The organism is Amycolatopsis nivea (genome assembly GCF_004522235.1).
GTDB lineage: Bacteria > Actinomycetota > Actinomycetes > Mycobacteriales > Pseudonocardiaceae > Amycolatopsis > Amycolatopsis nivea.
Genome location: NZ_SDLT01000048.1, coordinates 1 through 56,227 on the forward strand (window position 1 = coordinate 1; position 56,227 = coordinate 56,227).

Annotated in this window: 55 protein-coding genes (1 of these 55 cut by a window edge); 35 read left to right on the forward strand and 20 right to left on the reverse strand. The window is 70.7% G+C overall.

The genetic code is table 11. The features are described from left to right. Positions 1-47 precede the first annotated feature (47 nt). From EIZ44_RS38195 to EIZ44_RS38210, 4 genes are read left to right on the forward strand one after another with little or no spacing between them, the layout of a single operon-like run. Positions 48-992 carry an ABC transporter permease gene (locus tag EIZ44_RS38195; RefSeq protein WP_134733932.1) on the forward strand — a complete coding sequence of 315 codons (945 nt, stop codon included), beginning with the start codon at positions 48-50 and terminating at the stop codon, positions 990-992. Beyond that, on the forward strand, positions 985-1,809 hold the full coding sequence (locus EIZ44_RS38200) for an ABC transporter permease (protein ID WP_134733933.1): 825 nt from the start codon (positions 985-987) through the stop codon (positions 1,807-1,809). The genes EIZ44_RS38195 and EIZ44_RS38200 overlap by 8 nt, the downstream gene beginning before the upstream one ends. 3 nt (positions 1,810-1,812) lie before the next feature. Next, complete coding sequence (locus tag EIZ44_RS38205; RefSeq protein WP_134733934.1) at positions 1,813-3,393, forward strand: dipeptide ABC transporter ATP-binding protein; 1,581 nt, start codon at positions 1,813-1,815, stop codon at positions 3,391-3,393. Positions 3,394-3,399: 6 nt separating this feature from the next. Next, the gene (locus tag EIZ44_RS38210; protein WP_337821855.1) at positions 3,400-3,603 is read left to right on the forward strand and encodes a hypothetical protein; all 204 of its coding nucleotides are present in this window, start codon (positions 3,400-3,402) and stop codon (positions 3,601-3,603) included. Positions 3,604-3,701: 98 nt separating this feature from the next. Here EIZ44_RS38210 and EIZ44_RS38215 read toward each other — a convergent pair whose 3' ends face one another. Continuing rightward, positions 3,702-4,679: a quinone oxidoreductase family protein gene (locus EIZ44_RS38215; RefSeq protein WP_134733935.1), complete on the reverse strand. Its 978-nt coding sequence runs from the start codon at positions 4,677-4,679 to the stop codon at positions 3,702-3,704. A gap of 95 nt (positions 4,680-4,774) precedes the next feature. Here EIZ44_RS38215 and EIZ44_RS38220 point away from each other — a divergent pair, with 95 nt between their 5' ends. Next, the gene (locus EIZ44_RS38220) at positions 4,775-5,797 is read left to right on the forward strand and encodes an LLM class flavin-dependent oxidoreductase (protein WP_134733936.1); all 1,023 of its coding nucleotides are present in this window, start codon (positions 4,775-4,777) and stop codon (positions 5,795-5,797) included. A gap of 25 nt (positions 5,798-5,822) precedes the next feature. Beyond that, positions 5,823-6,602 carry a nitroreductase/quinone reductase family protein gene (locus EIZ44_RS38225; protein ID WP_240691529.1) on the forward strand — a complete coding sequence of 260 codons (780 nt, stop codon included), beginning with the start codon at positions 5,823-5,825 and terminating at the stop codon, positions 6,600-6,602. Here the strand turns inward: EIZ44_RS38225 and EIZ44_RS38230 are convergent. Further along, positions 6,599-7,465 carry a phosphotransferase gene (locus EIZ44_RS38230; RefSeq protein WP_134733937.1) on the reverse strand — a complete coding sequence of 289 codons (867 nt, stop codon included), beginning with the start codon at positions 7,463-7,465 and terminating at the stop codon, positions 6,599-6,601. The two genes, EIZ44_RS38225 and EIZ44_RS38230, sit on opposite strands and share 4 nt — an antisense overlap. A gap of 136 nt (positions 7,466-7,601) precedes the next feature. On the opposite strand from EIZ44_RS38230, the gene EIZ44_RS38235 reads away from it, so the two are divergent. Further along, on the forward strand, positions 7,602-8,717 hold the full coding sequence (locus EIZ44_RS38235; protein ID WP_134733938.1) for an LLM class flavin-dependent oxidoreductase: 1,116 nt from the start codon (positions 7,602-7,604) through the stop codon (positions 8,715-8,717). A gap of 16 nt (positions 8,718-8,733) precedes the next feature. Continuing rightward, the gene (locus EIZ44_RS38240; protein ID WP_205670317.1) at positions 8,734-10,056 is read left to right on the forward strand and encodes an NtaA/DmoA family FMN-dependent monooxygenase; all 1,323 of its coding nucleotides are present in this window, start codon (positions 8,734-8,736) and stop codon (positions 10,054-10,056) included. Here EIZ44_RS38240 and EIZ44_RS38245 read toward each other — a convergent pair. From EIZ44_RS38245 to EIZ44_RS38265, 5 genes are read right to left on the reverse strand one after another with little or no spacing between them, the layout of a single operon-like run. Next, the gene (locus EIZ44_RS38245) at positions 10,053-11,027 is read right to left on the reverse strand and encodes an amidohydrolase family protein (RefSeq protein ID WP_134733939.1); all 975 of its coding nucleotides are present in this window, start codon (positions 11,025-11,027) and stop codon (positions 10,053-10,055) included. The two genes, EIZ44_RS38240 and EIZ44_RS38245, sit on opposite strands and share 4 nt — an antisense overlap. A 2-nt stretch (positions 11,028-11,029) precedes the next feature. Then, positions 11,030-11,554 carry a 3-hydroxyanthranilate 3,4-dioxygenase gene (locus EIZ44_RS38250; protein ID WP_134733940.1) on the reverse strand — a complete coding sequence of 175 codons (525 nt, stop codon included), beginning with the start codon at positions 11,552-11,554 and terminating at the stop codon, positions 11,030-11,032. Next, positions 11,551-11,982, reverse strand: coding sequence for a RidA family protein (locus EIZ44_RS38255; RefSeq protein WP_134733941.1), 432 nt, complete (start codon positions 11,980-11,982; stop codon positions 11,551-11,553). The genes EIZ44_RS38250 and EIZ44_RS38255 overlap by 4 nt, the downstream gene beginning before the upstream one ends. After that, entirely contained in the window at positions 11,979-12,710 is a 732-nt protein-coding gene (locus EIZ44_RS38260) for a 2-keto-4-pentenoate hydratase (protein ID WP_134733942.1), read from the reverse strand. Before EIZ44_RS38260 ends, EIZ44_RS38255 begins: the two co-directional genes overlap by 4 nt. Next, the gene (locus tag EIZ44_RS38265) at positions 12,707-14,164 is read right to left on the reverse strand and encodes a 2-hydroxymuconic semialdehyde dehydrogenase (RefSeq protein WP_134733943.1); all 1,458 of its coding nucleotides are present in this window, start codon (positions 14,162-14,164) and stop codon (positions 12,707-12,709) included. Before EIZ44_RS38265 ends, EIZ44_RS38260 begins: the two co-directional genes overlap by 4 nt. A 156-nt stretch (positions 14,165-14,320) precedes the next feature. Between EIZ44_RS38265 and EIZ44_RS38270 the strand changes: the two genes are divergently transcribed. The 3 genes from EIZ44_RS38270 to EIZ44_RS38280 all read left to right on the forward strand — a co-directional run bounded on the left by EIZ44_RS38270 (position 14,321) and on the right by EIZ44_RS38280 (position 16,701). Further along, the gene (locus EIZ44_RS38270; RefSeq protein WP_134733944.1) at positions 14,321-15,157 is read left to right on the forward strand and encodes an alpha/beta hydrolase; all 837 of its coding nucleotides are present in this window, start codon (positions 14,321-14,323) and stop codon (positions 15,155-15,157) included. Positions 15,158-15,192: 35 nt separating this feature from the next. Further along, positions 15,193-16,119, forward strand: a complete 927-nt coding sequence (locus EIZ44_RS38275; RefSeq protein WP_043838096.1) for a LysR substrate-binding domain-containing protein — start codon at positions 15,193-15,195, stop codon at positions 16,117-16,119. A gap of 147 nt (positions 16,120-16,266) precedes the next feature. After that, entirely contained in the window at positions 16,267-16,701 is a 435-nt protein-coding gene (locus tag EIZ44_RS38280) for a cysteine hydrolase family protein (protein WP_240691530.1), read from the forward strand. A gap of 114 nt (positions 16,702-16,815) precedes the next feature. Here EIZ44_RS38280 and EIZ44_RS38285 read toward each other — a convergent pair whose 3' ends face one another. Next, a complete protein-coding gene (locus EIZ44_RS38285) occupies positions 16,816-17,988 on the reverse strand; it encodes an FAD-dependent monooxygenase (RefSeq protein ID WP_134733945.1) in 1,173 nt (390 codons plus the stop codon). A 72-nt stretch (positions 17,989-18,060) separates the two neighbouring features. Between EIZ44_RS38285 and EIZ44_RS38290 the strand changes: the two genes are divergently transcribed. After that, the gene (locus EIZ44_RS38290) at positions 18,061-18,624 is read left to right on the forward strand and encodes a TetR family transcriptional regulator (RefSeq protein ID WP_037814375.1); all 564 of its coding nucleotides are present in this window, start codon (positions 18,061-18,063) and stop codon (positions 18,622-18,624) included. A gap of 14 nt (positions 18,625-18,638) precedes the next feature. On the opposite strand, the gene EIZ44_RS38295 is transcribed toward EIZ44_RS38290, so the two are convergent. Next, a complete protein-coding gene (locus EIZ44_RS38295) occupies positions 18,639-19,316 on the reverse strand; it encodes a phosphonatase-like hydrolase (RefSeq protein ID WP_037814377.1) in 678 nt (225 codons plus the stop codon). Further along, positions 19,313-20,302, reverse strand: coding sequence for a phosphotransacetylase (locus EIZ44_RS38300; RefSeq protein WP_134733946.1), 990 nt, complete (start codon positions 20,300-20,302; stop codon positions 19,313-19,315). Before EIZ44_RS38300 ends, EIZ44_RS38295 begins: the two co-directional genes overlap by 4 nt. 204 nt (positions 20,303-20,506) lie before the next feature. Between EIZ44_RS38300 and ald the strand changes: the two genes are divergently transcribed. The 5 genes from ald (at position 20,507) to EIZ44_RS38325 (ending at position 26,611) form a co-directional block, all read left to right on the forward strand. Beyond that, positions 20,507-21,622 (forward strand): alanine dehydrogenase, encoded by a 1,116-nt coding sequence (gene ald, locus EIZ44_RS38305; protein ID WP_037814379.1) that lies wholly within the window; start codon positions 20,507-20,509, stop codon positions 21,620-21,622. Positions 21,623-21,718: 96 nt separating this feature from the next. After that, complete coding sequence (gene pdxR, locus EIZ44_RS38310; RefSeq protein WP_134666222.1) at positions 21,719-23,182, forward strand: MocR-like pyridoxine biosynthesis transcription factor PdxR; 1,464 nt, start codon at positions 21,719-21,721, stop codon at positions 23,180-23,182. Between the two features lie 95 nt (positions 23,183-23,277). After that, a complete protein-coding gene (locus tag EIZ44_RS38315) occupies positions 23,278-24,942 on the forward strand; it encodes an amidohydrolase (protein ID WP_134733947.1) in 1,665 nt (554 codons plus the stop codon). Continuing rightward, on the forward strand, positions 24,939-25,172 hold the full coding sequence (locus EIZ44_RS38320; RefSeq protein ID WP_043838108.1) for a DUF3311 domain-containing protein: 234 nt from the start codon (positions 24,939-24,941) through the stop codon (positions 25,170-25,172). The genes EIZ44_RS38315 and EIZ44_RS38320 overlap by 4 nt, the downstream gene beginning before the upstream one ends. Continuing rightward, positions 25,172-26,611 (forward strand): sodium:solute symporter family protein, encoded by a 1,440-nt coding sequence (locus EIZ44_RS38325; protein ID WP_134733948.1) that lies wholly within the window; start codon positions 25,172-25,174, stop codon positions 26,609-26,611. Before EIZ44_RS38320 ends, EIZ44_RS38325 begins: the two co-directional genes overlap by 1 nt. Here the strand turns inward: EIZ44_RS38325 and EIZ44_RS38330 are convergent. Genes EIZ44_RS38330 through EIZ44_RS38340 form a run of 3 tightly spaced genes read right to left on the reverse strand, consistent with a single transcriptional unit; the run spans position 26,608 to position 30,087 of the window. Continuing rightward, positions 26,608-28,287 carry a cobaltochelatase CobT-related protein gene (locus EIZ44_RS38330; protein ID WP_240691531.1) on the reverse strand — a complete coding sequence of 560 codons (1,680 nt, stop codon included), beginning with the start codon at positions 28,285-28,287 and terminating at the stop codon, positions 26,608-26,610. The two genes, EIZ44_RS38325 and EIZ44_RS38330, sit on opposite strands and share 4 nt — an antisense overlap. After that, positions 28,284-29,228 (reverse strand): AAA family ATPase, encoded by a 945-nt coding sequence (locus tag EIZ44_RS38335; protein ID WP_037814384.1) that lies wholly within the window; start codon positions 29,226-29,228, stop codon positions 28,284-28,286. The genes EIZ44_RS38330 and EIZ44_RS38335 overlap by 4 nt, the downstream gene beginning before the upstream one ends. A gap of 13 nt (positions 29,229-29,241) precedes the next feature. Then, positions 29,242-30,087 carry an IclR family transcriptional regulator gene (locus tag EIZ44_RS38340; protein WP_037814385.1) on the reverse strand — a complete coding sequence of 282 codons (846 nt, stop codon included), beginning with the start codon at positions 30,085-30,087 and terminating at the stop codon, positions 29,242-29,244. Positions 30,088-30,232: 145 nt separating this feature from the next. On the opposite strand from EIZ44_RS38340, the gene xsc reads away from it, so the two are divergent. The 5 genes from xsc (at position 30,233) to EIZ44_RS38365 (ending at position 36,934) form a co-directional block, all read left to right on the forward strand. Then, positions 30,233-32,041: a sulfoacetaldehyde acetyltransferase gene (gene xsc / locus EIZ44_RS38345; RefSeq protein ID WP_037814386.1), complete on the forward strand. Its 1,809-nt coding sequence runs from the start codon at positions 30,233-30,235 to the stop codon at positions 32,039-32,041. A gap of 169 nt (positions 32,042-32,210) precedes the next feature. Beyond that, positions 32,211-33,575, forward strand: coding sequence for an aspartate aminotransferase family protein (locus EIZ44_RS38350; protein ID WP_037814387.1), 1,365 nt, complete (start codon positions 32,211-32,213; stop codon positions 33,573-33,575). A gap of 295 nt (positions 33,576-33,870) precedes the next feature. Then, complete coding sequence (locus EIZ44_RS38355; protein ID WP_051729058.1) at positions 33,871-35,235, forward strand: amino acid permease; 1,365 nt, start codon at positions 33,871-33,873, stop codon at positions 35,233-35,235. A gap of 192 nt (positions 35,236-35,427) precedes the next feature. Continuing rightward, positions 35,428-36,174 carry a sulfite exporter TauE/SafE family protein gene (locus EIZ44_RS38360; RefSeq protein ID WP_037814389.1) on the forward strand — a complete coding sequence of 249 codons (747 nt, stop codon included), beginning with the start codon at positions 35,428-35,430 and terminating at the stop codon, positions 36,172-36,174. Positions 36,175-36,214: 40 nt separating this feature from the next. Continuing rightward, positions 36,215-36,934, forward strand: coding sequence for a sulfite exporter TauE/SafE family protein (locus EIZ44_RS38365; protein WP_037814390.1), 720 nt, complete (start codon positions 36,215-36,217; stop codon positions 36,932-36,934). A gap of 30 nt (positions 36,935-36,964) precedes the next feature. On the opposite strand, the gene EIZ44_RS38370 is transcribed toward EIZ44_RS38365, so the two are convergent. Beyond that, the gene (locus EIZ44_RS38370; RefSeq protein WP_205673436.1) at positions 36,965-37,354 is read right to left on the reverse strand and encodes a GMC family oxidoreductase; all 390 of its coding nucleotides are present in this window, start codon (positions 37,352-37,354) and stop codon (positions 36,965-36,967) included. Between the two features lie 217 nt (positions 37,355-37,571). Here EIZ44_RS38370 and EIZ44_RS38375 point away from each other — a divergent pair, with 217 nt between their 5' ends. Beyond that, positions 37,572-37,982, forward strand: a complete 411-nt coding sequence (locus EIZ44_RS38375; protein WP_037814400.1) for a peptidase inhibitor family I36 protein — start codon at positions 37,572-37,574, stop codon at positions 37,980-37,982. A gap of 55 nt (positions 37,983-38,037) precedes the next feature. Here the strand turns inward: EIZ44_RS38375 and nicT are convergent, their stop codons facing one another. Continuing rightward, positions 38,038-39,171, reverse strand: a complete 1,134-nt coding sequence (gene nicT, locus EIZ44_RS38380) for a Nickel transporter NicT (protein ID WP_134733949.1) — start codon at positions 39,169-39,171, stop codon at positions 38,038-38,040. A 335-nt stretch (positions 39,172-39,506) separates the two neighbouring features. Here nicT and mdo point away from each other — a divergent pair, with 335 nt between their 5' ends. The 5 genes from mdo to EIZ44_RS38405 all read left to right on the forward strand — a co-directional run bounded on the left by mdo (position 39,507) and on the right by EIZ44_RS38405 (position 45,162). Further along, entirely contained in the window at positions 39,507-40,799 is a 1,293-nt protein-coding gene (mdo, locus tag EIZ44_RS38385) for an NDMA-dependent methanol dehydrogenase (RefSeq protein ID WP_134666197.1), read from the forward strand. Between the two features lie 67 nt (positions 40,800-40,866). Further along, positions 40,867-42,045, forward strand: a complete 1,179-nt coding sequence (locus EIZ44_RS38390; RefSeq protein WP_134733950.1) for an AAA family ATPase — start codon at positions 40,867-40,869, stop codon at positions 42,043-42,045. 10 nt (positions 42,046-42,055) lie between these two features. After that, positions 42,056-43,567, forward strand: coding sequence for a VWA domain-containing protein (locus EIZ44_RS38395; RefSeq protein ID WP_037814405.1), 1,512 nt, complete (start codon positions 42,056-42,058; stop codon positions 43,565-43,567). After that, a complete protein-coding gene (gene mftM / locus EIZ44_RS38400) occupies positions 43,564-44,481 on the forward strand; it encodes a mycofactocin oligosaccharide methyltransferase MftM (RefSeq protein WP_134733951.1) in 918 nt (305 codons plus the stop codon). Before EIZ44_RS38395 ends, mftM begins: the two co-directional genes overlap by 4 nt. A 39-nt stretch (positions 44,482-44,520) precedes the next feature. Continuing rightward, a complete protein-coding gene (locus tag EIZ44_RS38405; RefSeq protein ID WP_205673437.1) occupies positions 44,521-45,162 on the forward strand; it encodes a GPR1/FUN34/YaaH family transporter in 642 nt (213 codons plus the stop codon). A gap of 52 nt (positions 45,163-45,214) precedes the next feature. Here EIZ44_RS38405 and EIZ44_RS38410 read toward each other — a convergent pair whose 3' ends face one another. The 3 genes from EIZ44_RS38410 to EIZ44_RS38420 are packed head-to-tail and all read right to left on the reverse strand — an operon-like array spanning position 45,215 to position 48,508. Then, positions 45,215-45,883: a MadR family response regulator transcription factor gene (locus EIZ44_RS38410; RefSeq protein ID WP_134733952.1), complete on the reverse strand. Its 669-nt coding sequence runs from the start codon at positions 45,881-45,883 to the stop codon at positions 45,215-45,217. Further along, complete coding sequence (locus EIZ44_RS38415; protein ID WP_134666191.1) at positions 45,873-47,249, reverse strand: MadS family sensor histidine kinase; 1,377 nt, start codon at positions 47,247-47,249, stop codon at positions 45,873-45,875. Before EIZ44_RS38415 ends, EIZ44_RS38410 begins: the two co-directional genes overlap by 11 nt. After that, entirely contained in the window at positions 47,246-48,508 is a 1,263-nt protein-coding gene (locus EIZ44_RS38420) for an iron-containing alcohol dehydrogenase (protein ID WP_200864500.1), read from the reverse strand. Before EIZ44_RS38420 ends, EIZ44_RS38415 begins: the two co-directional genes overlap by 4 nt. Positions 48,509-48,682: 174 nt before the next feature. Between EIZ44_RS38420 and EIZ44_RS38425 the strand changes: the two genes are divergently transcribed. Together EIZ44_RS38425 and EIZ44_RS38430 are read left to right on the forward strand one after the other, a co-directional pair. Further along, positions 48,683-49,936 (forward strand): GAF domain-containing protein, encoded by a 1,254-nt coding sequence (locus EIZ44_RS38425; protein ID WP_205673438.1) that lies wholly within the window; start codon positions 48,683-48,685, stop codon positions 49,934-49,936. A 78-nt stretch (positions 49,937-50,014) separates the two neighbouring features. Then, positions 50,015-50,386, forward strand: coding sequence for a DUF779 domain-containing protein (locus tag EIZ44_RS38430; protein ID WP_134733968.1), 372 nt, complete (start codon positions 50,015-50,017; stop codon positions 50,384-50,386). Between the two features lie 609 nt (positions 50,387-50,995). Here the strand turns inward: EIZ44_RS38430 and ribA are convergent. Further along, the gene (ribA, locus tag EIZ44_RS38435) at positions 50,996-52,219 is read right to left on the reverse strand and encodes a GTP cyclohydrolase II (RefSeq protein WP_134733953.1); all 1,224 of its coding nucleotides are present in this window, start codon (positions 52,217-52,219) and stop codon (positions 50,996-50,998) included. A 38-nt stretch (positions 52,220-52,257) separates the two neighbouring features. After that, positions 52,258-52,779 carry a MarR family winged helix-turn-helix transcriptional regulator gene (locus tag EIZ44_RS38440; RefSeq protein ID WP_134666187.1) on the reverse strand — a complete coding sequence of 174 codons (522 nt, stop codon included), beginning with the start codon at positions 52,777-52,779 and terminating at the stop codon, positions 52,258-52,260. Positions 52,780-52,857: 78 nt separating this feature from the next. Between EIZ44_RS38440 and EIZ44_RS38445 the strand changes: the two genes are divergently transcribed. The 5 genes in view from EIZ44_RS38445 to EIZ44_RS38465 are tightly spaced (at most 44 nt apart) and all read left to right on the forward strand, a layout consistent with a single transcriptional unit that may run on beyond the window. Further along, positions 52,858-53,334: a flavin reductase family protein gene (locus EIZ44_RS38445; protein WP_037814412.1), complete on the forward strand. Its 477-nt coding sequence runs from the start codon at positions 52,858-52,860 to the stop codon at positions 53,332-53,334. A gap of 44 nt (positions 53,335-53,378) precedes the next feature. Next, positions 53,379-54,680, forward strand: coding sequence for an MFS transporter (locus EIZ44_RS38450; RefSeq protein ID WP_134733954.1), 1,302 nt, complete (start codon positions 53,379-53,381; stop codon positions 54,678-54,680). Next, the gene (locus EIZ44_RS38455; protein ID WP_134733955.1) at positions 54,677-55,666 is read left to right on the forward strand and encodes an Ldh family oxidoreductase; all 990 of its coding nucleotides are present in this window, start codon (positions 54,677-54,679) and stop codon (positions 55,664-55,666) included. Before EIZ44_RS38450 ends, EIZ44_RS38455 begins: the two co-directional genes overlap by 4 nt. Continuing rightward, on the forward strand, positions 55,659-56,132 hold the full coding sequence (locus EIZ44_RS38460) for a PaaI family thioesterase (RefSeq protein ID WP_134733956.1): 474 nt from the start codon (positions 55,659-55,661) through the stop codon (positions 56,130-56,132). The genes EIZ44_RS38455 and EIZ44_RS38460 overlap by 8 nt, the downstream gene beginning before the upstream one ends. A 10-nt stretch (positions 56,133-56,142) precedes the next feature. Then, positions 56,143-56,227, forward strand: the 5' end (the start) of a protein-coding gene (locus EIZ44_RS38465) for an LLM class flavin-dependent oxidoreductase (RefSeq protein WP_134733957.1). The gene runs 938 nt beyond the window's last position; 85 of the gene's 1,023 nt are visible here — the first part of the coding sequence; the start codon lies at positions 56,143-56,145; its stop codon lies off the right edge, out of view.

A 56,227-nucleotide genomic window follows, 5' to 3' on the forward strand; every position in this document is an offset into this window, starting at 1 on the left:
CAGGAGTGTGCCGGACGGCTCACTCCCAGAACTGATTAGGCTTCCCGCTGCTTCGCCGCGTACTGCAGGCCGTAGTGGTGCTGTGGGCGGCGTTCACGCTGTCGTTCGTCATCCTGTACCTGCTGCCCGGCGACGCGGTGCTCACCAAACTCGGCTCGGCCGAGGGCGGACCCAGCGCGTCGCCGGAGCAGACCGCCGCCCTGCGCGCCGAGTACGGGCTGGACGACCCGGTCCTCGTGCAGTACGGCAAGCACCTCCTCGCCGCGCTGCACGGCGACTTCGGCACCTCGATCGCCACCGGCGACGACGCCACCCACCAGGTCCTCGCCGCGTTGCCGCCGACGCTCGCCGTCTCCGGCTTGGCACTGGTGCTCGCGATCGTCTTCGGCGGCGGGATCGCCGTGCTCGGCACCTTCACCCGCACCCGCTGGGTGAGCCAGCTGCTGCTTTCCCTGCCGCCGCTGGGCACCTCGCTGCCGACGTTCTGGGTCGGGCTGCTGCTGATCCAGCTGTTCTCGTTCCAGCTGCGGCTGTTCCCGGCACTCGGGTCGACCGGTTTCGCGTCGCTGGTTCTCCCGGCGGTCACGCTCGCACTGCCGACCGGGGCGATCATCGCGCAGGTGCTGGCGAAGAGCCTGCAAACTCAGCTCGCCGAGCCGTATATCGAAGTGGTGCGGGCGAAGGGCGCGAGCCGCCGTCGAGTCCACTTCGGACACGCGCTGCGCAACGCCGGACTGCCCGCGCTCACCCTGGTGGGCGTGGTCGCGGGAAACCTGCTGGCCGGTTCGGTGGTGACCGAAACCGTGTTCTCGCGCGACGGGCTCGGCCGCGTCACGGCGTCGGCGGTGACCGCGCAGGACGTGCCGGTGGTGCAGGCGGTGATCGTGCTCGCGGCGTTCTTCTTCGTGGTGCTCAACCTGGTCGTCGATCTCGTGTACCCGCTGCTGGATCCGCGGGTCTCCGTGCGCAAGGAGGTGCCCGCGCGTGTCTGAAGCCGTGCTGTCCCAACGGTTCCTCGTCCGCCGACCCGGTTTGCTGGTGTCCGGGCTCGTGCTCGTCGCGGTGCTGATCGCGGCCTTCGCGCCCACGCTGTTCACCGGCCAGGACCCCATCACCGGCGTCCCCTCCGAACGGCTCCAAGGCCCGTCGCTCAGCCACCTCTTCGGCACCGACGAAACCGGCCGCGACGTGTTCGCCCGCGTCGTGCACGGAGCCGGGCTTTCCCTGCGCGCGACCGTGCTCGCCGTTCTCGTCGCGTTCGCCGCCGGGTCCGCGCTGGGACTGCTCGCCGGGTTCCGCGGCGGGTGGCTCGACGCGGTCGTGATGCGGATTGTCGACGTCCTCCAGGCGGTTCCGGCGATCCTGCTGTCGCTGGCGCTGGTGACCGCGCTCGGGTTCGGCACCACGAACGTCGCGATCGCGGTCGGGGTCGCGAACCTCGCCGCGTTCGCCCGGCTGATGCGCGCCGAGGTGCTGCGGGTGCGTTCCGGCGTGTTCGTCGAGGCGGCCCGGGCGTCCGGCGTGCGCTGGGCCGGGGTGCTCGGGCGGCACGTGCTGCCCAACGCGCTGGGGCCGGTGCTGGTGCTGGCCACGGTGACCGTCGGGACCGCGGTGCTCGAAGTGTCCGCGCTCAGTTTCCTCGGGTTCGGCGCGAGCCCGCCGGCGCCGGAATGGGGCGCGCTCGTGGCCGGCGGCCGCAATTTCCTCGCCACCGCTTGGTGGATGACCACGTTCCCGGGCTTGACCGTCGCGGCCGTCGTGCTGGCGGCGAACCGCGTCTCCCGGGCTCTCGACAGCGAACGGAGCTGACAAGTGCTGGAGATCAGCGAACTGGCGGTCTCGTACCGCACCTCGGGCGGCGTGGTGCCCGCCGTGCGCGCCGTGAGCCTGCGGGTCGGAGCGGGCGAGATCGTCGCGGTGGTCGGCGAATCCGGGTCCGGGAAGAGCACCACCGCACACGCCGCGATCGGGCTGCTCCCGCGCGGCGGCCTGGTCCGCCGGGGCCGGATCGCCTTCGACGGACGCGACCTGACCACACTGTCCGAAAAGGACTGGCGGCAGGTCCGCGGCACTGGGATCGCGCTGGTGCCGCAGGATCCGACGGTGTCGCTCAACCCGGTCCGGCGGATCGGCGAACAGGTGGCCGAGGTGCTGCTCATCCACCGCCTGGCCGCGCGGAACGAGGCCGCCGCCCGCGCAGTGGAACTCCTACGGAGGGCCGGAGTCGACCGGCCGGAATTGCGCGCGCGGCAGTATCCGCACGAACTGTCCGGCGGACTCCGGCAACGGGTGCTGATCGCCATCGCTTTGGCAGGCAAACCGCGGCTGATCATCGCCGACGAGCCGACCAGTGCGCTGGACGTGACCGTGCAGAAGGAAATCCTCGACCATCTGGCCGAACTGGCCGCCGACGACGGCACCGCGATCCTGCTGATCACGCACGACCTGGGCGTCGCCGCAGACCGGGCCGGACGGATCGCCGTGCTGTCCGAGGGACTCCTGGTCGAGGAAGGACCGGCCCGCGAACTCCTCGCCGCTCCGACGCAGGACTACACGCAACGTCTCCTCGCCGCCGCCCCGAGCCTGAGCCGCGAACCGCTCCGGCCCTGCCGCGCGGAAGGCCCGGAAGTCCTGCTGTCCGTGGAGTCGGTCTCGAAGACCTTCGCCTCGCGCGCCGGTTCGGTGCAAGCCGTGGACGACGTGTCGTTCCAGCTCACGCGCGGCCGGACGCTGGCGCTGGTCGGCGAATCCGGCTCCGGCAAGACGACGACCGCACGCATGGCGGTCGGCCTGGAAACCCCGACCGCGGGCACGATCAGCTTCGATGGTCAGGACGTCACGCAGCTGTCCCCCGCCGAACTGCGCAGGCTGCGGCGCCGGTTCCAGCTCGTCTACCAGAACCCGTACGCCTCATTGAACCCGCGCTTTTCCATCGCCGACGTGATCGGCGAACCGCTGCGTGCGTTCCGCGTCGGCGGCCGGGCGAAACGGGTCGCCGAACTGGCGGACCAGGTCGCACTGCCGTCGTCAGTGCTGCGCCGGAAACCAGCCGAACTGTCCGGCGGCCAGCGCCAGCGCGCGGCGATCGCCCGTGCGCTGGCGCTGCGTCCGGATCTCGTCGTGCTGGACGAACCGGTGTCCGCTTTGGACGTTTCGGTGCAGGCGCAGATCCTGAACCTGCTGGTGGAACTGCAGGATGGATTGGGGCTGACGTACCTGTTCATTACCCACGACCTGGCTGTGGTGCGGGAAATCGCCGACCAGGTCGGGGTGATGCGCCGGGGCAAGCTGCTCGAAACTGGCCCGGCCGACGATGTCCTGCTGCGGCCGCGCGAGCAGTACACCCGCGACCTACTGGCGGCGATTCCCGGCGGGGAGCAGGTGCGCGCGTGACGTTAGTTGGCGAGCACCAGCCGCCCGACATCCCTGTCCATCACCCACGACCTGGCCGTGCTGCAGGAAATCGCCGACCAGGTCGGGGTCATGCGCCAAGGCAAGCTGCTCGAAACTGGCCCAGCCGACGACGTCCTGGTGCGGCCGCGCGAGCAGTACACCCGCGACCTGCTGGCGGCGATTCCCGGCGGGGAGCAGGTGACCGCGTGACGTCAGGAGCGGCCGCGCGCTCGAGTTTGCGGTCCGTGAGGGACCCCCTGAAGGAATCTGATTCCCTCAGGGGGTCCCTCACGACCGTCAAGACGCGGTCATTCGGGGTTGGCGAGCACCAGCCGCCCCACAGCCTCGCCCGTGTCCATCCGCCGGTGTGCCTCGCGCGCCTCCGCCATCGGCAGGACGGTGACCGGCAGCCGGATCCGGCCGTCGGTGTAGAGCGGCAGCACGGCGTCCGCGGCGGGGCGGGCGGGCGTGGGGTCGGCGGCCAGGAAGCCGCCCACGTTGAAGCCGACCACGCCGATGTTCTTGCCCCACACGGCGTTCGAGTCCACCAGCGGCGCGGTCTCGCTGCCCGCGCTGCCGACGACCAGCATCCGTCCCATCGGCGCCAGCAGGTCCAGCGAGGCGATCCGCAGGTCGCCGCCCACCGGGTCGACGATGATCTCGAACCGCTCGTCGCTCAGTTCGCCGAGTTCCCCGGACAGCACGACCCGGTCGAAACCGAGTTGCTTCGCCGCCTCGACCTGCTCGGGCCGCCGGACCGTGCCGACCACCTCGCGAGCGCCGAGCAGCCGTGCCACCTCGGGGTATACCGAGGCGAGGCCGCCGAGCGCGCCGTGCACGAGCACCCGCGCGTCCTTCGGCAACCGCACTGCCTCGGTGAGCGAGAGGTAGGCCGTCACGGTGTTCGCCAGACCGGCCACCGCCTGCGCGCGCTCCACGCCGGTGCCCGCCAGCGGCACGACGAGCGCGGCGGGCGCGAGCTTGACGTCGGCGTATCCGCCCATTCCGGGCAGCGTGAGCGTGACGACCTCGTCCCCGACCGAGAAGCCGCTCCCCGGTCCGGCCGCGCGAATCGTGCCCGCGACCTCGAGCCCCGGCACCAGCGGCGGCTTCGGCGCGTAGTCGTACTCCGCGAGCGTCCCGCGGCGGATCAGCGCGTCGATCAGCCCCACGGACGCGTGCGAGACCGTGATGGTCACTTCGCCCGGCCCCGGAACGGGCTCGGGCACCTCGATCTCTTCGAGGACTTCGGGACCGCCGTAGCGGGTGATGGACAAAGCGCGCATCGTGCGTACTCCCCAGTGTTCAGTGTCAGCGAGCCGGAACAACCTGGACCGGCCCGCGGTTATTCCGGCTTAGCCAACCCCAGGAGGGATCCGCCGTGCCGAGCGAAACGCACCCGCTGCGCAAACTGGGTTTCCTGACGATCGGCCTGTTCGACGGCGACGACCCGCGGCCCGGCCACGAATCCACGCTGCGCGTGCTCGAACTCGGCGAGCAGCTCGGGTTCGACAGCGCCTGGGTCCGCCACCGGCACCTGCAGTACGGCATCTCGTCGCCGGTCGCGGTGCTCGCCGCCGCCACCCAGCGCACCAGCCGGATCGAACTGGGCACCGCGGTCATCCCGCTCGGCTGGGAAAACCCGCTGCGCCTTGCGGAAGATCTGGCCACCGTCGACATCCTGTCCGGCGGACGCCTCAACCCGGGCGTGAGCGTCAGCCCGCCGATTCATTACGAGGACGTCCGGGGCGCGCTGTACCCGGACACCGGCGACCTCGAAAACTTCGGCTACGACCGGGTGTCGCGGCTGTTGTCGCTGGTCCGCGGCGAGCCCGCGTCGACGTTCAGCGGCGTCGAAGGCATCGAGACGTTCTCCGAGCGCGTGCAGCCGCATTCGCCCGGCCTCGCCAGCCGCCTGTGGTACGGCGGCGCGAGCACCCGGTCGGCGATCTGGACCGGACAAGCCGGGATGAACTACCTGACCAGCAGCGTCGTCCGCGCCGAGGACGGCTCGACGGACTTCGAGCAGATCCAGCTCTCGCACGTGCGCGCCTTCCGGTCGCACCATCCGGACGGCGCGCGGGCGCGGGTTTCGCAAGGCCTGGTGGTGATTCCGACCGACAGCGCCACGGCTGAGCAGCGCGCGAAGTACGAGGATTATGCGGCAAAACGCCTGCCGCGCACGAAAACCCCGCAGGGGCCGGGAGGTCTGCTGTTCTCTCGTGACTACGTCGGCACATCCGCCGAGATCGCCGAACAGCTCTACCAGCATGCCGCCTTCCGGGAGATCGACGAGGTCGCCTTCGCGCTGCCGTTTACCTTCGAGCACGAGGATTACGTGCAGATCCTCACCGACTTGGCCACCCGGCTGGGTCCGGAGCTGGGCTGGAAACCGGCGTCCTGACGGTGGTGGGTGCTAGCGTGACGGAGTGCCGGATTTCACGTCCACAGTGGACATTTCGCGTCCTGCCGGAGACCAGCGCGACGCCCTGGCGTGGGCCCGGGCGGTCTGGGAAGGCGCTCCCCCGCCGCTGCGGGCCTTCCTGCGCACCGGGTGGCTCGGCCTCGGCCTGACCACTCGTCTGTCGCCCGACCGGGTACTCGGCTGGACCGTCGCTTCGGCCACCCCGGACCGGGTCGTGCTCGAAGCGCCCTCGCCGCTGATGACCACCCGCAACATCGTCCACCTCGACGCGGACCGGGTGTACTGGACCACGGAAGTCACCTACAACCGGTTCCCGGCGCGCCAACTGTGGGCCCTGGCCGTGCCGATCCACGAACGGGTCATCCCCGCCCGGCTGCGCGCCGCCGCCGGTCGAGTTCGGCCCGGCGACCTCCAGCACCGGATCGTCACGACGTTCCAGCGCCGGATCGGCAACCCGGTCCTGTCGCGGCTCCCCGGCCAGACGCTGCTCGAAACGACCGGCCGCAGCTCGGGTCTCCCCCGCCAGACCCCGATCGGAGGCCGCCGCGTGGGTCAGGAATTCTGGCTGGTGTCGGAGTTTGGCGAACGATCGCAGTACGTGCGCAACATCCAGGCCGACCCGCGCGTCCGGCTGCGCCTGCACGGCCGCTGGCTGCGCGGAGTCGCCCACTTGCTCCCGGACGACGACGCCCGCGCGCGGCTGAAGTCGTTGCCACGCTGGAACAGCACCGCGGTCCAGGCGTTCGGAACCGACCTGCTGACGATCCGGATCGACCTCGACTAACCGTCCGACACCACGGCCTCGATCGTGCGCCGCGCGTTCGCCGCCAGCACCGGATTCGTCTCCCGGTAATACGGCAGCTGGATCAGCGCGATCGACAACGCCCAGCCCCGCCCGCGCTCCCACGTCGCGTCGTCTGCCTCCACTGCCTCGCGGAACACCTCCCGCTCAGCCGCCGCGAACGTGTTCCATCCCGGGATCAGGTCCACCGCCGGATCGCCGATCCCGACTCCCGCGAAGTCCAGCACCGCGCTCAGCCCGCCGTCGTCGACCAGCACGTTCCCCGGCGATAGGTCCGCATGCAGCCACACCGGTGCCCCGGCCCACTCCGGTGCCGCGAGCGCCTTCTCCCACGCCGCGACGTACGCCGGATCGCCGCCGAGTTGCGCGATCGCCTCCCGGGTCGGCGCGTCCCGCGTGCGCAGCGGACGGCCCCGGCTGACCTCCGGTGCCCCCGCAGTATCGAGGCCGCGCAACGCTTTCACGAACGCGCCCAAGTCCCGCGCCACCTGTGCGTCGCCGAAATCCGGGTTGACGCCGGGCAGCCAGCGCAGCACCGACCAGTCCCACTCGAAGCCCTCGCCCGGCCGTCCTTCGGCGAGCACTTCCGGCACCGCGACCGGCAGCCGCGGCGCCAGCCACCGCAGCCAGCGCTGTTCGTGGCCGATCTCGGCGGCCCCGCGTTCCAGCCGCGGCAGCCGGGCGACGAGCTCGTCGCCGAGCCGGAACATCGCGTTTTCCGTCCCCGACGAGGCGACCCGCGAGACCGCCAGCCCGGCCCACTGCGGGAATTGGGCCGCGACGAGGCGACGGACCAGGTCGTCGTCGATTTCCGCTTCATCCGCGTGCATCCGATTCATCAGCATCGAGCAAACCGCGTCGGCGTGACTGCGAGCAACCGGTTTATTCCCGCTCCGGCCGCCCGTCCCAGAAACTGGTTGCCGTCGCGTCCGCCCCGGTTTCCGCGCCACACTGCTGGCATCCACGGGGAAAGGACGCAGCATGACAGGGCTTACCGGACCACGGCTCGCCGTCGCGCTGGAAGGCGCGGGTTGGCACCCGGCCGCGTGGCGCGAAGCGGACGCCCGCCCGGCCGACCTGCTCACCGCCGCATACTGGACCGAACTGGTCCAGGAAGCCGAAGCCGCGCACCTGGACTTCGTCACCTTCGAGGACTTCCTCTCCCTGCGCGACCCCGCCGAGCCGACGGCCCGCGCCGACCGCGCGCAAACCCGCCTGGACGCCGTGCTGCTCGCCTCGCGGATCGCGCCGCTGACGTCGCATATCGGCCTGATCCCGACCGCCGTCGTCACCCACACGGAGCCGTTCCATCTGTCGAAGGCGATCGCGACGCTCGACTACGTGAGCACCGGCCGCGCCGGGGTCCGCGTACAGGTGTCCGGGAGTCCGGAAGAGTTCCGGCACTTCGGCCGCCGCACGCCGCCCGAAGTGCCCGAACTGTTCGAGGAAGCCGCCGATTACGTCGAGGTGCTGCGCCGGCTGTGGGACAGCTGGGAGGACGCCGCCGAAATCCGCGACGTCGCCACCGGCCGGTTCATCGACCGCGACAAACTGCATTACATCGACTTCGAGGGCCGCTGGTTCTCTGTCAAAGGCCCGTCCATCACGCCGCGCCCTCCGCAGGGCCAGCCGATCGTCGCCGCACTCGCGCACGGTCCCGACGCTTATCGCCTCGCCGCCCGCCAGGCCGACGTCGTGTACGTGACCCCGGACGACCGCGCGCACGCCGCGTCGATCATCGACGAAATCGGTGCGCCCCTTCAGGTTTTCGCCGACCTCGTGGTCTTCCTCGACGAAACCTCGCAGGCGGCGGCCGAGCGCAAAGCCCGCCTGGACGACCGCGCCGAGTTCAGCTCGGACGCGCATGTCTTCACCGGCACCCCGGCCCAACTGGCCGACCTCCTGCTCGACTGGCACGCCGCCGGCCTGACCGGTTTCCGGCTCCGCCCCGGCGCGCTGCCGCACGACCTGACCGCCATCACCCGCGCGCTGGTCCCCGAACTGCGCGACCGGGGCGCGTTCCGCGCCGGATACGAGGCCTCGACCCTGCGCGGGCTGCTCGGCCTGCCGCGCCCGGCCAACCGCTACGCCGCCTGAGTCCCGGGAGATATCCATGACTGCCAAGCAAATCCACCTCGCCGCGCACTTCCCCGGGGTCAACAACACCACCGTGTGGAGCGATCCCGAAGCGGGCAGCCACATCGAGTTCAGCTCGTTCGTCAAGCTGGCCCAGACCGCCGAACGCGCGAAGTTCGACTTCTTCTTCCTCGCCGAAGGCCTGCGCCTGCGGGAACAGAACGGCGAAATCTACGACCTCGACGTCGTCGGCCGCCCGGACACCTTCGCCGTGCTGTCCGCGCTCGCCGCCGTCACCGACCGGCTCGGCCTGGCCGGCACCATCAACTCCACCTTCAACGAACCGTTCGAGGTGGCCCGCCAGTTCGCCTCCCTGGACCACCTTTCCGCCGGCCGGGCCGCGTGGAACGTCGTGACGTCCTGGGACGCTTTCACCGGCGAAAACTTCCGCCGCGGCGGCTTCCTGCCGCAAGACCAGCGTTACTCGCGCGCCGAAACCTTCCTGCGCACGGCGTGGGAACTCTTCGACTCCTGGCGCGGCGGCGAACTCCTCGCGGACAAGGAATCCGGCCGTTTCCTGGCCGACGGCGGCGACTTCGCCCACCACGACGCCCATTTCGACATCTCCGGCCGCTTCCCGGTCCCGCGCAGCCCGCAGGGCCGCCCGGTGACCATCCAGGCCGGGGACTCCGAAGAAGGCCGCGAATTCGCTGCCGCGACCGCCGACGCCATCTTCACCCGGCACGGCACCCTCGAAGCGGGCCAAGCGTTCTACTCGGACGTCAAGGGCCGCCTGGCGAAATACGGCCGCGCCCCGCACGAACTGGTCATCCTCCCCGCCGCGACGTTCGTCCTGGGCGACACCGACGCCGAAGCGCACGAACTCGCCCACGAGGTCCGGTTGCAGCAGGTCAGCGACCAGACCGCGATCAAGTTCCTCGAACAGCTCTGGAACACCGACCTCAGCGGCCACGACCCGAACGGCCCGCTGCCGTCGTTCGACCCGGTGGTCGGCGACCTGATCTCGAAGGGCCGCGCGAGCGTCCGCATGCACCGCGACCCGATCGCGACCGCCAACGAATGGCGCCAGCTGGCGGAAGCGAAGCACCTGTCGAGCCGGGAACTGATCATCGAGGTCACCGGACGGCAGAACTTCATCGGCTCCCCCGAGACCGTCGCGTCGACCATGAACGACCTCGTCCAGGCCGACGCGTCGGACGGCTTCATCCTGGTCCCGCACGTGACGCCCGGCGGGCTGGACCAGTTCGCCGACCAGGTGGTGCCGCGGCTGCAGGAACGGGGGGTGTTCCGGGAGGACTACAGCGGGCCTACTCTGCGGGACCACCTCGGGTTGAACTAGCCCAGGAACCGCCTCGCGTTGCCCCGCAACAACAACTCCCGCGAGGCGTCGTCGAGGAACTCCGCCCGCCGCACCACCCCGCCGGCCGGGCGCTCCCCCAGCGGATACGGATAATCGCTCCCCACCATCACCTGCTCCGCCCCCAGCGTGTCGACCAGATTCCGCAGCGCCGGCTCGGTGAACACCACCGAATCGACACTGAACCGTCCGACATACTCCGACGGCGGCTTCTCCGACTTGGCGATGATGTCCGCCCGCTGGTGCCACGCGTTCTCCAACCGCCCCAGCCAGAACGCGAACGATCCGCCGCCGTGGGCGAAGCAGATCCGCAGGCTCGGCGGCACCCGGTCGAACACCCCGCCGAGGATCATCGCGATGATCGACAGATGCGTCTCAGCGGGCATTCCGGTCAGCCACCGCGCCATCCAGCGGTCCAGCCGCGGTGCGTCCGGCATGTCCCACGGGTGCACGAAAACCGGGACGCCGAGCGAAGCCGCGTGCTGGAGGAACGTCACCACGCCCGCGTCGTCGAGGTCGCGGTCGCCGACGTGGTTGCCGATCTCCACGCCGCGGTGCCCGGCCGCGACCGCACGGTCCAGTTCGCGGCAGGCGGCGTCGGTGTCCTGCAACGGAACCTGGCAGAACGGGACCAGCCGGTCCGGCGCGGGCGCGCAGATTTCCAGCGCCAGGTCGTTGAACACCCGGGCGATTTTCTCGCCCTGGCCCGGGCTGGTGTCGTAGCCGAAGAACACCGGCGTCGGCGAGACGACCTGCGCCTCGATGCCGTCGGCGTCCATGTCGCGCAGCCGGACCGAGGCGTCCCAGCAGTCGGACCGGATCCGGCGGAATTCCTCCGAACCGACCATGATCATGGCCTCGCGTTCGGTTTCCGCGCGCAGCCACGGCATTCCCTCGCCGAGGTCGGGCCAGCCGTGCGGGACGAAATGGCTGTGGACGTCGATCGCGCGCACGCTCAGCCCTTCCCCGGGTGCAGCGTGCCGCACGCCCCGCAGGTCCGGGCTTCCTCGGACTCGTAGAACTGCTCGAACACCGGCGGCAGGTCGTCGACGATGTCGCGCACCTGCAGTTCGACCTCGTGCACCTTCGCGTCGCACTCCAGGCAGAACCACACGAACTTCTCGAGCGTCCCCTCCTCCCGGATGCGCTCGATCACGATCCCGATCGAGCCCTCCTGCGGACGCTGCGGCGAGTGGTGCACGTTCCGCGGCAGCATCCACATCTCGCCCTCGCGGATGTCGACGCGCTGCGGGCCGTCGTCGGTCATCAGGTTGACGTGCATGTCGCCCTTGTACTGGTAGAACCATTCCTCGTACGGGTCGAGGTGGAAGTCGGTGCGCTGGTTCGGCCCGCCGACGACCTGCACGATGAAATCGCCCATCGGGGCCCACATCTGCTTGTTGTTGACCGGCGGCTTCAGCTCGTCCTCGTGCTCTTTGATCCACTTCGCGAAGTCGAACACGGGCGGGATGGCGGTCATCGTTCCTCCTTGCCGGGGATCCGGGCGATCGCCTGGATCTCGATGAGCAGATGCGGATGCGGCAGCTGGTGCACCGCGACGGTGGTGCGGGCCGGGCCGTTCTCGTCGAAGAACTCGCCGTAGACCTCGTTGTAGCCGCCGAAATCGTTCATGGTGACCAGGAACACGGTCAGCTGCGCGAGGTCTTCGAGCCCCGCGCCGGCCGCGGCCAGGATGTCGCGGATGTTCTCGATCACCGCGCGCGTCTGCGCCCGGATGTCCAAAGTGGTCACGCCGAACTCGTCGGCCTCCGCGCCGGCGAACGTGTTGTCCGGCCGCCTGCTGCTGGTGCCGGAGACGAACACCAGGTCCCCGACCACTTTCACGTGCGGGAACCGCCCGCGCGGCGTCGCCTTCCCGGCGACGACATGGGCTTGTGCCACGCTCATCCCTCCATCGTGTGAACGGAAACCGAACCCAGCCCGGCGACCCGCGCCTCGACGTGCGTCCCCGGCTGCAGCGCGACCGCCGCGGTCGCTGCACCGGCCAGCAGCACCGAACCGTCGAGCAGGCGGTGCCCGTACGCGGCGGCCATCCGTTGTGCGGCGGGGAGCGCCCGCAGCGGGTCGCCGAGAATGTCGGCGGTCGAGCCGGTGGCAACGACCTCGCCGTCGAACAGCAGATCCACGGCCAGTGCGTCCACCTGGTCGAGCTGGGTCCACGGGCCGAGCACGAACGCGGACGCCGAGGTGTTGTCAGCAACGACGTCGGCCAGGCTGAACTTGAAGTCGCGGTACCGGCTGTCGATGATCTCCAGCGCGGGCGCCACAGCGACGATCTCGGCATCCGGGCCGAGCCGGAACGCGACCTCGGGCTCGACGCGCGGATGCACCCCGCGGCCGACGTCGAACGTCCCGCCGTCCTCGATCCGCATGCGGTCGGTCAGCGAGCCGATGATCACGTCCGAGACGCCCATCTGCTCGGCCTTAGCCTTGCTCGTGAAGCCCAGTTTGACCCCGGCCAGCCGCTCCCCGCGCCCCTCGCGCAGCGCGATTCCCGCGTGCTGCACGGCGTACGCGGTTTCCAGGCTCATCGGCCCAGCGCTGGTGAGCTGCGGGATCGCCTGCCCGGTAGCGGTCGCCCGGTCCAGCCGCGCGGCGTGGTCCTCGATCGTCATAGCTGCACGCACACATTCGTCGGCTGGGTGTAGAAGTGCATCGAGTGCAGGCCGCCCTCGCGGCCGATGCCGGAAAGCCCGACGCCGCCGAACGGCGACCGGAGATCGCGCAGGTACCAGGTGTTGACCCAGGCCATCCCGACCCGCATCTGCTGCGCGACCCGGTGGCCGCGCTCCAGGTTCGTCGTCCACACGGCGGCGGCGAGCCCGTAGTCGGTGTCGTTCGCCAGCCGGACGGCTTCGTCCTCGGTGTCGAACGGGATCAGCGCCGCGACCGGGCCGAAGACCTCCTCGCGCACGACCCGCGCCGAGTTGTCCAGCCCGGTCCACAGCGTCGGTTCGATCCACGACCCGCCCGCCAGGTCCGGCCCCAGTTCCGGAACCGCGCCGCCGGCGAGCACCGTCGCGCCTTCGGCGACCGCGAGGTCCAAATAGGACTGGACTTTCTTCCGGTGCTGCTGGGATATCAACGGCCCGGTCGTGGTGTCCGGATCACCCGGCCGGCCCAGGCGCAACGCCTTCGCCCGCTCGGCGAGCCCGTTCGCGACCGCGTCGAAGACGGACCGCTCGACGTAGACCCGCTCCGTGCACAGGCACACCTGCCCGGTGTTCAGGAAAACCGACCGGGCGAGTCCGTCGAGGGTCTTCTCGAGATCGCAGTCCGCGAACACCACCGCGGCGTTCTTTCCGCCCAGTTCAAAGGAAACCGGCCGGACCGACGGAGCGACCGCGCGCATGATCGCCGAGCCGGTCCGGGATTCGCCGGTGAACGTGACGCCGTCGATGCCGCGGTGAGTGGTGAGGTACTCCCCGGCGGAGTCCGGACCGAAGCCGTGCACGACGTTATACACCCCGGTCGGCGCACCGGCCTCCGCGATCACCTCGGCGAGCAAGGTCGCGGTCGACGGCGTCTCTTCGGACGGCTTGACCACCACCGCGTTGCCGCACGCGAGCGCGGGCGCGACCTTCCACGTCAGCAGCAGCAGCGGCAGGTTCCACGGCACGATCACCGCGACCACGCCCAGCGGCTTGGGCACCGCGTAGTTCAGCGCCTTCCGGCCGTTCGGCAGATCCGTCAGGAAGGAATCGAGACCGGCCGCCGCGATCGTGTCGGCGAACGAACGGAAGTTCATCGCCGCCCGCGCCACGTCCAGGTCGCGCGCCAAGTGCTCCGGTTTTCCGGTGTCGCGGACCTCGGCGGCGACGAAATCCTCGAACCGCTCCTCGATCCGGTCGGCGATCCGCCGCAGCAGAGCGGTGCGCTCGGCGACCGAGGCACGTCCCCACGGCCCGTCCACCGCGGCGCGCGCAGCCGCGACCGCCGCGTCGACCACGTCCGGACCGGCCTCGTGGACGTGCGCGACCAGCGACCCGTCGACCGGGTCGATCTTCTCGAAGGTGCGCCGCCCGGCGACCCGGGTCCCGCCGACGACGTTGTGGAGTTCCGCAGCCATGAAGCTGACCGTAGGGACGTCCGGAATGCCTCGCCAATGCTCTTTGCCGCCGCTGCCATAGCTGTCCGGACATGTCTCGCCCATGCCTGTAGCGGCATGGCTTTCGTCGGAATGGGCATTGGTCAGGCATGACAGCGGCGGCGAAGGATGGGTCCCGTGAACCATCCGAACGTCGATCGGGACTACAGCGCGCAGGGCACGGTGACCGAGGCCGAGTTCGACGCCGTGATGGCCCGCTACCGCTCCGCCTCCGAATCCGCGACCGCCGGTCTGGCAGGCGTTCGCGACCTGGCTTTCGACCCGCTCAGCGACGAACGGCTCGACGTCTGGGGCATCTCCTCCGGACAGCTGCGCCCCGTCGTCCTCGCCATCCACGGCGGCTACTGGCGGATGCTCTCGCGCCACGACACCGCGTTCCCGGCGCGAATGCTGGCTGACGCCGGAATCGCCACCGTCGTGCCGGACTACACGCTCGCTCCTGCGGCGCCGCTGGAGGAGATCGTGCGCCAGGTCCGCGCCGCGGTCGCGTGGGTGCACCACCACGGCGCTGAGCACGGCCTCGACCCGGACCGCATCCACGTCGTGGGCAGCTCGGCCGGCGGGCATCTGGCAGCGATGACCGCCGTCGCCGGATGGCAGCGCGCCGCCGGGCTGCCGGAGGACGTCGTCAAAGGCACGATGGCGATCAGCGGGCTCTTCGACCTCCGCCCGCTGGTCGACTCGTTCGCCAACGCGTGGCTGTCCCTCGACCCGACCCGCGCAGAGGCGCTCAGCCCGATCCTCGCGCCGCCAGGCACCGTGCCGCTCCACGTGGCGGTCGCGGAACACGAAGCCGCGGGATTCCACCGGCAGAGCAAGGCTTTCCACGCACACTGGCCTGCCGCCGGTTCATTGACCGTCGTGCCCGGCCGGAACCACTTCGACGTCTTCCTCGACCTGGCCGACCCCGGCTCGGAGCTCAGCCAGGCCTTGATCCGGCTCGCCCTCTCGTGACGCCGGAAGCCGAGCCGGACAGTAATGTCGCCGGAATGGAGATGCCCCGCCTGCTCGACGGCCGCCTCAAGCTCAGGCACCTCGTGCTGGTGGACACCCTCACCGAGCAGGGCAGCGTCGTCGGCGCGGCGGCCGCGCTGCACGTCACGCAGCCGGTCGTCACGCGCGGCCTGCACGATCTCGAAGCGATCCTCGGCGTGCCGCTCTACGAACGCGGGCCGCGCGGGATCACCCCGACCGAGTTCGGGACCGCGTTCACCGAACACGCGCGCGCCGTGCTCGCCCAGCTCACCCACGCGGCGCGGCACGTGGTGGAGATCGCCGACGCGACCCGCGGCCGGGTCGTCGCGGGCATCCACCTCGCGGGTTCGAACCTGTTGCTGCCGCGGGCCATCGCGCATCTCAAGGAAGACCATCCGCTGGTCACGGTCGTCGTCCGGGAGGGAACGCCGGAATCGCTGCTGGTGGAGCTGACCGCGGGCCGGGTGGACGTCATCGTCGGCAGGCTGAGCGGCCCCGGCACCGAAGACACCCGGCGGCGGGCGCTGTACCAGGAGTCGATCCGCGTCGTCGCCGGGGCGCACCACCCGCTCGCCGCGCGCGGGAGCGTCTCGCTGGAGGATCTGGCGGAGTTCCCGTGGATCGTGCCCGGCACCGAGACGATGCTGCGCCAGGAGCTGGAAAGCCTCTTCGCCCAGCACGGCCTGGACCTGCCCGCCAACCGCGTCGAAGCGACGTCGTTCCTGACTGTGCGGCAGCTGCTCACCGAAACCGCCATGGTCGCCGCGCTCCCCGGCCTGCTCGGCATGGACGACCCGCGGCTGGTCACGCTGCCGACGCCGCTGGAGAACATCGGCCACAGCGTCGGCCTGACCCTCGCCGCCGGCCGGCGGCTGAACCCGGCCACCCAGGCGCTGATCGAGTCCCTGCACACCGTCGCCGCGCAGATCGAAGACGCCTGACGCGCTCTGTCGCTTTCTTGACGACCGACGACAACCCGTGATACTTCATGGACCTCCGCGGAAGGAGCTTCTCAATGAAGTTGTCAAGCCGCCGCGGTGACGGGTGTGGCTTGGTAATGCGCTCCGTCCCGCCCCGACGGCACCGACATGGGCCGGTTCGCCGACCTGTACCCGCCGATCGCCGCCGGCACCGCGCTCATCGAGGGCACGCCTGGCGCCGCGCTGTACTCCGAAGTTGACCGCCGCCCGGACGAACCGCTGATCCCCAAGCACCGTTACAGCGCCTTCTACGGCACGGATTTCGAAATGCAGCTGCGCGGACGCGGCGTGGACACCCTGATCGCCACCGGAGTGACCACCGAGGACTGCGTCCACGCCACCATCCGCGACGCGATGTTCCGCGACTTCCGCACCGGAGTGCTGTCCGACGCGTGCGCCACCTACGACCACCCCGACCTGGGCCACGGCCCGATGTCCGCCGCGGAAGTGCACGCGGCGACGCTGGTTGTTCTCGCCCAGTCCACTGCGGACGTGCTGACGAGCGCGGAGTTCAAGGCGCTGGCGGAAAAGGGAGCCGCTTAGCCCCCCGGCCGGTTCGGAATCCGGGGAGCCGCCTAGCCCCTTGCGAAGGGACCGCATGAATGCGCCCGCCCGCCGGAGCAGCGGCCCGCCCAACCCCGGAATTCGCGGAGCCGCTTAGCCGCGCCCCGCCGCAGCCAGCGCGTCGTGCGCGTGGATCCACTCCACCGTCTCCCCGATCCGCCCCAATGCGGCGTCCCGAGCCTCCGCCGCCGGACCGTCCGGCAGGTGCAGCAAGGCATTCGCCACCCACGAGCTCCGCTGCACCGCCCGGGTCCGCGGCCGCCGCAGCTTCTCGTACCGGGCGAGTGCCGCGTCGCGTGAGTCCCGTGCCAGGCATTCGGCGAGCGTCACCGCGTCCTCGATCGTCTGGTTCGCGCCCTGCCCGTGGTGCGGCAGCATCGCGTGCGCCGCGTCGCCGAGGAGGACCACGCCGCCGCGGTGCCAGCGGTTGAGCGGATGCTGGCCGAACAACCCCCACCGCTGATACAGCGTCGTCGCGCCGACCATCTCGCGCACCGCGGGATGCCAGCCCTCGAAGGCCGCCTCGATGCGCTCCCGCGGAATGTCCTCGGTCCACGACTCCCCCGGCCACACGTCCGGTTCGTCCAGCACCGCAAGGAAATTCACCACCGACCCGTCGCCGATCGCGTAGTGCAGCAGATGCCCGCCCGGCCCCATCCAGAACTGGATCGCCCCCGCGTCCGGCAACGACGGCAGCCGCTCCACCGGCACCAGCCCGCGAAAACCGCTCGAACCCGAGTACCGGGCGAACGGCGCGTCGTCCACCCACTCGCGCACCGTCGAGTGCACCCCGTCCGCGCCCACCACGACATCGGCGGTTTCGCTTGTCCCGTCGGCGAATTCGAGCCGGTACCGCGATCCGTCCGCACCGACGCCGGTCACCTGGCGTCCAAGATGGACCTTCCCGCACGCGCCCGCCAGGATCCGCTGCAAGTCCGCCCGGTGCACCCCGAAATAGGGTCCGGCGAACCGTTCCTCGTAGCTGTCCCCGACCGGATACGCCATCACCCGCTGCCCGCTCCGCCAATGCCGGTAGACCAGCTCCGTCGGCACCGCGGAACACGCGGCCAGCTCGTCCCGCAACCCCAGCCGCCCGAGGATCCGGGACCCGTTGGCGGCCAGCGCCACCGCCGCCCCGACCTCGCGCAGTTCGGCCGACCGTTCGTAGACCTCGGCCCCGATCCCGCGCTGCCGCAACGCGAGCGCGAGCGTCAGCCCGCCGATCCCGCCGCCGACGATCGCCACCGAGAGTGCTTTGCCCGCCATCAGCCCTCCTCACCCATGTACCGATCGGTACACGAATGGACGGTACGGCGTACCGATCGGTACAGTCAAGGGGTGGATTCCGGAACCGGCCGTCGCGCCGAACTGCTCGAGCAGGCCGTGGGTTACCTGGCGACGCACGGCCTGGCGGACCTGTCGCTCGCGCCGATGGGCGAAGCGCTGGGGACGAGCAAGCGGATGCTGCTGTACTACTTCGGCAGCAGGGAAAACCTGATCACCGAAGCGATCGCCGCGAGCCGCCCGGACGTCACCGAACTCTTCCGCTCCGTACACGACGAGGAATCCCTCGCCGCCGCGGCACACGCCCTGTGGCACGCGATCACCCGGGGCCGCCAGCAACGGCCGATCCACATCCTCTTCCAGGTCCTCGCGCTGGCACCGACCCAACCGGAGCGCTACCTGACCGTCGCGAGAGAAGCGATCACCGCGATGGTGGACCCGCTGGTGCCGGTGTACCGAAAACTCGGCTACGCGGAACCCGACGCGGCAGCCCGGGCGAGCCTGCTGATCTCGGGCTTGCGAGGGCTGTGCCTGGACCGCATCGTGACCGGGGACGAAGAACGGATCGAGATCGCTGCGCGGGCGTTGATCGCTACTGCGGTCGCGCCGCCCGCCTGAGCGGCGACGCCTCGCTAGAGTTCAAGCACCGCAGGCAACTCAGCCACCGACCCCAGCACATGTGTCGCCCCGTGTGCCCGCAACGTCGCCTCGTCGTGCGCCCCCGTCAACACCCCGGCCGCCACCGACGCACCCGCTCGTCGGCCGGTCAGCATGTCGAAGCCGGTGTCCCCCGCGACCGCGACCGCGCGTACGTCGGTGATTCCCAAGCGCAGCACCGCAGTCAGCACCATGTCCGGGAACGGCCTGCCTCGCCCGCCCGCATCTGCTGGGCACACCACCAGGTCCGCCAAGTCCGTCCACCCGAGCCGCTCCAGCAGTGCATCGCGGGTCGCTGCCGAGAAGCCCGTGCTCAGGCACACCCGGCGGCCCTGCGCGCGCAACTTGTCGATCGCTTCCTCCGCACCCGGAAGCGGCGCGGCAACCTCGATAGCCTGCGAAGCAAAAGCAGTCTCGAAAACCTGATTCGCCTTCTCCGCCACCCCGTCCGCGGGGAAGAGCGCCCGGAAGACCTCGATTTTCGACTGTCCCATGGTGTCGCGGACGTAGGCGTCCACGTCTTCGCGCTCCGGCGAGTCCGCGGGCACCCCGACTGCCTCCAGGGCCGCCGAGAACGCTGCCTCGACCGCGCCGTCGTCGCGGACTGTCGTGCCTGCCATGTCCAGCACGACCAGTTCCACCGCTCGCGTCATCGGACCCCCTCCACTTCCCGGCCGGTCACCGCGTGCACTGCGCTGATCAGGGCCATCGTCTCGATGTCGGCCGCGCTGCAGCCGCGCGACAGGTCGTGCAGCGGGGCCGCGACGCCTTGCAGGATCGGTCCCAGCGCGGTCGCTCCGCCCAGCCGTTCGGCGATCTTGTAAGCGATGTTCCCCGCGTCAAGGTTGGGGAACACCAGTACATTCGCCCTCCCGGCGACGGTCGACCGCGGCGCTTTCGCCACCCCTACCGCGTCCACGACTGCGGCGTCGAATTGCAGTTCGCCGTCCACCGCCACGCCGGGCAGTCGTTCCCGCACCAGCGAAGTCGCCTGCCGGACCTTGTCCACGGCGGAATGCTTGGCACTGCCTTGGGTGCTGAAGGAAAGCATCGCCACGACGGGCTCGGTTCCGGTCAGCGCCCGGTGCGTGGAAGCCGCACCGACGGCGATGTCCGCCAGTGCCTCCGCGTCCGGCTCGGGAACCACGGCGCAGTCGGCGAAAGTGAGCGATCGGCCGTCCTGCAACAGCATCAGGAAGCAGCTGCTGAGAGTCCGGACGCCGGGAGCGAGGCCGACGATCCGCAGGCCGGCCCGGAGGACATCAGAGGTGGGCCGGGTCGCGCCTGCCAGGCAAGCGTCCACCCGGCCGAGTGCGAGTAGCGCGGCGGAAAGGGCGACCGGATCGGTGCGGACTGTCTCCACCCGGTCGGGGAACGCGGTAGCCAGCCGCGCGAGGACGGCGTCGTCGGCGGCCAGTTCCGCTGTGTCCAGGAATGGTGGCACCGAAAACCCAAGCTCTGCCGCGGCTGCGGCGATCTCGTCCGCGGGTCCGACCAGCACCGGTTCGATCTCGCCGCGCTCGGCGAGGTGCGCGGCCGCGGTGACGGCGCGCGGGTCGGCGCCGTCGGCGAGCGCGATCCGCGGGCGGGCGCCGCCGACGCGGTCCCGCCAGGTCTCGGCCAGAGGGGCCATGGTCATCTCGCAAACTCCCTCGCGGACGGCAGTGCTCCCCGAGCAGGATCCCGACCCCTGGCCCCAAGCGACAGAGCCAGAACAGTGCCCGTTGACAGGTCCAGAAGGTCCGTCGTCTGGACCCGTCGACCGAGCGGTTTCTGGCACTTTCGCCGTGGCCAGTCGTCCCGCACTCTCGACCGCACCAGACACGGCAGATGGGAGCAGGCGATGAAGATCGGTGTGCCTCGCGAGGTCAAGAACCACGAATACCGGGTGGCGGCGACGCCGGCCGGAGTACACGAGTTCACCTCGGCCGGCCACGAGGTCTTCGTGGAACGCGGCGCGGGCGAAGGCTCGTCGATCCGCGACGAGGACTACACGGCCGCCGGCGCGAAGCTGCTCGACCAGGCGGACGACGTGTGGGGCACCGCGGACCTGGTGCTGAAGGTCAAGGAACCGGTCGCCGAGGAGTACCACCGGCTGCGTTCGGACCAGCTGCTGTTCACCTACCTGCACCTCGCCGCGAGCGAGCCCTGCACCAAGGCCCTGCTCGACGCGGGCACCACCTCGGTGGCCTACGAAACGGTCCAGCTGCCCAACGGCTCCCTCCCGCTGCTGTTCCCGATGAGCGAGGTGGCCGGACGGCTGGCCCCGCAGGTCGGCGCGCAGACGCTGATGCGCGTCAACGGCGGGCGCGGCGTGCTGATCGGCGGCGTCTCGGGGGTGCCGCCGGCCCGCGTGGTCGTGCTGGGCGCGGGCGTCGCCGGGATGAACGCGGTCGCCGTCGCGGCCGGGACCTGGGGCGACGTGGTGCTGTTCGACAAGAACGTCGACAAGCTGCGCGCCGCCGACCGGATGTACCAGGGCCGCATCCGCACCGCCGCGGCGAACTCGTACGCGATCGAGCAGGCGGTACTCGAGGCCGACCTGGTGATCGGCGCGGTGCTCGTCCCCGGCGCGAAGGCCCCGAGCCTCGTGTCCAACGAGACGGTCTCGCGGATGAAGCCGGGCAGCGTGCTCGTGGACATCTCGATCGACCAGGGCGGCTGCTTCGAGGACTCGCGTCCGACGACGCACGCCGACCCGACCTTCCGGGTGCACGAATCGGTGTTCTACTGCGTGGCCAACATGCCGGGCGCGGTCCCGCACACCTCCACGCACGCGCTCACCAACGTCACGCTCCCCTACGCGCTCGAAATCGCGAACAAGGGCCTCCGCACCGCGGTCCAGGACACGCCCGAACTCCGCGGCGGTGTGAACACCGTGGCCGGGGCGCTGACCTACGAGCCGGTCGCCGTGGCGCACGGCCTGCCGTTCACCGACGTCGCCGACGCGCTGGCCTGAGCCTGCCCGGCGCAGCGCGGCGGGGTGGGAAAACCGGCCACTGCGAGTTACGTTTCAGCCCACCCCGCTGCACGCCGGCCACTTGGGAGAACGCACGTGCCACGCACGCTGATCGAGATCGACCGCTCGTCGGACGAACCGCTGTACCGCCAGGTCCGGCGGGCGATCGAGCACGGCATCGCCATCGGCACGTTCGACCCGGCCCGCCGGCTGCCCAGCTCGCGGGAACTGGCCGTCGAGCTGGGCGTTTCCCGCAACACGATCAACCTCGCCTACCAGGAGCTGGTCGCCGAGGGCTACGTGGAAAGCCGCGAGCGCAGCGGGCTGTTCGTCAACACCGAGATGCGCCCGCACTGCGCGGTGGAGGAACGGGACACCGAATCGAGGATCGACTGGGCGGCCCGGGTGCGCCGGTTCCCGGACGCCGGCGTCGCGCACATCGAGAAACGCACCGACTGGGCGAGCTATCCGTACCCGTTCCTCGCCGGGCAGGTCGACATCACCGCGTTCCCGGCCCGGTCGTGGACGCGCTGCCTCCGCGACGCCCTCTACCGCCCGCACGTCTTCCACAGCCTGCAGGACAGCGTCGGCTCCGATGACCCGATGCTGGTCGAGATGGTCTGCCGCCAGCTGCTCACCACCCGCGGCATCGAGGCGGACCCGGACGAGGTGCTGATCACCGTCGGCTCGCAGCAGGGCCTCGACCTGCTCGGCCGCGTGCTGCTCGGCCCGGACCAGGTCGTCGCCATCGAAAACCCCGGCTACCTCGACGCCCGGCACATCTTCCTCCGCACCGGCGCCCGCGTGACCGGGATCGACGTCGATTCGCGCGGCCTGCAACCGCCCGAATCGCTCGACGGGGTCGACCTCCTCTACCTCACCCCGAGCCACCAGCACCCGACCAACGCGACCCTCAGCATCGGCCGCCGCCGCCAGCTGCTCGCCCAGGCCGCCGCGTCCGGCACCGTGGTGGTCGAAGACGACTACGACAGCGAATTCCGCTACCAGGGCAGCCCGACCCCGGCGTTGAAGGCGCTCGACAACACCGGCGACGCCGTCTACCTCGGCACCTTCTCCAAGTTCCTCTCCCCCGGCCTGCGCCTCGGCTACCTGGTCGGGCCGCGCGAGCTGGTGCGCGCGCTGCGCGAGGCCCGCCGGTACGTCCTGCGCCACCCGCCGGGCCAGCTGCAACGGGCGCTGGCGCTGCTCATCGAAAGCGGCGAGTACCACCGCTCGCTGCGCCGCTACCGCACGAAGTTGATGCGCAAATGGACCGCCACCACCGCCGCGGTCGCCGAATACCTGCCGTGGGCGCAGGGCCCGTACCCGCCCGGCGGCGTCAGCCTGTGGATGACCGGCCCGTCCGAACTGGACTGCCGGGTACTGGTGGAGCGCGCGGAGGAGCTGGGCATCCTCATCGAACCGGGCGACATCTTCTTCCTCGGCGACGACCCGCCGCGCAACCACTTCCGCATCGGCTTCTCCGCCACCCCGCCGTCCGCGATCGACCCGGGCATCCGGCTGCTCGGCGACCTGTGCCGGGAGCTGCTGGACAGCTGACTGGACCCACGCGCGCGTCGCCTTCTGGACCTGTTCGCGGGCCAGCTCCCCCGGCACTGTCTTGGGGCAGGACACGTGGACAAGGAGGTCCCATCGTGGGCGAACCCGCGGTATCCGCTCGTCCGGCCCCCGACCTGGTGGTGCTCGGGGGCACGGTGCTGACCCTGGACCGAGGCGGGACGCGGGCCTCCGCGCTCGCCGCCCGCGACGGCCGGATCGCCGAGATCGGCGACGACCGTTCGATCGCCGCTCTCGCCGGTCCCGAAACGACCGTGCTCGACCTGGCCGGGCGCACCGTCGTCCCGGGTTTCGTGGAGTCGCACAACCATCCCTCGTTCTTCGGCATGGCGCTGGCCGCCCCGGTCGACGCCGGAAGCCCGCCCAACGACCGGATCAGCGACATCGCCGACCGCGTCCGGCAGGCGGCCCGCGACTTCGGCCCCGGCGAATGGATCAAGGGTTTCCGTTACGACGACACGCTTCTCGCCGACAACCGGCACCCCACCCGGCACGACCTGGACCCGGCTTCGCCGCGGAACCCGGTCCTGCTCACCCACGTGACCGGACACTTCAGCGTGGCCAATTCCGCCGCGCTGCGAGCCGTCGGCATCACCGCGGCCACGCCCGACCCGCCCGGCGGCGCCATCGCTCGCGACGAACGCGGCGAACCGACCGGCCTTCTCATCGAGACCGCGGCGTTCCTGGTCAACTCCGCGATGCCGTCGCAAGGCCCCGACGAACTGGCCGCGGCACTCCAGCTCGCCGACGCCGAGTACCTGCGCAACGGCGTGACTTCGGTCCACGACACGGGAATCGGCCTCATCGGCGGCGAACAGGAACTCGCCGCGTACCGGATGCTCACCAGCGCCGGAAAGCTGCGCACCCGCATCCACGGCTACCTCTTCCACACCCTCCTGCCCGGCCTCGCCGAAGGCGCCCCGGAATCGCCGGACCCGTCCAATCCGGACGGCTTCACCATGAACGGCATCAAGATCGTCGCGGACGGCTCGATCCAGGGCCGCACCGGCTGCCTGGCCGAGGGCTACACCTGCGACCCCGACGAGCACGGCATGATGCTGCTCGAACCGGACGAACTGTCCCGCCGCATCGCCGCCCTCGACGCCGCCGGCTGGCAGGTCGCCGTGCACGGCAACGGCGACGCCGCGATCGACGCCATCATCGACGGCTACGCCCGCCTCGGCGCGCCCGAAGGCACCGGCCGCCGCCACCGCATCGAACACTGCCAGACCGCCCGCGAGGACCAGCTCGACCGGATGGCCGAAAACGGCATCGCCGCGTCGTTCTTCATCAAGCACGTCTACTACTGGGGCGACCGGCACCGGGACGTTTTCCTCGGCCCGGAACGGGCTCGCCGGATCAGCCCGCTCGCGTCGGCCCGCTCCCGCGGAATCCATTTCGGACTCCATTCCGACACCCCGGTCACGCCGGTGCCGCCGCTGGAAGGCATCTGGTGCGCCGTCGCCCGGCAAACCAGCAGCGGCCAGCTCCTCGGCCCGGAGCAGGCGATCGACGTCGAAGCCGCCCTGCGCGGGTACACCATCGACGCCGCGTACCTGGCCGGTGAGGAAGAGAGCAAGGGCAGCCTCGAGGTCGGCAAGCTCGCCGACCTGATCGTGCTGTCCGAGGATCCGACCACAGTGGACCCCAACCGGATCCGGGACCTGACCGTCGACGCCACCGTGATCGGCGGACGGCTGGTCTGGCAACGCGATCCCGTCCCGGCCGGGGGTGCCCGATGATCCGGAGCTGGCCCAGCCTGTGCATCGGGCTCGGCATCCCCGCGGTCGCGATCCTCGGCGGAATCCCGCTGGTGGCGGGTTCGCCCGCGACTGTCGCCGGGTTCCCGCTGGTGTTCTTCTGGATGTTCCTCTGCTTCCCGCTGACCACGCTGTGCCTGTGGATCAGCTGGCGGTTCTTCGACCGCAAGCACTATCCGGCGGACACGCCCGCAGCGAAGGAGGACCGGTAATGCTGATTCTCATTGTCGCCGTCGTGATGGGGCTGTCGATCCTGCTGGCGCTGTGGGCGGGCCGCTCGTCGCGCGGCGGCGGGATCTCCGAGTTCCTGGTCGGCGGCCGTTCGTTCCCGCCGTGGCTGCTGTACTTCCTGGCCGTCGGCGAGGTGTACAGCATCGGCACGATGATCGGCTTCCCGAGCGGCATCTACGCGCACGGCGCGAGCTACGGGATCTGGTTCCTCGGCTACATCCTGCTCGCCTATTCGCTGGGCTACTTCCTCGCCCCGCTGGTCTGGCGCGCGGCGCGCAAACACGACGCGATGACCGTCCCGGACGTCTTCGGCCGCCACTACGGCAGCCGGACGCTGGAGCTGATCACCTGCGTGACGATGCTGATCGCGCTCGTGCCGTGGGGCCAGTACCAGTTCATCGGCCTGCAAGTCGTGCTGAGCAACCTCGGGCTGAAACTGACGCCCGTGCAGTGCGTCATCCTGGCCGGGATCGTCGCGTTCGCCTACATCGCCGTGTCCGGCATCCGCTCCCCCGCGTTCGTGTCGATTCTCAAGGACGCGTTCATGCTGCTCGGCGTGGTGCTCGTCGGCCTCGCCGCGGTGCTGGTCGCCGGCGGGACCTCCGGGGTGACCGGGCCGGAGGCGCTGGCCAGGGCGCAGACCACGATGGGCGGACAGGACCTGTGGTTCGCGATGACCACGATCCTGTTCCAGAGCGTGGTCTTCTATCTCGGCTTCGGCGGCGCGTACGTGTTCCCGGCGCGCTCCGAGCGGGCGGTGAAGAGTTCGACGGTGTGGATGCCGCTGTACATGCTCATCTACCCGTTCCTCGTCTTCGCCGCCTACTATGGCCTCAAGCAGCACCCCGGGCTGAAGAACCCGAACACGGTCTTCATGGTGACCGCGAAAGGCCTTCTCCCGGAACCGGTTCTGGGTCTCGTGGCCGCCGGCGCCGCGTTGTCCGGCGTGCTGGTGCTGTCCGCGACGGCGCTGGCGATCGGCGGCATGGTCAGCCGCAACCTGGCCCCGAACGTCCGGCCCGCGGCACAACGGCGCTGGACGGTCGTGGCGGTGGCGGTGTTCCTGGTGCTCGCCGCCGTGCTCACGCTGACCGCCTCCACGCTCATGCTCACCGTGCTGAACCTGACCTACAACCTGCTGGCCCAGGTCGTGCCGGGCTGGCTGGCGATCCTGTTCGCCCGGCGGGTGCGCACGGCCGCGATCGCGACCGGCATGGTGGTCGGCGTGGTGACCGCGGTCGTCCTGTACGCCACCGGCGTGACGCTCGGCGGCCTCAACACCGGTCTGGTGTCGATGGGCGTCAACCTGGTGATCGTGTTCGGCTGGAGCCTGCTCGCTCCGGGCAAGAAGCGTTCGCCGATCGCCTTGGAGCGCAACGAACCCGCCGCGGTCTCGCCGGTCGCGCAACCGGCAGGCTAGCGGCGCGCCATCAGATCGAGGATCTCGCGGAAGGCACGGAATCCCGTGCCTTCCGCGGCGTCCAGGGCCACACTGCGGCGGTAGTACGCACTGAGATCGAGCCCGACCCCGATGCCGTACACCTCCGTCTCGCTCCGCTCCAGCCCGTCCGCCACCTGCACCAGATGCCGATCGAGGTACCGCTCCTCGTTGGCCAGCGCGGTCGCGCCGTCCATCGGGCTTCCGTCCGACAGCACGAAAACCAGCCGCCGCCGCACATCGCACTCCCGGGCCCGTTCAGCCGCCCACGCCAACGCCTCGCCGTCGATGCCTTCGCGGAACAGATCGGCTTTGAGCAACGCCGCGACATCCCGCCGCGCGCGCCGCCACGGGGTCGCCGCGTCCTTGAACACCAGGTGCCGGCGCTCATTGAGCCGCCCAGGGTGCTTCGGCCGCCCGGCGCGCATCCAGTCCCGCCGCGCCCGGCCGCCGTGCCAGGCACCGGTGGTGAAGCCCAGGATTTCGCAACTGGCCCCGGCGAGATCGAGCGCGCGAGCGAACAGATCGACCAGCACCGCGACGGTTTCCCGGTGCGCCTTCATCGAACCCGAGCAGTCGATCAGGAAGGTGACCAGCACGTCGGCGACCGGTTCGGTCCGCTCGACCCGGAACACCCGATGGTCCGCGGGCGTCGCGATCAACCGCGCCAGAGCCCGGCCGTCGATCTGGCCTTCCTCCTGCGCACCGTCCCAGCCGGACCGTTCCGGCTCGGCGAGCACCGCCGTGAGTTCCCGCGCGAGCCGCGCCACGTTGACGCCCTGTTTCGCCACCCGGGCGTCGAGCCGTTCGCGCAACTCGCGCAGCAATTCCGGCCGCACCAACGGTCCCGCCCGGTCCTCGCGGTCGTAGGCGGCGGTGAAAACCCGATACGACCCGGCCGCTACCGGTCCTTTGTGCTCGCCGAGGCCCGCGGTGCCGCCTTCCTCGCTGCCGGTTTCATCGTCGAAATCCAGCAGCAGCGCGTACGCCGCGGTGTCTTCTTCGTCGTCGCTGTCTTCGGACTTCTCCGGCTCCAGCAACCCGGCGACCGCCTCGGCCAGTGCCCGCGCGTGCTCGGCGAACGCCGCCTGATCGGCTCGGTTCCGCCGAAGCCCGGCCAAGTGCGCACCGAGCATCGGCGCGATCGCCGCCCGGGTCGCCTCGATCAGATCCTCGGTTTCTTCCACGACCGGCTCGCCGGTGATCCGCGCCCGCGCGACCTGCGCGACGGTGTAAATCAACACGCCGCGCGCCGTCTCGGTCAGCCCATTGTGGTGCGCCGACAGCGACCAGCGTTCGTGCCGCCGCCGCACATTGGCCGTCACGCCGGGAAAACCGTTCGGAATCAGCGACTCCACCCGGAACTGCTCCAGCAGCTCGAACAGCAACCGTTCGACACCGCCCTCAGGCCGCAACCGCTTGTGCAGCTCCCGATCCGACCGGCTCAGGTGCAGCGCCATCCCGTCCGCCGCACCGCGGAAGGACTGCACGTCCTCGTCTTCGGAGCGCAAATGCGGCGCGGGCATCGGCACCGGACGGGTGCCGCGATGCAAGCGCCCGCCCCGGAAATGCGCGTCCGGCGACCCGCTGACCGCCCGGATCGCCGCCGCGGACAGCTCTTCGACCTGCTGGCGCCGCCGGGTCTCGGGCGTGCTCACGCCGCGGCCAGCTCCAGGTCGAAGCAGCGCTGGAAGTACTCGGCGACGACCGGGCGTTCGGCCTCGTCGCATTTGTTGAGGAAGGTCAACCGGAACGCCAGCGCCGGATCGCCGAAGATCTCGCAGTTCTCCGCCCACGTGATGACCGTGCGCGGCGACATCAGCGCGGACAGGTCGCCGGCCCGGAACCCCTCGCGGGTCAGCCCGGCGACCGCCACCATCGCTTCGGCGAACTGCTCGGTCGTCCGCGGCACCCGCGCCCGCACGATCGCCGCTTCCTCTTCCGGCGCCAGGTAATCGAGCGCGGCGACGATGTTCCACCGGTCGATCTGCGCGTGGTTGAGCCGCTGCACGCCGTGGTAAAGCCCGTTGAGATTGCCCAGCCCCACGGTGTTGGCGGTGGCGAACAGCCGGAATCCCGGATGCGGGCGCAGCACCGTGTTGCTGTCGATCAGGGTGAACTTGCCGTCCCGTTCGAGCAGCCGCTGGATGACGAACATGACGTCCGGCCGTCCCGCGTCGTACTCGTCGAGGATCAGCGCGGTCGGCCGCCGCAGCGCCCACGGCAGGATGCCCTCGCGGAATTCGGTGACCTGCTTGCCGTCGCGCAGCACCACCGCGTCCTTGCCGACGAGGTCGAGCCTGCTGATGTGGCCGTCGAGGTTCACCCGCAGGCACGGCCAGTTCAGCCGCGCCGCGACCTGTTCGACGTGCGTGGACTTGCCGGTGCCGTGCAGGCCCTGCACGAGCACGCGCCGGTTGTGCGCGAACCCGGCCAGCAACGCGAGCGTCACGTCCGGGTTGAACCGGTACGCCGGATCGATTTCGGGCACGTGCTCGCCGGGCTCGGAAAAGGCCGGGACGACCAGGCTCGAATCGATGCCGAACGCGTCGCGCACGGCGATCCGGGCGTCGGGACCGTTGCCGCACAACGGGTTCATCAGGGGACCTCCGTCAGGACGGGATGCTGTCGGCGTCGTCGGCCGAACCCTCGGCCTCGACCTCCTTGATCGCTTCGGCGGCCCGCTGCAACGCGGGAAGCGCCTGCAAAGCCTTGTCGGCGGTGAGCCGCATGACCGGGGCCTGCACCGCCACCGCCAGGTTGGACCGCCCGCTGCGGCTGGGGACCAGCACCGCCACGCACACGAGCCCGGGCAGGAATTCCTCGTCGTCGAGGGCGAACCCGTCGCGCCGGATGCGGGCGAACTCCTCCTCCAGCGCGTCGAGGTCGGTGACCGTCTTGGCGGTGTACTGCTTGAGCGGCGCGTGCGCGAGCAGCTTGCGCCGCTGCGCCGGGCTCATCTGGGAGAGAATGATCTTGCCGCTGGCCGAGCAGTGGATCGGCACGCGCGAACCCGGCCGCAGGTAGAACCGCAGGGGCTCGGGCGTTTCGACGCGGTCGAGGTAGACGATCTCGCTGCCGGACAGCGCGGTGATGTTGCAGCTCTCCCCCAGCTCGTCGACCAGGTGGTTGAGCACCGCGCGCCGCGCGCCGTGGTGCGTCGCGTTGAGCAGCAGGTTCTCCGCGAGGCGGCGCAGCCGGTCGCCGGTGCCGTAATGCCGCCCGTCGGCCTGGCGCACGAGCAGGCCCGCGCCTTCCAGCTGCTGCAGCATCCGGTGCAGCGTCGGCTTCGGCAGGCCGGTCTCCTCGACCAGGCTCTGCAGCGTCACCAGCTGGTCCTTCGCCGCGATCAGCTCGAGCAGCGAGAACAGCCGCATGGTCGGGGTGTCTCCGTCGAGGCCCGCGCCGTCCGGCTCGCGCACGAGTTCCACGGCGCTGGTCTTCCGCAACTCACTCACGTTCCGAAAAGTAGCACATCCTGTCTCGTTTTCCAGCAACTGCCGGTTGACCTCCCGCGCGTGGCGTCCTATGGTCCATCGAGTTCAGCTTTTACGAACCTCACGTACCGAAAACCAAGACTTTCAGCGTCGAAGGAGTTCAACCATGGCGGAGAGGAAGACGGGCGACGGCCGCACCGTCGTCAGCGGAACGGCGAAGATGACCCCGTCGGAGGCCTTCGTCGAGACGATGGTGGCCAACGGCGTCACCGACATCTTCGGCATCATGGGCTCGGCGTTCATGGACGCGATGGACATCTTCGCGCCGGCAGGCATCCGGCTCGTCCCGGTCGTGCACGAGCAGGGCGCCGCGCACATGGCCGACGGCTACGCCCGGGTCAGCGGGCGCCACGGCGTCGTCATCGGGCAGAACGGCCCCGGCATCAGCAACTGCGTCACCGCGATCGCGGCGGCGTTCTGGGCGCACAGCCCGGTCGTGATGATCACGCCCGAGGCGGGCACCATGGGCACCGGGCTCGGCGGCTTCCAGGAGGCCAACCAGCTGCCGATGTTCCAGGAGTTCACCAAGTACCAGGCGCACGTCAACAACCCGAAGCGGATGGCCGAGTACACCGCGCGGGCCTTCGACCGGGCGCACGCGGAACTCGGCCCGACGCAGCTGAACATCCCGCGCGACTTCTTCTACGGCGAGATCGAGACCGAGATCCCCGAGCCGCAGCGGCTCGACCGCGGCCCCGGCGGCGAGAAGAGCCTCGCCCAGGCGGCCGAACTGCTGGCCACCGCCGAGTTCCCGGTGATCATCTCCGGCGGCGGGGTCGTCATGTCCGACGGCGTCGAGGAGGCCAAGGCGCTCGCCGAGCGGCTCGGCGCGCCGGTCGTCAACAGCTACCAGCACAACGACAGCTTCCCGGCCAGCCACCCGCAGTGGTGCGGCCCGCTCGGCTACCAGGGCTCCAAGGCCGCGATGAAGCTCATCTCGCAGGCGGACGTGGTGATCGCGCTCGGCACCCGGCTCGGCCCGTTCGGCACCCTGCCGCAGCACGGCATGGACTACTGGCCGAAGAACGCGAAGATCATCCAGATCGACGCGGACCACAAGATGCTCGGCCTGGTCAAGAAGATCACCGTGGGCATCTGCGGCGACGCGAAGGCCGCCGCCGCGGCGCTGACCGAACGCCTCGCCGACCGCACGCTCGCCTGCGACGCCACCCGCGGCGAGCGCGCCGACCGCACCAAGGCCGAAAAGGACGCGTGGGAGGAAGAGCTCTCCGCGTGGACCCACGAGAAGGACCCCTACTCCCTCGACATGATCGCCGAGCAGGAGCAGGAGGAGGGCAACTGGCTGCACCCGCGCCAGGTCCTGCGCGAACTGGAGAAGGCCATGCCGCCGCGGGTGATGGTCTCCACCGACATCGGCAACATCAACTCCGTGGCGCACAGCTACCTGCGCTTCGAGGAGCCGCGGTCGTTCTTCGCGCCGATGTCCTTCGGCAACTGCGGTTACGCGCTGCCGACCATCATCGGGGCCAAGGCCGCCGCGATGGACCGGCCGGCGATCGCGTACGCCGGCGACGGCGCGTGGGGCATGAGCATGGGCGAGATCATGACCGCGGTGCGGCACGACATCCCGGTCACCGCCGTGGTGTTCCACAACCGCCAGTGGGGCGCGGAGAAGAAGAACCAGGTCGACTTCTACGACCGCCGGTTCGTCGCCGGAGAACTGGAAAGCGAGAGCTTCGCCGGGATCGCGCAGGCGATGGGCGCGGACGGCATCGTCGTGGACAAGCTCGAGGACGTCGGCCCGGCGCTGAAGAAGGCCGTGGACGCGCAGATGAACGAAGGCCGCACCACGGTCATCGAGATCATGTGCACCCGCGAGCTGGGCGACCCGTTCCGCCGCGACGCGCTGTCGAAGCCGGTGCGGTTCCTGGAGAAGTACCAGGACTACGTGTAATCCCCCGCTAGCGAGCCGACGAACCGGCCGGGCCCCGCGCCCGGCCGGTTTTTCGCGTCCGGGCCCCGATCTGGCCCCAGTGATCCGCCTCTTTCTGGCTCTGGGCGTGGACCAGAAAGATTGCGATCGTCGACACATTCCCGTTCTCGCACACACAGGAGGTCGCCAGGTGAACGTCACGGAGCTGCGGGCCACTGCCCGCCGACACCTCGGGCCGCACTTCACGCGCAAGGACACCTGGCAAAGCGAATTCCCGGTGTTCGTCCGCGGCGAGGGCAGCTATCTGATCGACACCGAGGGCCGCCGCCACCTCGACGGTCTCGCCGGGCTGTTCTGCGTCAACATGGGCCACGGCCGCGCGGACATCGCCAAGGCCGCGGCCGACCAGGTCGGCACCCTCGCCTACGCCAGCAACTGGGGCTCGGCGCACCCGCCGTCGATCGAGGCCGCCCGGATCATCGCCGACCTCGCCCCCGGCGACCTCGGCACCACGTTCTTCGTCAACTCCGGTTCGGAGGCGGTCGAGACCGCGCTGAAGTTCGTCCGGCAGTACCACCGCAGCCAGGGCGCCCCGGAGCGGACGAAGATCATCAGCCGCGAAATGGCCTACCACGGAACGACCATGGGCGCGCTGTCGGTCACCGGTCTGCCGAAGATCAAGGAGCCGTTCGGCCCGCTGCTGCCGGGCATCCGGCACGTCCCGAACACCCTCGGCTTCACCGGCGACTGCGGCCCGGCCGACCAGCTCGACTGCGTCCGCGCGATCGAGGCGGTCATCCTCGAGGAAGGCCCGGAGACGGTCGCCGCGGTCTTCGCCGAGCCGGTCCAGAACGGCCGGGGCGCGCTGGTCCCGCCGGAGGGCTACTGGCCGGCGCTGCGGGCGCTGTGCGACAAGTACGGCATCCTGCTCGTTTCGGACGAGGTCATCTGCTCGTTCGGCCGCCTCGGCCACTTCTTCGGCCACGGCCTCACCGGCGTCGTACCCGACCTGATCACCTTCGCCAAGGGCTCCACCTCGGGCTACGCCCCGCTCGGCGGCGTGATCGTGCGCGAGCAGCTGGTCACCGAGCTGTACGACTCCCCGAAGGGCGGCGTGTTCACCCACGGCGCGACGTGGGGCGGCCACCCGGTGTCGACGGCCATCGCGGTCGCCAACATCAGCGCGATGCGCGACGAGAAGGTGCCCGAGCACGTCCTCTCCGAGGGTCCGAAGCTGCACGCCGCGCTGGAGTCGCTGAAGGACGCGCACCGCTGCGTCAAGGACGTCCGCGGCACCGGGTTCTTCTACGCGATCGAGCTGATGGCCGACCGCGACGGCGGCCGCGAGCTGACCGACCAGGAGTCGCTGCAGGTCCTGCGGGAGGTCCTGCCGGAGTCGTTCCGCCGCACCGGGGTCATCCTCCGCGGCGACGACCGGGGCGCGACCATGCTCATGATCTCGCCGCCGCTGGTGGCCGACACGGACGTGCTGGACGAGCTCCTGCACGGCGTCGACGGCATGCTCACCGACGTGGAGAAGGCGATCCAGCCCTGACGGATAGCGCCGGCGGGCGCTGGGTACCTCGTAGGACACGGGGCACCCGGCGCCCGTCGTGCTGTCCGGGGCCGGCTCGTTCTGGTCCCAGAGCATCGGTGGTATCTGGCTCTCGCAAAGGGACCTGTTCCTTTCTACGGTGACGGGAACCACACAGCAGCTCTCAGCGACATCGCGGCGGCGGCCGGCGCGGGGACATCGAGGTCCCCCGGCGCCGCCGGAAGGAGGAGACGTGGGTTCTGCACCGGAAACAGCCGCCGAGAGCGGTCTCAAACCGGGCCTGAAGCAACGCCACATGAATCTGATCGCACTCGGCGGCGTGATCGGCGCCGGCCTGTTCGTCGGAAGCGGCGTGGTCATCCAGTCGGCCGGGCCCGCGGCGGTGGTCTCGTTCCTGATCGCCGGGCTGATCACCGTGCTCATCATGCGGATGCTGGCCGAAATGACCGTCGCGCGGCCCGCGCTCGGCTCGTTCTACGTCTACGCCAGGGAGGCGATGGGCAACCGGGCCGGCTTCACCGTCGGCTGGATGTACTGGTACTTCTTCGTGATCGTGGTGGCCGTGGAAGCGGTCGCCGGCGGCCGGATCCTGCAGCTCTGGCTGCCGAACGTGCCGCTGTGGGTGCTGAGCCTCGGCCTGCTCCTGCTGCTCACCGCCACCAACCTGGTCTCCGCGCGGTCCTACGGCGAGTTCGAGTACTGGTTCTCCTCGATCAAGGTCATCGCGATCCTCGTGTTCCTGGTGGTCGGCGCCCTGTACCTGTTCGGCGTCTGGCCCGGCTCGCACGGAGGCGTCGGGAACCTGGTCTCCCACGGCGGTTTCGCCCCCATGGGCATCGGCGCGGTGCTGGCCGCGGTCGTCCCCTGCGTCGGCTTCTACACCGGCGCCGAGATCGTCACCATCGCCGCGGCCGAGTCCGCCGAACCGCGCCGCGCGATCGCCAAGGCCATGCGCTCCATCGTGTTCCGCGTGGTCCTGTTCTACGTCGGCTCGGTCTTCGTGGTGGTCGCGGTCAAGGCCTGGAACGCCCCCGACACCGCCGTCAGCCCGTACGCGGCGGTCCTGGACGTGCTGGGCATCCCCGCCGTGGCGACGATCATGAACGCCATCGTGCTGACGGCCGTGCTGTCCTGCCTGAACTCGGCGCTGTACACGTCCTCGCGGATGCTGTTCGCCCTGACGCGCAACGGCGACGCCCCGAAGATGTTCACCAAACTGTCCCGCAGCGGCGTCCCCCGCCGGGCCATCATCGCCGGGACTGTCATCGGGTACGTGTCGGTGATCGCCGCGTACACCTCGCCGAACCTGATCTTCCAGTTCCTGGTGAACTCCTACGGCGCGGTCGCGCTGTTCGTGTACCTCGCCATCGCACTGGCCCAGGTCCGGCTGCGGAAGCGGCTGCAGAACACCGATCCGGGCGCGCTGAGCCTGAAGATGTGGCTGTTCCCGTGGCTGAGCTACGCCACGATCGCCTTGATGGCGGCGGTCATCCTGGCCATGGCGTTCCTGCCGACGACCCGCTCGCAGTTCTGGCTCAGCGCGGTGACGCTGGCGCTGATCCTGATCGCGTACCAGTTCCGGAAGCGCCGTCCGGCCGCTCCCGCGGCGGCGACGGAGACGGACTCATCGCGGGGAGAGGCGGGAGTCGCCTCGACCTGAGCTGCTCAGTCTGTGCGGGAAAGCCGGGCGGTCCCTCGACGGGGCCGCCCGGCTTTCCCGGCTGGCACCCCCCGATGCCGCGATTCTGGACCTACCGCCACGACCAGACGTCCCGCACAGTGGAGCGATCCGCCCGCGCCGTGGAGGTCTGATGCCGCACCCGTCCAGGGTCCTCGCTCCCCCGGGCCGTCCATGACCTTCTGGCAGCTGTCCCCGGCCGCGATGGCGTTCGCCGTCGCCGCCCTGTTCGCCGGAGGCCTGATCCGCGGCTACTCCGGCTTCGGCGCGTCCCTGGTGTGGGTCAGCTGCCTCTGCCTGGTCCTGCCGCCCCCGGCCGTCGTCCCGAGCACGCTCCTGCTCGAAATAGCGTCCAGCGTGACCCTGCTGCCCAAGGCCTGGTCCGACGCCCACCGCCCGTCCGTCCGCTGGCTCCTGGCCGGCGCGCTCCTCGGACTCCCCATCGGCATCTGGTTCCTCGCCGCGCTGCCCGAACGCGCCACGAGACTGACCGTCGGCCTGGTCGTCGGACTCTCCGCACTGGCACTGGCCCTGAGCCGCCGAACCCGCCGCCTGCCCGGCCGCGGCGCGTGCGCGAGCATGGGCACCGCCTTCGGAGTCCTGAACGGCGCCTGCGGCATGGGCGGCCCGCCAGTCGTCCTGATGTACCTGGCGTCCCCGCTGCCGATGACGGTCAACCGCGCGAGCCTGGTCGTCTTCTTCCTGGCCGCGGACACCATGACAGTCGCCACCGCGGGCACCGGCGGCCTCCTCACCAGCGACGTCCTCCTGCAGACCGCGCTCTTCCTCCCCCTGGCGTTGGCCGGAGTCGCCGCCGGAAGCTGGCTGTACCGCCACGCCCGCGGCGACGCCCGCCGGATCGTGCTGGGACTCCTCGCGGTGCTTTCCCTTGCCCTGGTAGGCCAAGCGGTGGTCACATGACCCGTTCCCCCGACTGCTCGCTCCCCCACCAGGCGGCCTCATGATCCTCGGCGCACTAGCCGTCGCCTTCGCCGGCTTCATCGGCGGCCTGACCGGATTCGGCGCGTCGTTGGTCGGCACGCCCTTGCTGCTGCTCATCGGACTCCCGCTGCCGCAGGTGGTCGTGATCAACCTGATCACCACCATGATCACCCGGCTCGCCGTGCTCCACCGCGAACGCGACCACATCGCCTGGCGCCGAGTGGCCGTCCTAGGCGCCGCAAGCCTCCCCGGTGCCGCCGCGGGCGCCCTCACGCTGCACCTGCTGGAGCCGCACGCTCTCCGCATCCTGGCCGGCACCGTGGTCGTGCTCTCCGGCCTGCGCCTGCTCCTGCGCCCAACCCGCGACGCCCACCCGGCGACCCCCGCGAAGCAAACGATCGCCGGCTTGCTGGGCGGTTACCTCTCCACGACGACTTCGCTGAACGGCGCGCCCCCAGCCGTCCTGCTGGCCTCGGCGAAAGTCCCTCCGAGAACCTTCGTAGGCGACCTGGCGGGCTACTTCGTGGTGACCAACTGCCTGTCCCTGCTCCTCCTGGTCACCGCGGGCCAGTTCGACACCACGGACCTGGGCACCCGCCTGCCGGTCCTGGTCCTGGCCGCCCTGGCGGGCAACATCCTCGGCGGCCGCCTCATCGGCCGGGTCCCGCGCCTGGTGTTCGACCGGGCGATCGTGGGGCTGATCGTGACGTCCGGCGTGGTGACGATGATCAGCGCCTGACGGGCGTGAGCGGTTCCCCGCGCCGCTGCGCTAGAGGAGGCCGGGCAAGCCCTGGGGCGCCCCGGCGACCGACGTCGCGATCCGGAGCGCGTTCGCCGCGATCGTCAGTGCCGGGTTGACCGCCGCCGAGGACGGGAAGAACGACGAATCGGCGAGCCACAGGTTCTCCACGTCGTGGCTGCGGCACGAGGCGTCCAGGACGCTGGTCGCCGGGTCGGGGCCGGCGACCGCGGTGCCGCACATGTGGGAGTTGGTCTCGATCCCCATGCGCTGGGTGAACAGCAACGGGTATCCCGCTTTGCGCACCAGCCGCCGCATCCGGGCGACGAGTTCTCGGTGCGGCGCGACGTTGTTCGGCGTCCAGTCGACGACCGTCCGGCCGCCTTCGACCCGGACCCGGTTGTCCGTGATCGCGGCCACTGGTGGCTCGCCCAGACCGGCACGACCGCGCGCGTAGCCAGCAACGGCCTCGCCAACCGACACCGCGCGGTCCGGACCTCCTCCGCGGAGACGTGATCTTCATCGGGGCTGACCTGCGGAAGGACGGCGCGAGGACGAGACGGGGACGGATCCCGGCAGCGTAGTGCTCGTCCGGTCGCCCGCTCCGGTGGCGACCGCTTCGAGGGGAGAAACCCACATGCCCACGATCCGCTCCGCAGTGGCGCTCGCGGCCGCCGTGGCCGGCGCCGCCGCCGGCACCGTCCTTGCCGCGGCCCCGGCCTCCGCGGCCACCGCGCCGTGCCCGGCCGGCTACTACTGCTTCTACCAGGACGCCAACTACAACCGCGGCACCACCGGCTGGCATCTCAACTACAACAGCACGCAGTCCGGGGACTTCAACAACCCGCCCGCGTCCAGCGGCAACAAGCGCAACCAGCTGTCGTCGATCATCAACAACGGCAACCGCACCATCTGCGTCTACAACGACGTCGTGCTCGCGCCCGACAAGCTGCTCATCAAGGTCCCGCCGTACGGGGACGTGCCGAACCTGGCCAACATCCCCGGCGCCAACGACAACGCCGACTACTGGAAGCTCAACGCCTGCTGATCCGGAACGCGGGAGCCCTTGCCGAGCGGGGGCTCCCGCGTCTTTCCCCAGCGGCTCAGCCCGGGCGATCCGATCCCTCTCCGCCAGCGGCCTCCGCACCGGCCGGGACCGGCCATCGCTCTTCGAGCCGCCCCAGTTTCCACACTCCGATCGCGATCGCCCAGCCGAGGACGAACACTCCGACGATCCCGAATCCCATCCGGTTCACGTCGAGTCCGGCGACCCAGTCCCAGAGCCCGCCGGTCAGCCCGAGCTTCTCCGCCAGTACCGACAGCAGTTCGACGGTGCCGATGAGCAGCGCGACCGCGACGGACAGGCCGGTGAGCGTCAGGTTGTAGTAGACCTTGCGCAGCGGCTGCGACAGCGCCCAGCCGTAGGCGTAGTTCATGAACGAGCCGTCGATGGTGTCGAGCAGCGACATGCCCGCCGCGAAGAGCACCGGCAGGCACATCACGGCGTACCAAGGGAGTCCGGCGCCCACGCTTGTGCCCGCGAGCACCAGCAGCGCGATTTCGCTGACCGTGTCGAAGCCGAGCCCGAACAGGATGCCGACCGGGTAGATCTGCCACGGCGCGGAGATCGCGCGCATCGTCCGACGGAGGATCCGGGTGAGGAAACCGCGGTTCTCCAGGTGCGTGTCCAGTGCCGCCTCGTCGCAGTCGCCCCGGCGCATCCGGCGGAAGACGCGCACGATCCCGGCGAGCACGACCAGGTTGACGATGCCGAGCAGCCACAGGAACCCGCCGGACACGACCGTGCCGATCAGGCCGCCGAACGTGCGCAGCGGCGACCCGTCGTCGGTCAGTTCGATGCCCAGCGTCCGGATCCCGGACGCGAGCAGCAGCGTCAGCACGACCACCACGGTGGAATGCCCGAGCGAGAACCAGAATCCCACCGAGAGCGGGCGTTTGCCCTCGGCGATCAGCTTGCGCGTGGTGTTGTCGATCGCGGCGATGTGGTCGGCGTCGAAGGCGTGCCGCAGCCCGAGCAGATAGGCGGTCAGCCCGGTTCCCACGCCGAACACCCCCGCGCCGATCCGGTAGTGGCCGGGGACGACGAGCAGGAGCAGCACGCCCCAGCCCACGACGTGCAGCAGGGCGATGAACGCGGCCATCCCGCCGACGTGCGCCCGTTCCCGGCGCGACAGCCGGCGGCGCGCGGCGGGGCGGGTACTCGCGATCGACGTCATCGGGCATCACCTCGGGTTTCGGGCGCGGGCTGGTCCGCCGACCGACGATAGGTCGGCCCGGACCCGGTTCTCGCCGTGCGATCGGGCGCGCCGTACCTGTCCGGGCGGGCAGGTACCACGGACTCGCTCGCGGTCCTCGACCGCGCACCTGGCCGATCGGGCAGGCAGGCCCCGTCCGATCGTGCCGAGCGGGGTCTCCGGTCGGCCGGGATCGGCCCGCGCCGGGTTCCCGGACCGCGATGGCGCGCCTAGCTTTCCGGTTGTCCGTGCTCTTGCCAGAGCAGCCGCCCGCCGCACGCACGTCGCCCGGACGTGCCGAGAGGACCAGTGCGATCATGCAGGTCGATGAGCTGTTGAAACCGTTTCCCATCAAGGAGTTCCACCCGTTCCCGCGGGCGCTGCTCGGTCCCGGCTCGCACGAGCTGATCGGGCCGGAAGCCCTCAAGATGGGGTTCAAGAAGGTGCTCGTCATGACGTCCGGCCTGCGCGGGACGGACATCGTGCACAAGATCGTGGAGTCGATGAAGTACCACGGTCTCGAGGTCGTCGTGTACGACCAGGTGGAGTCGAATCCCAAGGACTACAACGTCATGGACGCCGTGACGCTGTACCAGGAGAACAAGTGCGATTCGTTCGTCTCGATCGGCGGCGGTTCCTCGCACGACGCCTGCAAGGGCGCGCGCATTTCGGTCGCGCACGACGGCCGCAACGTCAACGAGTTCGAGGGCTTCAACAAATCCGAGAACCCGAAGAACCCGCCGCACATCGCGGTTTCCACCACCGCGGGCACCGGTTCCGAGACGTCGTGGGCTTACGTCATCACTGACACCACGACCGATCCGGAGAACCCGCACAAGTACGTGGCGTTCGACGACGCGTCGGTGACCACGCTGGCGATCGACGACCCCGTTCTCTACTACGACTGCCCGATCGACTACACCGCACAGTGCGGTTTCGACGTGCTGGCGCACGCCTCCGAACCGTACGTGTCCCGGCTGAATTTCGAGCCGTCGCTGGGAAACGCGCTGCACGCGATCAAGCTGACCGGCCAGAATCTGCGAGCCGCAGTGTGGAACGGCCAGGATTTGGCCGGCCGCGAGGGCATGATGTACGCCCAGTACATCGCCGCGCAGGCGTTCAACTCCGGCGGACTCGGGATCATCCACTCGATCTCGCACGCGGTGAGCGCGTTCTACGACACCCATCACGGCCTGAACAACGCGATCGCGCTGCCGCGGGTGTGGGCGTTCAACATGCCGGCCGCGTACAAGCGGTTCGCTGACATCGCCGAGGCGCTCGGCGTCGACACCTACGGCAAAACCGACGTGCAGGCCGCCGACGCCGCGCTCGCCGCGGCCATCCGGTTGCTGCGCGACGTGGGCATCCCGGAGAAGTTCACCGACGTCACCGCGGACTCCTACTCGAAGAACCGGCTGGGCCAGGGTCCGACCAAGTACTACGAGCGGGCGAAGGTGATCAAGGGCGACGACGCCGACGTGGACCGCATCACCAACCACGTCCTCGGCGACGCGTGCACCCCGGGCAACGCCAAGGAGTGCACCTTCGACACGGTCCGCCCGGTCGTCGACCACTGCCTCAACGGCGATCTCGACGACCTGCTCGGCTGATCCCGCGCGGCGGGGCTCGCTCCGGCCCCGCCGCGCTTCTTCCCGACTTCGACGCACCGGAGGCGACGTGCCCACCGCAATCCCCGACCACGCCCGGTTCGGCTCGATCGAAGAGGTGGCCGACCGGTTCGCCGGCGCCGGCTACATCGCGGACCGCCGGCTGGCCGCCACCGTCTATCTGATGTCCGCATTGGACAAACCGGTGCTGCTGGAGGGCCCGGCCGGCGTCGGCAAAACCGAACTGGCCAAAATCCTCGCCGCGGTCACCGGCCGCAGGCTGTTGCGGCTGCAGTGCTACGAGGGCCAGGACGAGACGAAAGCCCTCTACGAGTGGGACTACGGCAAGCAGTTGCTCTACATCCAGATGCTGCGCGAGAAAATCGGCGACGTGATCGCCGACGCGCCGGACCTGGCCAGTGCGGTCGCCCGGATCGACGCGCAGGACAGCGTGTTCTTCTCCGACCACTTCCTCGCCCCGCGGCCGCTGCTGGACGCGGTGCGCGGCGAGGAACCGGCGGTGCTGCTGATCGACGAGGTCGACCGCGCGGACGAGGCGCTGGAGGCGGTGCTGCTCGAATGCCTTGCGGAGTACCAGGTTTCGGTGCCGGAGGTCGGCACCTACGTCGCGAAGGTCCCGCCGCTGGTGGTGCTCACGTCCAACAACACGCGCGACCTTTCCGCCGCGCTGAAACGGCGTTGCCTCCACCTGTTCCTGGACTACCCGGACACTGAACGCGAACTGGAGATCCTGCGTTCCAAGAAAACCGGGCTGCCCGACGCGGCCGCGCGCACGCTCGTCGAGGTGGTGCGGAAGCTGCGCGGGCTGCGGCTGCGCAAGAGCCCGAGCATCTCCGAAACCATCGACTGGGCCCGCACGCTCGCCGTGCTCGGCGTCGAGGAGCTGTCGCCGGAAGTCCTGGCCGAGACGGCGAATGTGGTGCTGAAGTACGAACGCGACCTGGGGCGCGCGTTGCAGGTGCTGCCGGATCTGGTCGACCCGAACCGCGAGCTGCCCGCCGAACTGCCGCACAGCCACGGGCACGGACATGGCCACGGGCATGGTCACCACGACGGCCATTCGCACCACGAGGACGACGGAGGCCGGGCGGCGCGGCTGGCCAAGGACCAGCCCGGCCGCCACGACGAGAACTACTACGGCTCTCCAGGCTCCGGCCCGGCGCAGCGGTCGAGCGGCGGTCAGGGCGGACGGGCGTTCGAGGCGTTCACCCGACGGCGTCCGGTCTGAGGCGGCGGCCGTGGAGAGCAGCCTGCACCGGTTCGTGCGCCTGCTGCGCCTGTTCGGTTTGCGCATGTCGGTCTCCGAGGCGACCGACGCGATGCGCGCGGCGGCCCAGGCCGGGGTCCTCGCCGAGCGCGCCACCCTGCGCGAGGCGTTGCGGATGACGCTGGTCAAGGACCAGCGGGACGACGAACTGTTCGAGGAAGCGTTCGACGCCTACTTCTCGCTGCGGGAAATCGAGCGGCTGCGCGAAGAAACCGGGCACGGGCACGGCCACGACGACCTGTCCGACACCGGCGAACTCGAAACGTTCACCGTCTCGCCGGAGCCGTCCGAAACCCCCGAGCAGGGGCACAGCCACGGCAAGCCCGCCGACATCCGGGACTACTTCGACCAGCAGGACCTGGCCCAGCAGTACAACCTGCACCAGGAAGCGAACAAGATCGACCTGGCCGCGATGACCGACGAGATCGTGCTTTCGAAGGACAGCGCGTCCGGCGGCACGGCCGCGCCGAGCGTGCAGCTGGAAACCTCGTCGCTGCACAACGCCGGGGTGCCGGGCAAACTCGCGCCCGCCACCGGGCGCCGGCTCGACGTCGAGCTGACCGTCGCCCAGGAGAACGCCTTGCTCGGCTGGCTGAACGACGCGGAAGAAGACCTCGCGCAGCTGCCGCCCGGGCTGGCCGGGGTGCTGGAAGACCTCCCGGAACTGCTGCGGCGGCATCTGGAGAAGCTGGCCGAACTCGCCGAAACCGCGGTGGAGACACGGGTTGTCGAGGCGGCCCGGGCCGAGCGGGTCGACGAACGCGAGCGCGCGCAGCTGGAAGAATCGTTGCGGCGCTTGGCGCACACCCTGCGCGGCGCGCTGACCAGCCGCAAGCGCAACACGTTGCGCGGCCGGGTGCATCCGGCCCGCACGATGCGGCGGAACATGCGCTACGACGGCGTGCCGTTCCGGCCGGTGACAGTCACGCGGGCCGAGGACAAGCCCCGGCTGCTCGTGCTCGCCGACGTTTCGCTTTCGGTGCGCGCCACCGCCCGGTTCACCTTGCACCTGGTGCACGGCCTGCAGTCGCTTTTCGGTCAGGTGCGCACGTTCGCGTTCGTCGACGAACCGGCCGAGATCACCGAACTGTTCGCCGAGCACCCGCTCGAACGCGCGCTGGGCCTGGTTTTCGACGGGCTGCCCGCGGGCGGACTGCTGGACGTCGACGCGAATTCCGACTACGGACGGGCGTTCGAGCAGCTGATCGAGGACCACAGCGCCGCGCTGAACCGGCGCACGACGCTGCTGGTGCTCGGGGACGGCCGCGGCAACGGCAACGATCCGAAGCTCGAAGTGTTCGAGGAAATCACCCGGCGCGTGCGGCAAACCCTGTGGCTGACCCCGGAACCGCGGTATTCGTGGCGGCTCGGCGGATGCGATCTGCCCGCGTACGCGGAGTTCTGCGACCACGTGCAGGTCGCCGCGGATCTGGCCGGGCTCGACCGGGCGGCGTTCCGGCTGGCCGAGGACGTGCTGGGATGACGACGACCGCGCCGAGCACCGCCGGCCGCTTCCTCGACCCGCTCGCCCCCGTCCTCGCCGGGGCGTACTTCGCGCGGCCGCTCGCCGTGGTCCGGGAAACCGCCGGGCAGGGCGGCCCCGCGCCGCTGGTCCGGACCGAGCACTTCAGCCTGCACAAGGACGGCCGCCGGGTGGAACTGCGGCACCGGCTGCGCCCGGAGGACCTCGACAACGACCTGGCCGGGCTGCTGGCCGACGAACTCTTCGCACCCGGCTGGCTGTCCGGGGCCGAGGTTTTCGAGCACGCGTTCACCGGCGTCGTCAAGTCCACTGTGGACGATCCGATGCGAGCGTGGCTGCGGTTCTACGACAACACTCTCCACCGGATCCGCGCCTGCCTGCGGGAGCCGCCGCGCCTGCCCGGCCGCTCGGTGATCGCCGGATTCGCGCCGGTGTACGAGCACGCGCTGCGCCTCACGCCGCCCGGCCGCGTCCTGGACCTCGGCTCGTGTTTCGGTTTTTTCGCCCTGCTGCTCGCCGGACGCGGCCGCAACGAGGTGGTCGCCTCGGACGTGTCGGCCGGCGCCATGCAACTGCTCGAGGCCTACGCGACACGGCGGGATCTCCCGGTGGAAACGCTCGTGTGCGACGCGGCCCGGCTGCCGCTGCCGGACGCGTCCGCGGACACCGTGACCTTGCTGCACCTGCTGGAGCACCTGGACCCGGACGTCGGCGAGGAAATCGTGCGCGAGGCGACGCGGCTGGCGCGCGGGCCGGTGGTGCTCGCCGTGCCGTTCGAGGACGAGCCCGCCGAGGAGTACGGGCACGTCCGCGTCTTCGACCTGCCCGCGCTGCGCCGGCTCGGGGTCCGCTCGGGCCGCCGGTTCAGCGTGCACGAGCACCACGGCGGCTGGCTCGTGCTGCATCCCCGCTGACTGCCGCGCAACGGTGCGCGGCGACCTAAGGAGGAAGTGATGACTGCAGCGGAAATCGACGTCCCCGTTTCCCACGCGGCCGCCGAACCGGACCCGGCGCCCTCGCCGCTCGGCGGCGATCCGGCCCTCATCGGCGTGCCGACCTTCCTCGTCGGCTCGATCGCGCTCGGGCTCACGCTGGTCGGCTTCGTCCCGGCCGCCGCGGTCGGCGCGCCGCTGGCGATCATCCTCGTCGCCACCGGGATCGGCCAGCTCGTGTCGGCGGTGTGGGCGGCGGCGCTCGGGCAGAACGCGGTCGCCGGCATCTTCGGCGTCTTCTCCGGCTTCTGGCTCAGCTACGCGGTACTGGTGTTCGGCCTGCTGCACAGCTGGTTCGCGGTCCCGGCCGCGAACGTCACCGCGACGCAGGAGCTGTTCCTGATCTCGTGGCTGGTGACCATCGTGCTGCTCACCCTCGCCACGCTCCGGCTGCCGCTCGCGTTCACGCTGCTGTTCGTGCTCGTCGACGTGGCGCTCGCGCTGGTGCTGACGGCCACGGCCCAGGGCTCCGCGACGCTGCAGACCGCAGGCGGCGTCGGCGTGTTCGCGTTCGTCGCGGTCGGCGTCTACCTGTTCTTCCACGTCGCCTCGCTGGCCACCGGCGGAAAGGGGCTCCCGCTCGGCCGCCCGCTGGTCGGCTGAACCCGGTCCGGCCGGTCCGCCGCGTGGTGTCGTCCGCGGCGGGCCGGCCGTCTCAGATCACGCCCGCTTTGCTGGCCTCGTAGACCGCTTCGGCCCGGCTGCTGGCGTCGAGTTTGCGCATGATGTTGCGGACGTGGAACTTCACCGTGGTCTCGGAGATGTACAGCTTGCCGCCGATGACGCGGTTGCTCAGGCCGTTCGCCAGCAGCCGCAGCACGTTCAGCTCCCGGTCGGTGAACGACGGGCGTTCCCGGGCCACCCGCATCGAACGCGCCATCGCCGCCGCGGACCGCGAATCGAACGCGCTCTCGTTGCGCGCCACCGCGCGGATCGAACGCAGCAGCTCGGTGGTGTCCACGTCCTTGACCACGTAACCGCGCGCGCCGTGGTGGACCACGTCGACCACCAGCGCGTCGTCGAGGAACGTCGTCAGCACGAGCACTCCCAGGTCCGGATAGCGCCGGGTGAGCCGGGCGCACAGGTCCAGCCCTTCGGTGTCCGCGCCGGTGGACAGCTTGAGGTCCAGCAGCACGATCGACGGCCGGGCGGACTCGATCACCGCCAGCGCCTCGTCCGCGGCCCCGGCCTCGCCGACGACCTGCAGGTCGGTTTCGCGCTCCAGCAGCGAGCGCAGGCCCTGCCGGACGATCGCGTGGTCGTCCACGAGCACGATCCGCACGGGCCTGGCGGCCTCCGCGGGCACAGTCTGCTCAGCCGTCATCGGGCGCCTCCCATTCCGCGGGCACCGGCAGCGGCACCCGGACCTGCAGGCGGATCCCGCCCATCCGGGAGCGGCGGATCGTCAGCTCCCCGCCCAGTTCCTCTGCTCTGGCCAGCATGTTCGCCAGGCCGCGGTGCCGCCCGGACAGGTCCGCCGCCTTCGTCAGCCGCAGCGCCCGGCGGATCTGCGCGGGATCGCCGTCGCCGTCGTCGGACACGCTGAGCACCACGGCCGAGCCGTCCGGCCGGTACTGCAGGCGCACCAGCGCGCGCTCCGCCTTGCCGTGCGCGGCCGCGTTGAACAACGCCTCGCCTGCCATCCGCACGAGCGACTGTTCCGCCCGCGGCGGCAGCGCCACCGGACTGCCCGCGACCCGCACCTGGACCGACAATTCGGTCAGTCCGTGCACAGTGGACAGTCGTTCCAGCAGCACCGGCAACGGCCCGGGCGTTTCGCCGGAAGTGTGGTGCAGCGCGTAAATCGACGCGCGCAGCCGCTCGACCGCCTGCCTCGTCAGCTCCTTGGCGGGCGCGAGCTGCCCGGCGATCTCCGCGGCCCGGCCGCCCAGCGCGGCCAGTTCGGCCCGGCAGACCTCGATCGTCATGCCCGCGCCCAGCACGGACTGCGCCACGCTGTCGTGCAGTTCGCGGGCGATCCGGTGCCGTTCGTCGTCGAGCACCTGCCGCTGCATGACCTCGACCAGGCGTTCCTGCGTCTGGGCCAGCTCGGCGCTGCGCGCGGCGAGGTCGCGGGCCTGGCGTTCGGCGGCCTCGGACAGCCGTTCGGTGCGGCCGCGCAGCTGGGCGGCGGCGTGGAACAGGAACGAGTTGTGCAGCGCGACCGCGGCCTGGTTGCCCAGCACGCGCAGGATGGCGACGTCGGTGGCGGCGATCTCCAGCCCCGGCGCGGGCCGGGCGACGATCCCGCCGACCGGCTCGTCGTCCAGCGTCATCGTCGCGCGGACCAGGCCGTCCCGGTGCGGCCACCCGTCGAGCTCCCACGGCCGGGTCCGCAGCACGTCGAGATGTTCGAGGACCTCCTCGGGAACGTCCGCCCGGTCGTCGACGATCGTCCCGCCGACGTTCAGCACGAACCTCGGCCGCGCCGCGCGCAACGCGCCGTCCGCGACCGCGAGCAGCAGCCAGTCCGCCTGCAGGTGCTCCGATGCCGCCCGGAGCACCGCTTCGACCAGCGCCCGCGGCCCCTCCGCGGTGCGCACGAGCGCGCGGGAGATGCCGTCGAGCGCTTCGACCGCCCGCGAAACCCGTTCGGTCGAGCGGATGTACTCCGGATAGAACGACCGCTTGCCGGACCGCACCCCGGTCAGGACGCCCAGGTCGGCCGTGGTTCGTTCGGGATCGTTCACAGCGCCGCCCGGAACAGCGCCTCGATGTCTTCCACCCGGGCCTGGCGCGGGTTGGTCGCCAGGCACGCGTCCTTCATCGTGGTGCGGGCCAAAGTCGGGATCTTGTCCTCGGTGACGCCGAGCCCGGCCAGTCCGCGCGGCACGCCGACCTCGTCGGCGAGCCGGCGGGCGCGGTCGGCGAGCAGGTGCGCGGCTTCGAGCCCGGGCAGGCCCGCGGTGTCGATGCCGGCGGCCGCGGCGAGCGGGACGAACCGCTCCGGCTCGCGCGCGGCGTTGAACCGGATCACGTGCGGCAGCAGCACTCCGTTGACCACGCCGTGCGGCGCGTCGAGCAGACCGCCCACCTGGTGGCTCATCGCGTGCGTGGCGCCGAGGATCGCGTTGGTGAAGGCCATCCCGGCCTCCAGCGCACCCTGCGCCATCGCCGTGCGCGCCTCGGCTTCGCGCGGTTTGAGCTGGGTGCGCAGCAGGTTGCGGGTGATCAGGCCGACTGCCTGCAGCGCGTGGTTGTCGGTGAGCGGGTTGTGCGCCTTGGACACGAACGCCTCGATGCCGTGGGTCAGCGCGTCGAGGCCGGTGGCCGCGTTGAGCAAGTCCGGCATCGTGGTCAGCAGCCGCGGGTCGATCACCGAGATCTCCGGCACCAGCGTCCGGCTGATGATGGTGATCTTGACGTGCTGGCTGGTGTCGGTGACGACGGCGAACTGCGACACGTCCGCGCCGGTGCCGGAGGTGGAGGGCACCATGACGGTGGGCGGGATCGGGTGCACGACCTTGTCCACGCCCTCGTAGCCGAGGATGCGCCCGCCGTTGCCGGACAGGATCGCGACGCCCTTCGCCGCGTCGATGCACGACCCGCCGCCGAGGCCGACGATCACGTCGCTGCCGCTTTCGCAGTACTGCTCGAAGGCGCTCTGGATCTCGTGGTCCTTCGGGTTGGGCGTGACGCCGTGCCAGACGACCGGGGCCAGCCCGGCCAGCCGCAGGTGCCCGACGGCCTCGTCGACCCAGCCCGCTTCGATCAGCCCTGGGTCGGTGACCAGGAACGGGCGGCGCGCGCCGACCCGCAGCGTGCAGTGGCCCAGCTCGGCCAGGGAACCGGGTCCGAAGACGATCTCCGGGGCGTGGAACTTCGCCAGCCCCGCCGGTTCGCGCGCGGGGTGCGCGCCGACGGCCTGCGGGCCGGACAGCTCCCCCGGCCCGCCCTCGCCCGCCCCGTGGTCCATGGTGATCGCAGCGCCTTCCGCGAGTCGGAGCATCGGGACCTCCCGACCTGCTGAGGAGCGTGATGCCTGCACGAGGGTAACCCCTCCGCCGCCCGGCGGAGGGCTCTCCAGGGTAAGCCCCCGCCGGCGGCGGCACCCCCTCCTTCGCGGCCGTGCGCACCTGTCCGATCGGACAGGTGCGCACGGCGAGGGCGCTTGCGAGGATGGATGGCCGGCACGCAAGACGACGACGTCGGGATGTCCATGCACGAACTCGATGCCCTTCGGCGGCGCAGGATCGATCTCGAACAGCGGTGGGCGGAGGTGGTGCCCCGGCTGCGGAAGGCGCCCCGTGCCGATTCCGGCGACCTGATGCTCCGCCACGAGGTCACCGAATCGTGGATCAGGTCGCTGCCCACCGTCGACCCCGCGACCGGCAGCGCACCGGTCGCCGACGGCGGCGTGGTCCGGCCGCGCTGGGCCGGGTCGCCGCTGCGCGAGCCGGTGCGGCGCGTCGAGGACGAACTGCGGACCGTCGCCGACGACGCGGGCTTCATCGCCGCGGTCACCGACGAAACCGGCACGATCCTGTGGACCTGCGGCGGCCGGGTGATGCGCCGGCGGGCCGAGCAGGTCAACTTCGCTCCCGGCGGACGGTGGGACGAAACGGCGATGGGCACCAACGCGCTGTCGCTCGCCCTGCGCACCGGACGGCCGAGCGCGGTGTTCTCGGCCGAGCATCTGGTGGCCGCGCTGCACGGCTGGGTCTGCTACTGCGCCCCCATCCGGGACGCGCGGGGCCAGGTGCTCGGCGTCCTCGACCTGTCGAGCACCTGGGACCGTTCGCATCCGCTGGCGATGTCGACGGTGCGATCGCTGGTCTCGGCCATCGAGTCCGGGCTGCCCGCGGTGTCGCCCGCCGGACTGCGAGTGTCAGCGCTGGGAGTGTCCGCCGCGGTCCGCGACGGGGTCCGGTTGAACCTGCGCCCACGGCAACTGGAAATCCTGACGCTGCTGGCGCTGCAGCCGGAGGGATACTCGCTCGACGCGCTGCGCGAAGCGCTGTACGGCGACCGGATGGTGAGCACGACAACGGTGCGCGCGGAGGCGTCACACCTGCGCAACGCGCTCGGCGGCGTCCTCACCGCCCGCCGCTACGCCTCGACGGTGCCGATCGAATGCGACGCGGTGGACGTGCTGAAAGCGTTGGAGCGCCGGGATTTGGCCACAGCCGTGCGGTTGTACCGCGGTCCATTGCTGCCGCAGTCGGAAGCACCCGGCATCGTGCGCTGGCGAGACCACCTCGAAGTGACCATGCGCGAAGCGGTGCTGGCCAGCGAGGCACCGGAACCCGCACTGGCCTACGGCGAACGTGCTTGGTACGACGCGGAAATCCACGAACACGCCCTCGGCTCGCTCCCCCGCGACGACGCCCGCCGAGCCATCGCCGCCGGCCGACTCGCCGTCGCCCGGCAGGAGTGACGCCGCACGCCAACCCCGTGCCAACCTTCCGCGCGCATCGTGAGCCCCGTCACGGCGACCGGCGAGGAAGGGGAAACGGTGGAAGGACAATCCGGGACGGCGAGCGGGTCTTTCGTCCGGGTGCGGATCACCCGCGCAGCCGAGGACCTGATCCTCCGCCTGCGCCTCCGGCACGGCCCGCTGATGGTCCAGCAGACCGGCGGCCGCGGCGACGGAAGCGAGCCGATGTGCCACCCGCACAGCGAATTCCGGCTGGGCCGCTCGGACGTCCTGATCGGCGAACTGGCGGGCGGCACGCCGTACTGGATGAGCGCCGACCAGTACGAACACTGGCGGCACAACGACCTGACCGTCGACGTCGTGCCCGGCCGGGGGAACGAATTCTCCCTCGAAGCCCCGGAAGGAGTCCGGTTCCAGGTCCGGTCTCGGGTGCTGCCGGGTCATGGGTAGACGTCGTTCCCGTGGGCGGACGTATCAATGCGGCGGTCCCGCGGTTCGGGATCCTCCATCCTTGAATGCGCGCTGTGCCTGCCAGAATCCCGTTCGCGCACGCGCTCACCGCCGTCGTGCTCGGCGACTACCAGAAATCTCGACCTCGGCTTCGTCGCCAGCCAGCCCGGTCTCTCGCTGCACTGCCACCAGCAGCTGCACAGGAACTACGGCTTCATGCCCCTGCTCAACCGCACCTGACCGCAGCGGCACCGGCCATCCCCGGGAGACGTCGCGGCCGACGAACCCCGCAGCGAACATCACGGGTCCCGGCGAGCGCGGCACGACGGCGAACGGGAACGTCGCGGCCCGGCGGCGAGGTCCACGCCCAGCCAGCGTGCCCTCGGCATCCCCGACTCGACGCAGAGACCGCACCGGCCTGGGCGCGCCGTAGGCGGTCGTCGACACCGGAGGTTCGGCACCCCGAGCACCGCTCGGCGGAGAGCCCTGCCCGCGGAACTGCCTCAGACCGCACGCGTTCGGGTGTCCATACGGGCAGCCAAGCTCGTCCAGCCGAGCGGACTGGGTGCGGGGTTCTGCCATGGAGAACCCCCGGAATCCGCTGGCGGACTAATGCCGGGAGCTCTCGCGTTCGGCGAAGAGATGCCCCATGCGTTGCTGTTTCGCTGCCAGGTAACGAAGATTCGCCGACGTGGCACCCACCGTCAACGGAAGCCTCCGCAGGACGGTGACCCCGCCCGCTTCCAAATCCCGGATCTTCCCGGGATTGTTGGTCAGGACCCGCGTCCGCGCGATCCCCAGATCTCGCAGGATGGCCGCGGCAGCCCCGTATTCCCGCGCGTCGGCCCGTTCGCCCAGACGGAGGTTGGCGTCCACTGTGTCCAGTCCGCGATCCTGAAGCTCATACGCCGCCAGCTTTTTCGCCAGTCCGATACCCCGCCCCTCGTGCCCGCGAAGATACACCAGCACCCCGCCGTCACGGCTGATCCGGGCGAGGGCGGCGTCCAATTGCGGGCCGCAGTCGCAGCGGGCGGAGGCCAGGGATTCGCCGGTCAGGCATTCGGAGTGCACGCGTACGGTCGCCTCGTCGCCCGGTTCGCCACAGATGAGCGCGACATGGTCGGCACCGGTGCGCAGGTCCAGATAGCCCACCGCGCGGAAGCGGCCGTACCGGGTCGGGAGCTCGGTTTCGGCGGTTCGCGCCACGCGCGGCTGTTCACCGGCCGGAAGCGGATTCCGCAGCCGATGGGAGATCAGGTCCTCGATGCTCAGCGCGGGCAGGCCGAACCGGCGCGCGAGGTCCGCGACTCCGGGGCCGCGGAGCATTGACCCGTCGTCGGCCACCAGTTCCGCGATGGCCGCGACCGGTGGCACGCCCGCGAGCCGGCACAGATCGACCGCCGCTTCGGTGTGTCCCGGTCGCTCCAGGACGCCGCCGGGTCGCGCGCGCAGCGGGAGGACGTGCCCGGGGCGGGTGAAATCCGCGGCGGCGGCCGCCGGGTCGGCCAGCAGTCGCAGGGTGCGGGCGCGATCGGCGGCACTGATTCCGGTGGTCACGCCGGTCTTCGCGTCCACGGTCACGGTGTAGGCGGTGCCGCGCGCGTCCTCGTTGCGCTCCACCATCAGCGGCAGCCGGAGGTCTGCCGGGCGGTCCGGGGGCATCGGGGCGCACAGCAGTCCGGAGGTGTGCCGCACGGTCCACGCGACCCAGTGCGCCGACGCGGTGTGCGCGGCCAGCACCACGTCGCCCTCGTTCTCGCGGTCGGCGGCGTCGGTGACGAGCACCGGCCTGCCCTCGCGCAGCGCGTCCAGCGCCATGGTCATTCGGTCCATGGCCCAAGTATAAGCATGCTTACGTTAAAGGAGCATGCTTACTCTTCGCCGCGCTCCATCTCGCGCAGCTCGCCTTCGACGACGAGGGCGGCCTGACGCAGCTGACGGTCGGCGGCGACGATCTCGTCCCGGCCGAGAAGCGACCCCAGGGTGTCGCTGATCCGGAGCACCTCGGAGTCCATCTCCTCAAGCGCGGCAAGCCCGGCCTTGGTGACTTCGAGCGACAGGGCACGCTCGCTTTCCGGGTGCGCGCCGCGGGCGACGAATCCGCGCTTCTCCATCTGGGTCACGATCCGCGTCATCGTCTGCGGGCGGGCATAGCACCGCCGGGACAGCTGAGCCAGCGTCAGATGCGGCCGGTTGGCCAGGATCCGCAGCGCGGTGTAGCTCGACAGCGTCATGTTCCACGGCCGCAGCCGTGCGTTGCCGATCCGCGAGACCGCGCGCTCGAACCGGAACACGGCGTCGATCAAGGAGGACGCCTCGTCCATGCCGGTCTCCGCGCGCGCGGGCGAGCGGCCGTCGTCGAACGGATCTACGTAAGGCAAGGGATCGGTCACCCCCGCAGCGTAGAGCGCCGGGCGCGGATGCGCGTCAGCATGCTTGCATTCGTATCCGCACGCTTATATGGTCTAAGCATGCTTACATCATCCCGATTCCGCTCCGCCTTGGGGAATTTCCCCAGCGGCGTCGTGGCGATCACCGGGCGGGACGCGGACGGGCGGCCGGCGGGCCTGGCGGTTTCGTCGTTCACGTCGGTCTCGCTCGATCCGCCGCTGGTGGCGTTCCTGCCCGGCAAGACGTCCTCGACGTTCCCGGCGCTCGCCCGGCGCGGCACGTTCTGCGCCAACGTCCTCGCCGCCGGGCAGGAGGACGTCTGCCGTGCGCTCGCGGTCTCCGGCGGGGACAAGTTCGCCGGCGTCGACTGGCGTCCCGGGCCGCACGGCGATCCCGTGCTCGACGGGGCCGTCGCCTGGATCGCCTGCACGATCGAGGCCGTGCACGACGCCGGCGACCACCACCTCGTCCTCGGCCGCGTCGACGACCTGGCCGCCGACACCACGGCGGAGCCGCTGCTGTTCTTCCGCAGCCAGTACCACCACCTCGCGGCCTGAGCCGCGCCCCCGCGCCAGCCCCGACCTCAACGGAGAGGCACGTCATGACCACACCGGCAGAAGCAAGACGCACGACGCTCGCGGCCTCGATCGGCAACACCGTGGAGACCTACGACTACGCCGTCTACGGGTTCCTCTCCGCCGTGCTGGCGAAGGTGTTCTTCCCGGCCGCGAGCACCGGCGCGGGCCTGCTGTCGTCGTTCGCGGTGTTCGGCTCGGCATTCCTGGCGCGTCCCGCGGGGGCCTTGGTGTTCGGCCCGATCGCGGACCGGCACGGCCGCCGTCCCGCGCTCGTGGCATCGCTGCTGCTGATGGCCGGCGGCAGCACACTGATCGGCCTGCTGCCGGCGACCGGGACGATCGGCGTCGCCGCGCCGATCCTGCTGGTGCTGTTGCGATTCGCGCAAGGGCTGGCCGGCGGCGGCGAGTTCACCACCGCGATCATCTACGTCGCCGAGTTCGCCCCGCCGCACCGGCGCGGTGCGCTGTCGAGCCGCGTGCAGGTCGGCAGTCTGGCCGGGTTCCTGCTGGGCGCGGTCGTCGTGCTGTCGCTGAGCGCCGCGCTGACTCCGGCGCAAATGCTCGGGTGGGGCTGGCGGGTGCCGTTCCTGCTGGCATTTCCCATCGGCGGGATCGGCCTCTATCTGCGCAGCCGGTTCGGCGAGACGCCCGAGTTCCTCGACGCCCGCGCCCGGCCGTCCGCATCGGACCGATCGGCGGACCGGCAATGGTCCTCGGTGCTCCTGCTCGTCGGCGTGTCGGTGCTGCACATCGTCGGCATCTACATGGTCTACACCTACGTGCAGAGCTACCTCATCCAGCTGCGGCTGTCCCCCGTCACGGCCACCGCGGTGATCGCGCTCGCGCTGCTCGCCGGGATTTTCCTCGTGCTCGCGGGCGGCCGTGCCGCGGACCGGCGAGGCCGGCCGAAAGTGCTGCTGGCGTCCTCGCTCACGGTGCTCGTCGTGAGCTACCCGCTGTTCGCCGCGCTGGCCAGCGCCCCTCCCCTGTGGCTGATCGTCGTGTGCACGGTGGCGCTGTCGGCCGGTCCGGCGTTCTACTCTGGCGTCGCGCCGATCACCTACGTCCAGCTCGTTCCCGTGCGGCGGCGCGGCAGCCTCGTCGGCATCTCCTACAACGTGACTGTCGGCATCCTCGGCGGTTCGGCGGTGTTCATCTGCCAGGCGCTGGTCGAGCTGACCGGCGACCGCCGCTCCCCCGCGTACCTGCTGCTGGCCGCGGCCGCCGCCAGCGCGCTCGCCGCGTTCGCGCTCACCCGCCGCGCGGCCCGCACCCCCGCGGCTTCCCCGTCCGCCCTTCCCCTGACCGCGGAGTCCGGCTTATGACCACCTTGCCCCTGCCCGACGCCCACCACCTCGTCCTGGCCGCCATGACCCAGGCCGGGCACACCCCGGACGAGGCCGCCGTCATCGCCGAACACCTGCTCGACTGCGAACTGCGCGGGCTGACGTTCGGCGGCCTCGCCCGCGCACTGTCCATTGTGGAGCGCATCCGTGCCGTAGCCGAGGCTCCGCGGCCGATCCGGGTCCTCGCGGAGACCCCGGTGTCGGCCACCCTCGACGGCGGCGACCAGGTGGGCTACCTCGTCGGCATGCGGGCGCTGGACCTGGCGGCGGAAAAGGCCCGCGCGCACGGAATGGCCGTCGTCGGCGCCCGCAACACCTGGTACACCGGCATGTTTTCCTATTACCTGGAGAAGGCCGCCGCGGCCGGGCTCGCCGGGATGATCGCCGGCAGCGGGCCCGCCGTCGTCGCCCCGCAGGGCGGCACCGAGGGCAGGTTCGGCACCAACCCGATCGCCTTCGGATTCCCCGCTTCGCCGACGCCGGTCATCTGGGACATCGGCACCTCGGCAGTGATGTACGGCGACGTAGTACTGAAAGGGCGGCTCGGCGAGCAGCTCGAAGAGGGCCAGGCGTTCGACGCTGCCGGGGCGCCCACCCTCGACCCGGCAGCGGCGCTGCGCGGCGCGTTCGGCGTATGGGGCGGGCACAAGGGTTCCGGGCTGGCCATGGTGGTGCAACTGCTCGGCATGATGAGCGGCGCGGCCGCGGCCCCGCCGGGCATCTCCGACTGCGGGTTCTTCGTGCTGCTGGTCGATCCGGCCGCGCTCACCGACGCGGACGACTACCGCCGCCGCGTCAGCGAGTACGCCGCGTCGATCCGGGCGACCCGGCCCGTGGAAGGCGGCCCCGCCGTCCGGGTGCCGTTCGACCGGTCCGCCGCCTGCCGCGAAGAGGCGTTGCGGCGCGGCACGATCGACGTCCCGGACGCGGTCGTCGCGGCCCTGCGGAAGGCCGCGAATGAGTGACCGCGCGGACGACTTCCGGATCGGCCCGTCGCCGTCGGGACGGCTGCTGTGCGGCGGCTGCGCCCCCGAGGACCGGTGCCGCCTCGGCATCGAGGTCGCGCACGCCGGGGAAGCCGCGACGACGTTCGACGTCGTCTGCCCTCGGCACTGGTGCGGCGGTCCCGAGGTCGCCCACGGCGGCTGGACCGCGGCGGTGTTCGACGACGTGCTGAACACAGTCGCCCTGCGCCGCGAAGCCCGGCTGGTCACGAAATCGCTCCATATCTCCTACCACCGCCCGGTTCCGGTCGAACGGCCGCTGACGGTGACGGCGCGGATCGACAGTCACGCGGGCCGTCGCTGGGACGTCTCCGCGCAGATGACCCTCGCCGGCGGAACCGTCGCATTGGCCGCCGCCAGCGCGGAACTCCGCACCCGGCGGCCTGATCACTTCGCCAGGCATCAGGCCTGGCTGGCACACGATTAAGGAGGACCCGATGGTCGAATTCTTCACCGGGCTGCAGCCCCTCGAAGCGGGCGAAACCAGCCCGGACGCCCTGCTCGCGCGAGTCCGGGAACTGG

Bases quoted from the DNA above. Each gene is read 5' to 3' on its own strand.
- EIZ44_RS38215 (WP_134733935.1), bottom strand. From the start codon at position 4,679: ATGCGCGCTTTGTCCATCACCCGCTACGGCGGTCCCGAAGTCCTCGAA.
- EIZ44_RS38320 (WP_043838108.1), top strand. From the start codon at position 24,939: ATGATCCGGAGCTGGCCCAGCCTGTGCATCGGGCTCGGCATCCCCGCG.
- EIZ44_RS38410 (WP_134733952.1), bottom strand. From the start codon at position 45,883: ATGACGGCTGAGCAGACTGTGCCCGCGGAGGCCGCCAGGCCCGTGCGG.
- EIZ44_RS38375 (WP_037814400.1), top strand. From the start codon at position 37,572: ATGCCCACGATCCGCTCCGCAGTGGCGCTCGCGGCCGCCGTGGCCGGC.
- EIZ44_RS38420 (WP_200864500.1), bottom strand. From the start codon at position 48,508: ATGCTCCGACTCGCGGAAGGCGCTGCGATCACCATGGACCACGGGGCG.
- EIZ44_RS38450 (WP_134733954.1), top strand. From the start codon at position 53,379: ATGACCACACCGGCAGAAGCAAGACGCACGACGCTCGCGGCCTCGATC.
- mdo (WP_134666197.1), top strand. From the start codon at position 39,507: ATGCAGGTCGATGAGCTGTTGAAACCGTTTCCCATCAAGGAGTTCCAC.
- EIZ44_RS38445 (WP_037814412.1), top strand. From the start codon at position 52,858: ATGCTTACATCATCCCGATTCCGCTCCGCCTTGGGGAATTTCCCCAGC.
- EIZ44_RS38455 (WP_134733955.1), top strand. From the start codon at position 54,677: ATGACCACCTTGCCCCTGCCCGACGCCCACCACCTCGTCCTGGCCGCC.
- nicT (WP_134733949.1), bottom strand. From the start codon at position 39,171: ATGACGTCGATCGCGAGTACCCGCCCCGCCGCGCGCCGCCGGCTGTCG.
- EIZ44_RS38355 (WP_051729058.1), top strand. From the start codon at position 33,871: ATGAATCTGATCGCACTCGGCGGCGTGATCGGCGCCGGCCTGTTCGTC.
- EIZ44_RS38335 (WP_037814384.1), bottom strand. From the start codon at position 29,228: ATGAACCCGTTGTGCGGCAACGGTCCCGACGCCCGGATCGCCGTGCGC.
- EIZ44_RS38260 (WP_134733942.1), bottom strand. From the start codon at position 12,710: ATGACGATCGAGGACCACGCCGCGCGGCTGGACCGGGCGACCGCTACC.
- EIZ44_RS38295 (WP_037814377.1), bottom strand. From the start codon at position 19,316: ATGACGCGAGCGGTGGAACTGGTCGTGCTGGACATGGCAGGCACGACA.
- EIZ44_RS38255 (WP_134733941.1), bottom strand. From the start codon at position 11,982: ATGAGCGTGGCACAAGCCCATGTCGTCGCCGGGAAGGCGACGCCGCGC.
- EIZ44_RS38250 (WP_134733940.1), bottom strand. From the start codon at position 11,554: ATGACCGCCATCCCGCCCGTGTTCGACTTCGCGAAGTGGATCAAAGAG.
- EIZ44_RS38275 (WP_043838096.1), top strand. From the start codon at position 15,193: ATGGAGATGCCCCGCCTGCTCGACGGCCGCCTCAAGCTCAGGCACCTC.
- EIZ44_RS38240 (WP_205670317.1), top strand. From the start codon at position 8,734: ATGACTGCCAAGCAAATCCACCTCGCCGCGCACTTCCCCGGGGTCAAC.
- ribA (WP_134733953.1), bottom strand. From the start codon at position 52,219: ATGGACCGAATGACCATGGCGCTGGACGCGCTGCGCGAGGGCAGGCCG.
- EIZ44_RS38460 (WP_134733956.1), top strand. From the start codon at position 55,659: ATGAGTGACCGCGCGGACGACTTCCGGATCGGCCCGTCGCCGTCGGGA.
- mftM (WP_134733951.1), top strand. From the start codon at position 43,564: ATGACGACGACCGCGCCGAGCACCGCCGGCCGCTTCCTCGACCCGCTC.
- EIZ44_RS38360 (WP_037814389.1), top strand. From the start codon at position 35,428: ATGACCTTCTGGCAGCTGTCCCCGGCCGCGATGGCGTTCGCCGTCGCC.
- EIZ44_RS38425 (WP_205673438.1), top strand. From the start codon at position 48,683: ATGGCCGGCACGCAAGACGACGACGTCGGGATGTCCATGCACGAACTC.
- EIZ44_RS38285 (WP_134733945.1), bottom strand. From the start codon at position 17,988: ATGGCGGGCAAAGCACTCTCGGTGGCGATCGTCGGCGGCGGGATCGGC.
- EIZ44_RS38405 (WP_205673437.1), top strand. From the start codon at position 44,521: ATGACTGCAGCGGAAATCGACGTCCCCGTTTCCCACGCGGCCGCCGAA.
- EIZ44_RS38365 (WP_037814390.1), top strand. From the start codon at position 36,215: ATGATCCTCGGCGCACTAGCCGTCGCCTTCGCCGGCTTCATCGGCGGC.
- EIZ44_RS38235 (WP_134733938.1), top strand. From the start codon at position 7,602: ATGACAGGGCTTACCGGACCACGGCTCGCCGTCGCGCTGGAAGGCGCG.
- EIZ44_RS38325 (WP_134733948.1), top strand. From the start codon at position 25,172: ATGCTGATTCTCATTGTCGCCGTCGTGATGGGGCTGTCGATCCTGCTG.
- EIZ44_RS38280 (WP_240691530.1), top strand. From the start codon at position 16,267: ATGGGCCGGTTCGCCGACCTGTACCCGCCGATCGCCGCCGGCACCGCG.
- EIZ44_RS38265 (WP_134733943.1), bottom strand. From the start codon at position 14,164: ATGGCTGCGGAACTCCACAACGTCGTCGGCGGGACCCGGGTCGCCGGG.
- xsc (WP_037814386.1), top strand. From the start codon at position 30,233: ATGGCGGAGAGGAAGACGGGCGACGGCCGCACCGTCGTCAGCGGAACG.
- EIZ44_RS38230 (WP_134733937.1), bottom strand. From the start codon at position 7,465: ATGCTGATGAATCGGATGCACGCGGATGAAGCGGAAATCGACGACGAC.
- ald (WP_037814379.1), top strand. From the start codon at position 20,507: ATGAAGATCGGTGTGCCTCGCGAGGTCAAGAACCACGAATACCGGGTG.
- EIZ44_RS38300 (WP_134733946.1), bottom strand. From the start codon at position 20,302: ATGACCATGGCCCCTCTGGCCGAGACCTGGCGGGACCGCGTCGGCGGC.